Origin of the sequence: Tsukamurella paurometabola DSM 20162 (genome assembly GCF_000092225.1) — a bacterium.
In the GTDB taxonomy this organism is placed as follows: Bacteria; Actinomycetota; Actinomycetes; order Mycobacteriales; family Mycobacteriaceae; genus Tsukamurella; species Tsukamurella paurometabola.
This window is the reverse complement of record NC_014158.1, coordinates 4,266,018-4,322,466: the sequence shown is the minus strand read 5'-3', so window position 1 is coordinate 4,322,466 and position 56,449 is coordinate 4,266,018. Positions and strand designations below refer to the sequence as shown.

The 56,449-nt window shown below is 67.7% G+C and carries 56 protein-coding genes and 1 pseudogene (2 of these 57 only partly in view); 31 read left to right on the top strand and 26 right to left on the bottom strand.

Annotated elements, in window-relative coordinates; all coding sequences use genetic code 11:
- A protein-coding gene (locus TPAU_RS20970; RefSeq protein ID WP_013128753.1) for an inositol-3-phosphate synthase crosses the window boundary here: on the bottom strand, positions 1–467 show its beginning. It extends 646 nt beyond the left edge of the window; the window shows 467 of its 1,113 coding nt (coding positions 1–467); it begins with the start codon at positions 465–467; its stop codon lies off the left edge, out of view.
- Complete coding sequence (locus tag TPAU_RS20965) at positions 445–1,044, bottom strand: PadR family transcriptional regulator (RefSeq protein ID WP_013128752.1); 600 nt, start codon at positions 1,042–1,044, stop codon at positions 445–447. Before TPAU_RS20965 ends, TPAU_RS20970 begins: the two co-directional genes overlap by 23 nt.
- 202 nt (positions 1,045–1,246) lie before the next feature.
- Between TPAU_RS20965 and TPAU_RS20960 the strand changes: the two genes are divergently transcribed.
- From TPAU_RS20960 to TPAU_RS23275, 4 genes are all read left to right on the top strand, one after another.
- Entirely contained in the window at positions 1,247–1,645 is a 399-nt protein-coding gene (locus TPAU_RS20960; protein WP_013128751.1) for a DUF5318 domain-containing protein, read from the top strand.
- Positions 1,646–1,700: 55 nt separating this feature from the next.
- Entirely contained in the window at positions 1,701–4,553 is a 2,853-nt protein-coding gene (locus TPAU_RS20955; protein ID WP_013128750.1) for a transglycosylase domain-containing protein, read from the top strand.
- A complete protein-coding gene (locus TPAU_RS20950; RefSeq protein WP_013128749.1) occupies positions 4,550–6,208 on the top strand; it encodes a glycosyltransferase family 87 protein in 1,659 nt (552 codons plus the stop codon). The genes TPAU_RS20955 and TPAU_RS20950 overlap by 4 nt, the downstream gene beginning before the upstream one ends.
- A 1,340-nt stretch (positions 6,209–7,548) precedes the next feature.
- Positions 7,549–8,097, top strand: a complete 549-nt coding sequence (locus TPAU_RS23275) for a hypothetical protein (RefSeq protein ID WP_160160281.1) — start codon at positions 7,549–7,551, stop codon at positions 8,095–8,097.
- Positions 8,098–8,120: 23 nt separating this feature from the next.
- On the opposite strand, the gene TPAU_RS20940 is transcribed toward TPAU_RS23275, so the two are convergent.
- Both TPAU_RS20940 and TPAU_RS20935 read right to left on the bottom strand, forming a co-directional pair.
- Entirely contained in the window at positions 8,121–8,972 is an 852-nt protein-coding gene (locus tag TPAU_RS20940; RefSeq protein ID WP_013128746.1) for an oxygenase MpaB family protein, read from the bottom strand.
- Entirely contained in the window at positions 8,969–10,459 is a 1,491-nt protein-coding gene (locus tag TPAU_RS20935; protein ID WP_013128745.1) for an aldehyde dehydrogenase family protein, read from the bottom strand. The genes TPAU_RS20940 and TPAU_RS20935 overlap by 4 nt, the downstream gene beginning before the upstream one ends.
- A gap of 126 nt (positions 10,460–10,585) precedes the next feature.
- On the opposite strand from TPAU_RS20935, the gene TPAU_RS20930 reads away from it, so the two are divergent.
- The 3 genes from TPAU_RS20930 (at position 10,586) to TPAU_RS20920 (ending at position 13,017) form a co-directional block, all read left to right on the top strand.
- Positions 10,586–11,575: an NAD(P)H-dependent flavin oxidoreductase gene (locus TPAU_RS20930; protein WP_013128744.1), complete on the top strand. Its 990-nt coding sequence runs from the start codon at positions 10,586–10,588 to the stop codon at positions 11,573–11,575.
- On the top strand, positions 11,572–12,333 hold the full coding sequence (locus tag TPAU_RS20925) for an enoyl-CoA hydratase-related protein (RefSeq protein WP_013128743.1): 762 nt from the start codon (positions 11,572–11,574) through the stop codon (positions 12,331–12,333). Before TPAU_RS20930 ends, TPAU_RS20925 begins: the two co-directional genes overlap by 4 nt.
- Before the next feature lie 162 nt (positions 12,334–12,495).
- Complete coding sequence (locus TPAU_RS20920; RefSeq protein WP_013128742.1) at positions 12,496–13,017, top strand: DUF805 domain-containing protein; 522 nt, start codon at positions 12,496–12,498, stop codon at positions 13,015–13,017.
- 88 nt (positions 13,018–13,105) lie between these two features.
- On the opposite strand, the gene TPAU_RS20915 is transcribed toward TPAU_RS20920, so the two are convergent.
- Together TPAU_RS20915 and TPAU_RS20910 are read right to left on the bottom strand one after the other, a co-directional pair.
- A complete protein-coding gene (locus TPAU_RS20915; RefSeq protein WP_013128741.1) occupies positions 13,106–15,295 on the bottom strand; it encodes a 3-hydroxyacyl-CoA dehydrogenase NAD-binding domain-containing protein in 2,190 nt (729 codons plus the stop codon).
- Positions 15,296–15,328: 33 nt separating this feature from the next.
- Positions 15,329–16,537 (bottom strand): acetyl-CoA C-acetyltransferase, encoded by a 1,209-nt coding sequence (locus tag TPAU_RS20910; RefSeq protein WP_013128740.1) that lies wholly within the window; start codon positions 16,535–16,537, stop codon positions 15,329–15,331.
- 111 nt (positions 16,538–16,648) lie between these two features.
- Here TPAU_RS20910 and TPAU_RS20905 point away from each other — a divergent pair, with 111 nt between their 5' ends.
- Entirely contained in the window at positions 16,649–18,232 is a 1,584-nt protein-coding gene (locus TPAU_RS20905) for a long-chain-fatty-acid--CoA ligase (protein ID WP_013128739.1), read from the top strand.
- Positions 18,233–18,298: 66 nt separating this feature from the next.
- On the opposite strand, the gene TPAU_RS20900 is transcribed toward TPAU_RS20905, so the two are convergent.
- A complete protein-coding gene (locus TPAU_RS20900) occupies positions 18,299–19,246 on the bottom strand; it encodes an oxygenase MpaB family protein (protein ID WP_013128738.1) in 948 nt (315 codons plus the stop codon).
- A 131-nt stretch (positions 19,247–19,377) separates the two neighbouring features.
- Here TPAU_RS20900 and TPAU_RS20895 point away from each other — a divergent pair, with 131 nt between their 5' ends.
- Positions 19,378–20,568: a TetR/AcrR family transcriptional regulator gene (locus TPAU_RS20895; RefSeq protein WP_013128737.1), complete on the top strand. Its 1,191-nt coding sequence runs from the start codon at positions 19,378–19,380 to the stop codon at positions 20,566–20,568.
- On the opposite strand, the gene TPAU_RS22100 is transcribed toward TPAU_RS20895, so the two are convergent.
- The 9 genes from TPAU_RS22100 to TPAU_RS20850 are packed head-to-tail and all read right to left on the bottom strand — an operon-like array spanning position 20,565 to position 29,376.
- Positions 20,565–21,311, bottom strand: a complete 747-nt coding sequence (locus tag TPAU_RS22100) for a hypothetical protein (RefSeq protein WP_013128736.1) — start codon at positions 21,309–21,311, stop codon at positions 20,565–20,567. The two genes, TPAU_RS20895 and TPAU_RS22100, sit on opposite strands and share 4 nt — an antisense overlap.
- A gap of 2 nt (positions 21,312–21,313) precedes the next feature.
- A complete protein-coding gene (locus TPAU_RS20885; protein WP_013128735.1) occupies positions 21,314–22,384 on the bottom strand; it encodes an MlaD family protein in 1,071 nt (356 codons plus the stop codon).
- Positions 22,381–23,418 (bottom strand): MlaD family protein, encoded by a 1,038-nt coding sequence (locus TPAU_RS20880; RefSeq protein WP_013128734.1) that lies wholly within the window; start codon positions 23,416–23,418, stop codon positions 22,381–22,383. The genes TPAU_RS20885 and TPAU_RS20880 overlap by 4 nt, the downstream gene beginning before the upstream one ends.
- Positions 23,415–24,527: an MlaD family protein gene (locus TPAU_RS20875; protein WP_013128733.1), complete on the bottom strand. Its 1,113-nt coding sequence runs from the start codon at positions 24,525–24,527 to the stop codon at positions 23,415–23,417. Before TPAU_RS20875 ends, TPAU_RS20880 begins: the two co-directional genes overlap by 4 nt.
- The gene (locus TPAU_RS20870; protein ID WP_013128732.1) at positions 24,527–25,630 is read right to left on the bottom strand and encodes an MlaD family protein; all 1,104 of its coding nucleotides are present in this window, start codon (positions 25,628–25,630) and stop codon (positions 24,527–24,529) included. The genes TPAU_RS20875 and TPAU_RS20870 overlap by 1 nt, the downstream gene beginning before the upstream one ends.
- Positions 25,618–26,640, bottom strand: a complete 1,023-nt coding sequence (locus TPAU_RS20865; RefSeq protein WP_013128731.1) for an MlaD family protein — start codon at positions 26,638–26,640, stop codon at positions 25,618–25,620. Before TPAU_RS20865 ends, TPAU_RS20870 begins: the two co-directional genes overlap by 13 nt.
- Positions 26,637–27,626: an MlaD family protein gene (locus TPAU_RS20860; protein ID WP_160160280.1), complete on the bottom strand. Its 990-nt coding sequence runs from the start codon at positions 27,624–27,626 to the stop codon at positions 26,637–26,639. The genes TPAU_RS20865 and TPAU_RS20860 overlap by 4 nt, the downstream gene beginning before the upstream one ends.
- Before the next feature lie 29 nt (positions 27,627–27,655).
- On the bottom strand, positions 27,656–28,513 hold the full coding sequence (locus tag TPAU_RS20855) for an ABC transporter permease (protein WP_013128729.1): 858 nt from the start codon (positions 28,511–28,513) through the stop codon (positions 27,656–27,658).
- A 5-nt stretch (positions 28,514–28,518) separates the two neighbouring features.
- A complete protein-coding gene (locus tag TPAU_RS20850; RefSeq protein WP_013128728.1) occupies positions 28,519–29,376 on the bottom strand; it encodes an MlaE family ABC transporter permease in 858 nt (285 codons plus the stop codon).
- Positions 29,377–29,591: 215 nt separating this feature from the next.
- Here TPAU_RS20850 and rpsF point away from each other — a divergent pair, with 215 nt between their 5' ends.
- From rpsF to rplI, 4 genes are all read left to right on the top strand, one after another.
- Positions 29,592–29,876: a 30S ribosomal protein S6 gene (rpsF, locus tag TPAU_RS20845; protein WP_013128727.1), complete on the top strand. Its 285-nt coding sequence runs from the start codon at positions 29,592–29,594 to the stop codon at positions 29,874–29,876.
- 37 nt (positions 29,877–29,913) lie between these two features.
- Positions 29,914–30,447 carry a single-stranded DNA-binding protein gene (locus tag TPAU_RS20840; protein WP_013128726.1) on the top strand — a complete coding sequence of 178 codons (534 nt, stop codon included), beginning with the start codon at positions 29,914–29,916 and terminating at the stop codon, positions 30,445–30,447.
- A gap of 69 nt (positions 30,448–30,516) precedes the next feature.
- A complete protein-coding gene (gene rpsR / locus TPAU_RS20835) occupies positions 30,517–30,774 on the top strand; it encodes a 30S ribosomal protein S18 (protein ID WP_013128725.1) in 258 nt (85 codons plus the stop codon).
- Between the two features lie 13 nt (positions 30,775–30,787).
- Complete coding sequence (rplI, locus tag TPAU_RS20830) at positions 30,788–31,240, top strand: 50S ribosomal protein L9 (protein ID WP_013128724.1); 453 nt, start codon at positions 30,788–30,790, stop codon at positions 31,238–31,240.
- Positions 31,241–31,303: 63 nt separating this feature from the next.
- Here the strand turns inward: rplI and TPAU_RS20825 are convergent, their stop codons facing one another.
- On the bottom strand, positions 31,304–31,801 hold the full coding sequence (locus TPAU_RS20825; protein ID WP_013128723.1) for a hypothetical protein: 498 nt from the start codon (positions 31,799–31,801) through the stop codon (positions 31,304–31,306).
- Positions 31,802–32,350: 549 nt separating this feature from the next.
- On the opposite strand from TPAU_RS20825, the gene dnaB reads away from it, so the two are divergent.
- Positions 32,351–33,760, top strand: a complete 1,410-nt coding sequence (gene dnaB, locus TPAU_RS20820; protein ID WP_013128722.1) for a replicative DNA helicase — start codon at positions 32,351–32,353, stop codon at positions 33,758–33,760.
- A gap of 14 nt (positions 33,761–33,774) precedes the next feature.
- Here dnaB and TPAU_RS20815 read toward each other — a convergent pair whose 3' ends face one another.
- A complete protein-coding gene (locus TPAU_RS20815) occupies positions 33,775–34,602 on the bottom strand; it encodes a MerR family transcriptional regulator (RefSeq protein WP_013128721.1) in 828 nt (275 codons plus the stop codon).
- 140 nt (positions 34,603–34,742) lie between these two features.
- Between TPAU_RS20815 and TPAU_RS20810 the strand changes: the two genes are divergently transcribed.
- The 3 genes from TPAU_RS20810 (at position 34,743) to TPAU_RS20800 (ending at position 36,777) form a co-directional block, all read left to right on the top strand.
- Entirely contained in the window at positions 34,743–35,087 is a 345-nt protein-coding gene (locus TPAU_RS20810; protein ID WP_013128720.1) for a nuclear transport factor 2 family protein, read from the top strand.
- Entirely contained in the window at positions 35,084–35,923 is an 840-nt protein-coding gene (locus TPAU_RS20805; RefSeq protein ID WP_013128719.1) for an SDR family NAD(P)-dependent oxidoreductase, read from the top strand. The genes TPAU_RS20810 and TPAU_RS20805 overlap by 4 nt, the downstream gene beginning before the upstream one ends.
- Before the next feature lie 95 nt (positions 35,924–36,018).
- Positions 36,019–36,777: a DinB family protein gene (locus tag TPAU_RS20800; RefSeq protein ID WP_041945359.1), complete on the top strand. Its 759-nt coding sequence runs from the start codon at positions 36,019–36,021 to the stop codon at positions 36,775–36,777.
- A gap of 410 nt (positions 36,778–37,187) precedes the next feature.
- Here TPAU_RS20800 and TPAU_RS23270 read toward each other — a convergent pair whose 3' ends face one another.
- Both TPAU_RS23270 and TPAU_RS20790 read right to left on the bottom strand, forming a co-directional pair.
- Entirely contained in the window at positions 37,188–37,364 is a 177-nt protein-coding gene (locus tag TPAU_RS23270; protein ID WP_013128716.1) for a hypothetical protein, read from the bottom strand.
- 23 nt (positions 37,365–37,387) lie between these two features.
- Complete coding sequence (locus TPAU_RS20790; protein WP_013128715.1) at positions 37,388–37,840, bottom strand: Hsp20/alpha crystallin family protein; 453 nt, start codon at positions 37,838–37,840, stop codon at positions 37,388–37,390.
- A 328-nt stretch (positions 37,841–38,168) separates the two neighbouring features.
- On the opposite strand from TPAU_RS20790, the gene TPAU_RS23265 reads away from it, so the two are divergent.
- Positions 38,169–38,321 (top strand): hypothetical protein, encoded by a 153-nt coding sequence (locus tag TPAU_RS23265; RefSeq protein WP_013128714.1) that lies wholly within the window; start codon positions 38,169–38,171, stop codon positions 38,319–38,321.
- 87 nt (positions 38,322–38,408) lie between these two features.
- Complete coding sequence (locus TPAU_RS20785; RefSeq protein WP_013128713.1) at positions 38,409–38,918, top strand: TspO/MBR family protein; 510 nt, start codon at positions 38,409–38,411, stop codon at positions 38,916–38,918.
- A gap of 7 nt (positions 38,919–38,925) precedes the next feature.
- Here TPAU_RS20785 and TPAU_RS20780 read toward each other — a convergent pair whose 3' ends face one another.
- The gene (locus TPAU_RS20780) at positions 38,926–39,237 is read right to left on the bottom strand and encodes a hypothetical protein (RefSeq protein ID WP_147291122.1); all 312 of its coding nucleotides are present in this window, start codon (positions 39,235–39,237) and stop codon (positions 38,926–38,928) included.
- Between the two features lie 80 nt (positions 39,238–39,317).
- Between TPAU_RS20780 and TPAU_RS20775 the strand changes: the two genes are divergently transcribed.
- The 7 genes and pseudogenes from TPAU_RS20775 (at position 39,318) to TPAU_RS23650 (ending at position 44,555) form a co-directional block, all read left to right on the top strand.
- Entirely contained in the window at positions 39,318–39,929 is a 612-nt protein-coding gene (locus TPAU_RS20775; protein WP_013128711.1) for a DUF1345 domain-containing protein, read from the top strand.
- Positions 39,930–40,002: 73 nt separating this feature from the next.
- Entirely contained in the window at positions 40,003–40,647 is a 645-nt protein-coding gene (locus tag TPAU_RS20770) for an ABC transporter permease (RefSeq protein WP_013128710.1), read from the top strand.
- Between the two features lie 43 nt (positions 40,648–40,690).
- Complete coding sequence (locus TPAU_RS20765) at positions 40,691–41,860, top strand: ATP-binding cassette domain-containing protein (protein ID WP_013128709.1); 1,170 nt, start codon at positions 40,691–40,693, stop codon at positions 41,858–41,860.
- Positions 41,857–42,636: an ABC transporter permease gene (locus tag TPAU_RS20760; protein ID WP_013128708.1), complete on the top strand. Its 780-nt coding sequence runs from the start codon at positions 41,857–41,859 to the stop codon at positions 42,634–42,636. The genes TPAU_RS20765 and TPAU_RS20760 overlap by 4 nt, the downstream gene beginning before the upstream one ends.
- A complete protein-coding gene (locus TPAU_RS20755) occupies positions 42,633–43,595 on the top strand; it encodes a glycine betaine ABC transporter substrate-binding protein (RefSeq protein WP_013128707.1) in 963 nt (320 codons plus the stop codon). Before TPAU_RS20760 ends, TPAU_RS20755 begins: the two co-directional genes overlap by 4 nt.
- 75 nt (positions 43,596–43,670) lie before the next feature.
- Positions 43,671–44,177, top strand: a pseudogene (locus tag TPAU_RS23655) (cupin domain-containing protein); the annotation flags it as partial.
- A 27-nt stretch (positions 44,178–44,204) separates the two neighbouring features.
- Positions 44,205–44,555 (top strand): rhodanese-like domain-containing protein, encoded by a 351-nt coding sequence (locus tag TPAU_RS23650; protein ID WP_281054807.1) that lies wholly within the window; start codon positions 44,205–44,207, stop codon positions 44,553–44,555.
- Here the strand turns inward: TPAU_RS23650 and TPAU_RS20745 are convergent.
- The gene (locus TPAU_RS20745; RefSeq protein ID WP_013128705.1) at positions 44,552–45,697 is read right to left on the bottom strand and encodes a GAF domain-containing sensor histidine kinase; all 1,146 of its coding nucleotides are present in this window, start codon (positions 45,695–45,697) and stop codon (positions 44,552–44,554) included. The two genes, TPAU_RS23650 and TPAU_RS20745, sit on opposite strands and share 4 nt — an antisense overlap.
- A gap of 86 nt (positions 45,698–45,783) precedes the next feature.
- On the opposite strand from TPAU_RS20745, the gene TPAU_RS20740 reads away from it, so the two are divergent.
- Positions 45,784–46,032: a hypothetical protein gene (locus TPAU_RS20740; protein ID WP_041944525.1), complete on the top strand. Its 249-nt coding sequence runs from the start codon at positions 45,784–45,786 to the stop codon at positions 46,030–46,032.
- Between the two features lie 5 nt (positions 46,033–46,037).
- Here the strand turns inward: TPAU_RS20740 and TPAU_RS20735 are convergent, their stop codons facing one another.
- Entirely contained in the window at positions 46,038–46,688 is a 651-nt protein-coding gene (locus TPAU_RS20735) for a response regulator (RefSeq protein WP_013128703.1), read from the bottom strand.
- Positions 46,689–46,862: 174 nt separating this feature from the next.
- On the opposite strand from TPAU_RS20735, the gene TPAU_RS20730 reads away from it, so the two are divergent.
- The 4 genes from TPAU_RS20730 (at position 46,863) to TPAU_RS20715 (ending at position 51,944) form a co-directional block, all read left to right on the top strand.
- Positions 46,863–47,822: an acyl-ACP desaturase gene (locus TPAU_RS20730; protein WP_041945354.1), complete on the top strand. Its 960-nt coding sequence runs from the start codon at positions 46,863–46,865 to the stop codon at positions 47,820–47,822.
- A 9-nt stretch (positions 47,823–47,831) separates the two neighbouring features.
- The gene (locus TPAU_RS20725) at positions 47,832–48,512 is read left to right on the top strand and encodes a TIGR00266 family protein (protein ID WP_013128701.1); all 681 of its coding nucleotides are present in this window, start codon (positions 47,832–47,834) and stop codon (positions 48,510–48,512) included.
- A gap of 112 nt (positions 48,513–48,624) precedes the next feature.
- Positions 48,625–50,433 (top strand): BCCT family transporter, encoded by a 1,809-nt coding sequence (locus tag TPAU_RS20720; RefSeq protein WP_013128700.1) that lies wholly within the window; start codon positions 48,625–48,627, stop codon positions 50,431–50,433.
- Between the two features lie 20 nt (positions 50,434–50,453).
- Positions 50,454–51,944 carry a carboxylesterase/lipase family protein gene (locus TPAU_RS20715; protein ID WP_013128699.1) on the top strand — a complete coding sequence of 497 codons (1,491 nt, stop codon included), beginning with the start codon at positions 50,454–50,456 and terminating at the stop codon, positions 51,942–51,944.
- Here TPAU_RS20715 and TPAU_RS20710 read toward each other — a convergent pair.
- The 3 genes in view from TPAU_RS20710 to TPAU_RS20700 are tightly spaced (at most 58 nt apart) and all read right to left on the bottom strand, a layout consistent with a single transcriptional unit that may run on beyond the window.
- Positions 51,941–52,528 (bottom strand): GNAT family N-acetyltransferase, encoded by a 588-nt coding sequence (locus TPAU_RS20710; protein ID WP_013128698.1) that lies wholly within the window; start codon positions 52,526–52,528, stop codon positions 51,941–51,943. The two genes, TPAU_RS20715 and TPAU_RS20710, sit on opposite strands and share 4 nt — an antisense overlap.
- A gap of 58 nt (positions 52,529–52,586) precedes the next feature.
- Entirely contained in the window at positions 52,587–55,871 is a 3,285-nt protein-coding gene (locus tag TPAU_RS20705) for an arabinosyltransferase domain-containing protein (protein WP_013128697.1), read from the bottom strand.
- Positions 55,871–56,449, bottom strand: partial view of an arabinosyltransferase domain-containing protein gene (locus tag TPAU_RS20700; protein ID WP_013128696.1) — the 3' end only. 2,829 nt of this gene lie beyond the right edge of the window; only the last 579 of its 3,408 coding nucleotides appear in the window; its start codon lies beyond the right edge, outside the window; it ends in the stop codon at positions 55,871–55,873. The genes TPAU_RS20705 and TPAU_RS20700 overlap by 1 nt, the downstream gene beginning before the upstream one ends.

Sequence of the window (56,449 nt, the reverse complement as noted above, 5' to 3'; positions counted from 1 at the left end):
TGCGCGTAGAACTTATCGGCCTCCTCGGAGCCCACGGGCAGGTAGGACACGAGAACGTCGACCTCGTTGTCCTTGAGCGCCTGCACGATGTCGACGCCCTCACCCGGCGCCTCCTCGATGGTCAGGCGGTAGTACTTGCCCAGGCCGTCGAGCGTGTGGCCGCGCTCGACGGTGACGCCGGTGGGCGGTACGTCGGCGATCTTGATGGTGTTGTTCTCGGACGCGTTGATGGCGTCGGCGAGGTCGAAGCCGACCTTCTTACCGTCCACGTCGAACGCGGCGACGAACTCGACGTCGCGCACGTGGTACGGGCCGAACTTCACGTGCATGAGGCCCGGGACCTCGGCATCGTCGGCCACGTCCTTGTAGTAGTGCACGCCCTGCACGAGCGACGAGGCACAGTTGCCCACGCCGACGATCGCAACGCGCACCTTGGTGGAATTGTCAGTCACCGTTCTTCCCTTCATTCGGTGTCAGTGATGTCGGCGCCGGGAGCGGAGCGGGCCGATCATGTTGGTCGGAGCGAGATTCGGCGGCGATCAACTCGTTGAGCCACCGCACCTCGCGCTCCGTCGTCTCCAGTCCCAACTCGTGCAACTGCCGCGTGTACGTCTCGCTGGTGCCCCCGGCCGCGAGGGCCCGACGGAGCTCCTCCCGCCGCTCCTCGACCTGCCGGCGGCGACCCTCGAGGATGCGCAGCCGGGCCTGGGCGGGAGTGGCGGTGAAGAAGGCGAGATGCACGCCGAACCCGTCGTCCGTGTAGTTCTGCGGACCGGTGTCGGCGACCAGGGCGGAGAACCGCTCGTGTCCCTTCGGAGTCAGCTGGTACACACGGCGCGCGCGGCGCTTGCGGGTGGTTGCAGCGGGGCCCGGCGCGGCTTCCTCGGCGATGTACCCGGCATCCTGCGCGCGGCGCAGAGCCGGGTACAGCGAACCGTAGGAGAACGCGCGAAACGGACCCAGCAGTTCCGTCAGTCGCTTGCGGATCTCGTAGCCGTGCATGGGTGAGTCGTGCAGCAGGCCGAGAACTGCGAGTTCGAGCACGTGCCGCCTCCCATCGATGCGCGACGCCGAGCCGCGAGCGGCTGACGCGAGTGGATCTATCTCTTCAATGCGATCGGCAGTTGTATCGCGCCGATATATAGGACGATACCCGAGGGCCCTTCGGGCGTTGCGATCACAGGGGCGCGACGGGCGGTATGCCCTTGTCGAGGCGTATCCCAGCCGGGCCACGTACATTGGATCCGTGCGAACGCAGAGGCAAACGGTGGACTACGCGCTGCAGCGGCGATCGCTGCTGGCGTCGGTCAACGCCGGTCGCACGGCGGTGAAGTCGGTGTGCGACGCCGACCCGTACCTCTTGCGTGCGGCCAAGTTCCACGGTCGCCCCTCCGAGGTGCTGTGCCCCATCTGCCGCAAGGAACAGTTGACGCTGGTCTCCTGGGTGTTCGGCGAATCGCTGGGCCCGGCCTCGGGGTCGGCGCGAAGCGACGCCGAACTCGGTGAGCTCGAATCCACCCGGCCGGAGTTCTCGGTCCACGTGGTGGAGGTGTGCCGGTCGTGCAACTGGAATCATCTGGTGGAGTCGTACGTGGCCGGGTTGCCCCCGCGCCCCAAGCGCAAACGGCGCGCGGCGCCCGGATGACGGCACGCGGCAGGAATCGGACTAGTACGACGAAAGACGGAGCGGAGAGCAAGCGGTGACGAACCCGGGCGGAAACGACGAGCGGAACGGGGCGGTCGGGCGACCGCCGCGCCCCGAGGGCGACGCCCCCGGGCCCGCCGGGCAGAACCGCCCGCCGCAGGGCCCCGCGTCGCCGAACGGCCCGCAGGGACCGCAGCGTCCCCAGAACCAGAGCCCGCAGAACCAGGGACCACGGAACCCGGCGCCGGGCCAGCAGACGCCCAGCCCGCAGGCGGCGCCCACGGCGCAGTTCCCGGTCGTACCGCCGCAGCCGCCGGCAGGCGGCGCTCCCGCGCAGCCACCGGCAGCTGAGCAGCCCACTGTGTCGAACCCTGTTTCGGAGGCGGCGAAGCAGCCGCCGCCCAAGCCGGTTCCGATGAGTGGTGGCTCCGGCGCCGCCAAGTCCGCGTATCAGCCGCTGTCCGGTCGCCCCGTGGACGAGCACGAGCTCGCCGCCGAGGCCGATCGCGGCGGATCGTCGCGCCCCGAGCCCGAGGACGCGCCTGCCGAGGAGGCCCCCGTCGTCTCCCGCACCACTGCCGAACCGGCCGTCCCGGCCGCCGGCGGCGGCTCGGGCGGTGATGGTGACGGCCCGGACGGACCCGATGGACCCGATGGTCCGGATGGGCCCGACGGTGGCGGTGAGGAGGAACCCGAGCGGAAGGGACTGCGCGGACTCGTGGGTGGATCGACATTGCGCAAGGTGGTCACTGTCGGTGTGACCGCGATCGCCGCGATTCTCGTGGTGGCCGTCGTGGCCTTCGGTATCGGCTATTGGCGCGCCGATGTGCCCCAGCCCGGTGAGATCCAGACCAACCAGGTCGCCACCATCGTGATGAAGGACGGCAACACGCCGATCGCGCGGGTGATCCCGCCGGAGGGCAACCGCACCATCATCCCGGCCGAAGACATTCCGCCGGTCATGAAGAACGCGATCATGGCCATCGAGGACCGGGACTTCATGACCAACCCCGGGTTCTCGCTCAAGGGCTTCGCGCGCGCGGTCTGGCTGCGCGTCCCCGGCGTCGCCGACGACGGCCAGGATGCCGGCGGCGGTTCCACGATCACGCAGCAGTACGTGAAGAACGCGGTGGTCGGCGATGAGTCGTCGCTGATGCGTAAGTGGAAAGAACTGATCATCTCGACCAAGATGTCGCGCAGCTGGTCCAAGGACGACATCATGGCCGCCTACCTCAACACGATCTACTTCGGTCGCGGTGCGTACGGCTTGCAGGCCGCCTCGCGCACCTTCTTCAACGTCGATGCCAAGGATCTCAAGGTCGACCAGGCCGCACTGCTCGCGGCGATGGTCCGGGCACCGTCGATGTACGACCCCGCGACCAACATGGAGAACGCCCAGGGTCGGTGGAACCAGGTGCTCGACGGCATGGTGGAGATGAAGAACCTGGCGCCGGCCGAGCGGCAGGCGGTGAAGTTCCCGCGTGTGCAGCAGATCTCCAAGAATCAAGGCGGTGACGAACTGTCGGCGGGCCCCAACGGCCTGATCCGCACCCAGGTGCTCCAGGAGCTCAAGGACGCCGGCATCGATGAGGCCACGCTCAACACCCAGGGCCTGAAGATCACCACCACGATCGATCCCGAGGCGCAGGCCGCGGCGCTCAAGGCGGCCCGGAACATGATCGAGAACCAGCCGAAGGATCTGCGGACGGCGATCGTCTCCGTCGACCCGAAGACCGGCGGTGTCCTGGCCTACTACGGCGGCGAGGACGGCAACGGATACGACCGTGTCCAGGCCGGTCTGCAGACCGGTTCGTCGTTCAAGGTGTTCGCGCTGGTCGCCGCGCTGGAGCAGGGCATCCCGCTGTCGCGGGTGTACTCCTCGGCGCCGCTGAAGACCACCGGCGTCACGGTGACCAACTCCGAGGGCGAGTCCTGCGGCTCGTGCAACCTGGCCACGGCCATGAAGATGTCGCTGAACACGGTGTACTACCGGCTGATGATGGATCTGCGGAACCAGGCCCAGGACGTGGCCGACGCCGCGCACAAGGCCGGGATCGCGGAGAGCTTCGGCTCGATCAGCAAGACCCTGCAGCAGGCCGATGGCAGCGGGGTCGAGGGCGGCGTCGTCCTCGGCCAGTACCAGAGCCGCCCGATCGATATGGCCTCCGCCTACGCCACGCTGGCCGCGGAGGGCATCTACCGCAAGCCGCACCTGATCTCGAAGGTGACCACCGCCGACGGCCGCACGCTGTTGGACCGGCAGAGCGATCCGGGCGAGCGTCGGATGAGCAAGGACGTCGCGAACAACACCACCTCGGCGCTGCAGCCGATCGCGGCCTATTCCAACGGGAACGCGCTGGCAGGAGGCCGCGCCTCGGCAGCCAAGACCGGTACCGCGCAGTACCAGGACACCGGCCTGAACAAGGACGGTTGGATGGTGGGCTACACCCCGTCGATCTCGACCGCGGTGTGGGTCGGCAACGATGCTGGCGGTCCGATCAAGAACTCGTGGGGCGGCAGCATCTACGGGTCCGGCGTCCCGGCCACGGTGTGGAAGCAGACCATGGACGGCGCCCTTTCCGGCACCGATTACGAGACCTTCCCGACGCCGGGTGCCATCGGCGGCCAGGCGGGTGTACCGGTGGAGACCCGCCGCACCAGTACGGGATCCGCCTCGGCATCGGCGTCCGCGTCGGCCGACCCGAGCGGTGCGGAGACCTCGCGCACGGTCCCGGGCCTGCCCGGCGTGCCGATGCCCACCTTCCCGTGGGACCCGACCACGACCCCGCAGACCGGCTACCCTCCGTACCCCGGCCAGACCACCCCGCGCCGGCCCGTTCCCGGCCAGGGTGGCGGTAACAACCCCGGCCAGACGGTGCCGCCGAGGGTTCCGAACCCGGTGCCGTGACGGCGGGTTCCGCACCCGAGGAGGATGACCGCCTTCATGTGAGCCCGGGTCGATTCGACCCGGCCACGGTGGCGGAGCCCGATCGCGACATTCCGAGCCACACCGATCCGGTCGCGCGGGACTTCGCGGCGGCGCTCGGCGGCCCGGTCGGCGCACACGCGCTGATCGGGTTCCAGCGGTTCTTCACGCCGCTGCGGCTGATCCTGCTGGTCGCGGTGCTCTTTCTCGCGCTGGGCTGGACCACCAAGGCGGGCTGTCTGCAACAGAAGAACGACGGCGGCTCCCTGGTGCTGGACTGGTCGGCGAACCGCCCGTACACGGCGATGTGCTACTCGGACACCGTGCCGCTGTACTCGGCCGAGCGTCTCGACGAGGGCCTCATGCCCTACAAGACTCAGTTCTTCGACACCGATCCCCTGGGCCAGCCGCAGGAGCGGTATATGGAGTACCCGGTGCTCACCGGGATGTACCAGTACGTGTCGATGCGGATCGCGAAGTTGTGGACGTACCTGCACGAGGAGTGGGGTGTTCCGGCTGCGATCGAGGTGGTGCTGTTCTTCACCGTTGCGGCCGTGGGTCTCGCACTGTTCTGGCTGATCGCGGTGTGGGCCACCACGCTGTTATCCGGGGCCGGTCGCCGGCCCTGGGACGCCATGCTGGTGGCCGCCTCGCCACTGGTGATCGTGCATGCCTTCACCAACTTCGACGCGATCGCCGTCGCCGCCACTGCGGTCGCCCTGCTTCTCTGGGCGCGTAACCGGCCGGCCTGGGCGGGCGTGGTCATCGGTCTGGGCGCCGCAGCCAAGTTGTATCCGGCGTTCCTGCTGGTGGTGCTGCTGTTGCTGTGCCTGCGCGCAGGCCTGCTTCGCTCCTGGGCGACCGCCGCAGCCTCGGCCGCGGCCGCCTGGCTCGCGGTGAATCTTCCGGTGCTCGCGTTGTGGCCCCAGGGCTGGTGGGAGTTCTTCCACCGCAACTCGATCCGCGCGGTCGATATGGATTCGATCTACGCCGTGATCAGTTCCTTCACCGGTGGCTGGGTATTCGGCGGTCAGGGCCCCCGAGGCGGTGCCTCGACGCTGGCCAACATGATCACGCTGGGGTTGTTCGTGCTGGTGATCGCGGGCGTGGCCTACTTGGCGCTGAAGGCTCCGCGTCGGCCCCGCGTGGCCCAGCTTGCGTTTCTCCTGGTGGCCGGATTCCTTCTGGTGAACAAGGTGTGGAGTCCGCAGTACTCGCTGTGGCTGGTGCCATTGGCGGTGCTGGCGCTGCCGCACACCCGGATCCTGTTGGCGTGGATGACGATCGATGCGCTGGTGTGGGTGCCGAGGATGATGTACTTCCTCGGTGTCTCGAACAAGGGTCTGCCCGAGCAGGCCTTCACCTTCACCGTGCTGCTGCGCGATATCGCCGTGATCGGTCTGTGTGCGTTGGTGATTCGGCAGATCTACAAACCCGACGAAGATCTGGTGCGGTCCACGTTCCCCGGCCCGTTCTCACCGCCGCTCGACGATCCCGCAGGCGGACCGCTCGACGGTGCGCCCGATGTTCCGCTGTCGGAATCGCTGCGCAGTCGCAGCGGACGGCCGGGCAGGTACCAGAGGAAGAACAGCAGCATCGCCGCGCGGCCCCAGACGCCGATCCAGACGCCCCACTGAACCCACCAGGTGATCGGTTGGTTCGCTGCGTGCTCGGAGAAGTACGTCCATACGGTGAGTTCGAGGCTCAGATCGAACACCAGGTAGGCGGCGATCGCGCGCCAGTCCACCGTGAGCAGCACGAAGAAGGGCAGCAGCCACAGCACGTACTGCGGTGAGTGCACCTTGTGGAACAGCATGAACGCGGCCAGGATCGCGCCGCTGATCCCGAGCCACGGGTACACGCCGGTGCGCCGGTAGTGCGACCAGCCCACGAGCAGGAGCGCCACGATCGCGCCCAGGATCAGCAGCGGCGAGGCGCCGGAGACGAAGGCGTCGTAGTCGCCGGGGTCGCCGAAGATCTCGCGCACCCCCCAGTACCAGACCGAGTTCGTGGACAGGTCCGCCGTGCGCAGCTCCTGGAACTTCAGCGACGCCCGCCAGCCCTCGTCCCCGAACACGATGAACGGCACGTTGATCGCAACGGCGACGACGACCGCGGTGGCGGCTGTGGCGGCGGCGCCCGCCCAGTCGAGCAGGCGCCAGTTCACGCGGGTCCCGCGCCCGGGACCGTCGGGCAGTGCGACGGTCCCGCCGCGACCGTGGGTGAGTACGTACAGAACCAGGGGCGCGACGAACAGCCCCGGGTAGATCTTCAGGTCGAAGCCCACAGCGAAGATCGCCGCTGCCGTCATGGCGGGCAGGCGCACGGAGCCGCCGGCGCGGTCCGCCCATGCCATCACGCCGAAGGCGGCCGTCGCGGCGGCGACCACCGGCAGTTCCATGTTGTGGAAGGCGTACAGGGCCAGTGGCGGGGTGATCGCCCAGATCGCCGCGGTGCGCCCCGAGACCTTCGCCAGAATCCATCCGGTGAGCAGTCCGAACGGGGCGAGCAGGACCGCCATGTGCAGCAGGAACTCGGCGTCGTTGGTGGCGCCGATCGCGCCGAGCCAGAACAGCAGGCCGCTGAGGACGGGGTATTCGATCGCTCCGCCCTGGAGCTTGCCGTCGCCGTCGATCCAGCCGTTCAGGTACGGGAAGACGTGGTTGTTCACATCGCGCCCCGACCACAGGTACTGCAGATCCGAGTAGCAGATCCTGGTGGGAGTGTCGGCGAAGCCCATCGATCGCCCGAGGTCGTCGAACGGGGCACCGGTGCACTGGGCCTTGATCTGGTATCCGATGACCAGGGCGAGCGCGGTGAGGCCGAGGACGGTCCACGCGACCCGGTCGAAGCGGATCGGGGGACGAGGCATGGCCTCCACCTTATCGCCCGCGATCGGGTGTTAACGATCGACGGTGCGCGGACGATCTCAGGTCGATGCACGTCGTGCGGAACGTGCCGGCTGAAGGGGCCACCGATGGACCGAACGACAGGACCCGTGAGCGCGATGGTGCTCGCCGGAGTGACGCTCGCGCTGGCGGCGTGCGGGGACGGCGACGGTGCCGCGCCGTCCGCGACGGCCACTGCGACGACGGTCACCGTGACCGCGGCACCGTCGGCATCCGCCGGTGCGGCCACGAACGCTCCCGAATCGGGGCCGACCCGCGCGGCGGAGTCGCCGCCCACGGCACTGCCGGGCGGACCGGGAGCGGCTAGCCGCGTGCTCACCCAATCAGGGAAGACCACGTGCAATGTGCGCGCCGAGCTCGTGGAATGCCAGTCGACGGAGTTCGGTAAGACCTATCGGGCGGAGACCGGGGAACCGGCCACCGGCTTCGTCTACCGCGGCAGCGAGATCCGCTGGTACTACGGCAACATGGCGGTCACGGCACCGGCCACGACGATGCGGTACGGAAGCACGTACACGGCCTACGGGTGGACGATCCGAGCCGATGCCGAGAAGACCGTGTTCACCCGCGACGGGCACGGCGTCAGTGTGGACGTCGCGAACACCACGTCCTTCTAACGCCTGAGCGCACCCGGGTGCGCTCAGGCGAAGGTGCCGAGCGTGGCCGGGTCGATCGCGGAACGGCGTCCGGTGTACTCGGGATAGGAACGAGCGTCGGTGGTCTGGAACGCCGAGACGGTGCGTTGCGGCAGGGTTCCGGCGAACCGTCCGCGTAGTCGCAGTGCTGCGCGCAGCAGCGGTCCCAGGCCGCGCCGCGGAGCGGGGAAGCCGAAGGCCTCCGTCATCCGGCCGTCGATCAGCGCCTCCACCGCGGTGGCCACCAGAGCCCTCGGTGCCGGATACCAGGACGCGAGCAGATCCACCGTGTACCTACCGATCTCGGCGTTGGTATCGGTGTAGACGAAGGTGCGCCGCTCGTAGTCCTGTTTGAATCGCAGCAGCTCGTGGAAGTCCTCCGGGATATCGCGGATGCCCATTCGCTTGCCCACTTCGCGGTAGAACTCGAAGGCCGCGATCTTCTCGTGCGGGTGCAGCGGCCGGTAGCCGTAGGCGTCGATCCAGTCCAGCGGGTCGTAGATGAACGTGGTGAGCACGTACATCAGGTCGTCGTTGCTGATGTCGTAGCGATGGTGCATCTGGTTCACCCGGCGCAGTGCGGCCTTCCCGCGCGGCGAGTCGTAGCCGTATTCGATGAGCTCCGCCATCAGCATCGCTGTGTCGTCGTAGCGCTTCTGCGGCCGGTCGCGGAACTCACCGGTCTTCGATAGCAGCGCACTGATCGTCGGGACGCAGTAGGTGCGGAACAGTGCGAACTCCAACGCGCGCACGTAATCCCAGGGGAACTCGTACATCGCGGTGATCCGGTGGATCTCCTGGTGATCGCGAACCGGGTCGAGGGCGCCGATCCGGTCGAGGTGGCTGCGCCGGGTCACCGCGAGTAGACCTTGCTGAGCATCATCCGCACGGTCTTCATATCGCGCGCCTTGCGATTGAAGGTGAGCAGGTTCATCGGCAGCGCGAACTTCTGCGCCGCAACGGACTGCGGGCGACTGAACTCGCGCAGGCCGTCGGCGCCGTGGATGCGGCCGAAGCCGGAGTCGCCGATGCCGCCGAAAGGCAGTGCGGGTACCGAGGCGAAGGAGAGGAAGGAATTGACGGCCACCGCACCGGTGCGCAGCTTGCGCGCCAGCTCTCGGCCCCTGTTCAGGTCCTTGGTCATGATCGCGGCGGACAGTCCGTAGGTGCTGTTGTTGGCGCGGTCGATCGCCTCGTCGATGTCCTTGACGCGGTTCACCACCACGGTGGGCCCGAAGGTCTCCTCGGTGACGGCCGTGGAGTCCTCCGGCACGTCGACCAGGACGACCGGCTGGACGGTGTTCTCGCCCACGGATTCCCGGCCGCCGACGATGGCGCGGCCGCCGCGGTTGAGGGCGTCATCGATGTGGCTGGCGATCACCGTGAGTTGCTTGTGCATGGTGGCCGGGCCGTAGTCGGCGGAATCCTCGGACCCTCCGTGGATCTCACGAGATTTCGCGGCGAGTTTGTCGACGAATTCGTCGTACTTGTCGCCGACCACGTAGACGCGCTCGACGCCGGCGCAGGTCTGGCCGGCGTTGCCGAAGGCGCCGAAGACCGCGGCATCGACCGCGCTATCGATGTTCGCATCGGAGTCCACGATGAAGGCGTCCTTGCCGCCGCCCTCGATGGCGACGGGGGTGAGGTTCTCCGCGCAGGTGGCCATGACCCGGCGGGCGGTCGCGGCAGAACCGGTGAACGCCAGCTTGTCCACGGCGGAGCGGCACAGCGCGGCGCCGGTCTCGCCGGCGCCGTGGATGGCCTGCAGCACGGGCTGGCCGGGGCAGGCGGCGGCCCAGGTATCGGCCAGGAACTGGCCCACGGCGGGGGTCAGTTCGCTGGGCTTGAAGACGATGGCGTTACCGGCGGCGAGGGCATACGAGATCGACCCCATCGGGGTGTAGACGGGATAATTCCACGGGCCGATCACCCCGACCACACCGAACGGGCGGTACTCGACGGTGGCGGCGAGGTTCGCGCCCAGCATGCCGGTGCCGACGCTGCGCCGGCCCAGCACCTTCTCGGCGTTCTTGGCGGCCCAATCGAGGTGCACCACCGCGAGCATCACCTCGAGGAGCGCGTCGTCGACGGGCTTGCCGGTCTCGGCGGCGACCACCGCGGCGAGGTCCTCAGCGCGACGCGAGAGCTCGGCGCGGAAGCGGAGCAGCCAACTGCGGCGGGCTTTCGGCTCCAGGCCGCCCCACCACTGCGCAGCGGTGTGCGCGGTGGCGACGGCGGCGTCCACCGCTGCGGCATCGGCGATGGCGAAGCGGGCCACCTCGGCGCCGGTACGGGGGTTGGTGGAGATGAGCTCTCCGGTCGAGGTCTCGGGAGCTGCGGTCATGATCGTCCTCCACGGAAGTTAGTTCCTGTTCTCCCGCATGGTAGCGCGGCCCACGCAGGGGGGAGCAGAATTGAGGAAGTCAGAAAAGTTAGAGAGTGTTCTCTCAATTGTGTTACATTCCGGAACATGTTCTCGACACGATTCACCGAGGCCTTCGGGGTGCAGTATCCGATCGTCCAAGGCGGCATGATGTGGGTCGGCCGTGCCGAACTCGCGGCCTCCGTCTCCGAGGCCGGGGGCCTGGGGATCATCACCGCGCTCACCCAGCCGAGCCCCGACGCGCTGCGCCAGGAGATCGCCCGGGCCCGCACCCTCACGAGCAAGCCCTTCGGCGTGAACCTCACCGTGCTGCCCACCATCGATCCGCCGCCCTATGAGGAGTACCTTCGGGCCGCCGTCGAGTCGGGCATCACCATCATCGAGACCGCCGGATCGAACCCCGCCACGTTCCTGCCCTACCTCAAAGACAACGGCGTCAAGGTGATTCACAAGTGCACCAGCGTGCGGCACGCGCTCAAGGCGCAGGCGATCGGTGTGGACGCGGTGTCGATCGACGGGTTCGAGTGCGCGGGCCATCCGGGTGAGGACGACATCCCCGGCCTCGTGCTGATCCCTGCGGCGGCAGACGCGCTGGAGATCCCGATCCTGGCCTCGGGCGGCATCGCGGACGCCCGTGGCATGGTGGCCGCATTGGCATTGGGTGCCGACGGCATCAACATGGGCAGCCGCTTCCTGTGCACCGAGGAGTCGCCGATCGCGGCCGAGGTGAAGAAGCAGATCGTGGCGAATTCGGAACTCGATACCACGCTCATCTTCCGAACTCTGGGCAACACGGCGCGCGTCGCGAAGAACTCCGTGTCGGTCGAGGTGGTCGAGACCGAGGCGCAGGGCTGCGAGTTCGAGGACATCCGGCACCTGGTGGCGGGGGCCCGCGGCCGCAAGGTCTTCGAGGACGGCGATGTCGAGGCAGGTATCTGGAGCGTGGGCCTGTGCCAGGGCATCATCCGCGACGTGCCCTCCGTGGCCGAGCTCATCGACCGCATGGTGTCCGAGGCCCAGCAGATCATCACCGGTCGGCTCGCGGGCATGGTCGGGGCGCGGGAGACGGTGGCATGAGCGAGGATCTGCTGCGGAGCGTGGACGGAGGTGTCCTCACGGTCACCATCAACCGGCCCCAGCGGATGAACGCGTTCGGGGTGGGGGCCTCGCGTGAGCTGGCGGGGGTCATCAACGACGCCGACGCCGACCCAGACGTCCGCGTCGTGGTCATCACCGGGGAGGGCAAGGCCTTCTGCACCGGTGCCGATCTGGCGGGCGAGCCCGCGTCACCGCAGGAGGCGATGGACGCGGTGAACTCGTACATCCGCGCTATCGCCGCGGCGTCGATCCCGGTGATCGCCAAGGTGAACGGCCCGTGTGCGGGCATGGCCGTGGGGCTCGCCCTGGCCTCGGACCTGATCTTCATGGCCGATACCGCGTACTTCCTGCTGCCCTTCGTGGGGATCGGCCTGATTCCCGATGCCGGCACCTCGGCGCTCGTGCCCGGGGTGGTCGGACGCACCCGCGCCATGGGTATGGCCCTGCTCGGCAACCGTGTCTACGGGCCTGAAGCGTTGGCGAGCGGCATGGTCACGGCGGTCCTCCCGGCGCAGGCCCTCGACGATGCCGTGGCCGCCGCGGCGACGCAGCTGGCACACGGCCCGAAAGACGCGATCGCCCAGACCAAGCGCGCGATCAACGCCACCACGCTGGCGCAGCTCGAGGATGCGCTGGATCGCGAGACGGCAGTGCAAGTGGATCTGCTGCAATCCGATGACTACCGCGAGGGGGTGGCCGCCATGCTCGGTAAGCGCCGCCCCGAATTCGCCCGCTGACCCGTACCCACCCCTCGGGTACGAATCGAACCCCGCGACGACACCTGCACGTCGCGGGGTTCGTGCGTCGACGGGTGGTCGTGATTCAACCCACGTTGTTGTTTGTCCGAGGTATCGGTAGCTTTCCCTTCGCACATCATTCATTGCGAGGGGGAGATTTCGATGACATATCAACAGTACGACTACGCGCCGCCGGCGCCTGCGCGGGACCCGAACAATCTGGACCTGCCGCTGTACGGCGCCTCGTTCGGCGAGGCGATCAAGCGCTTCTTCCGCAGCTACTTCCGGTACCGCGGCCGGGCATCGCAGAGTGAGTACTGGTGGCCGTTCCTCGCAAACGCCATCGTCGTGGTCGTCTCGTACGTGCTGATGTTCCTCAGCTTCGCCACCGCCTCCGACCCGGACAACATGGGTGCCGTCTCGACGGCGATCATGATTGTGTCGTTCACCGGCTTCTTCTTCGCGGTGGTGGTGATGGGGATCGGTTACATCGCGTTGAGTGTGCGGCGCCTGCACGATGCGAACGCCTCCGGATGGTGGTATCTCCTGGTGGTCGTCGGCGGCTTGATCCCGTTGCTGGGTGTGGCGGGCCCGATCATCGTCGGCGTCCTGAGCAGCAGTCGGGCGGGTTGCCGGTTCGACCGCGGCGCGCAAGCGGCGCCGACCGACCACGTGTTCCCGTAGAACGAGAAGTCTCGGCCGAGCACGAAGAGGCCCGGCACCGTCGAGGAGACGGTGCCGGGCCCTTTCTGTGAATTGATGCGGCGCAGGCCTACTCGTAGGTCTCGCCGGATTCCGCCTTGGCGACCAGCGAGGCCGGCGGGGTGAACTGCTCGCCGTACTTCGTGGCCAGCTCGTTCGCGCGAGCGACGAAGGCCTTCGGGCCCTGCAGACCCGCGGCTGCCGTCCCCTCGGTTCCCTCGTAGCCGTTGATGAACTGCATCACGCCACCGGTCCACGCGGGGTAACCGATGCCGAAGATGGAGCCGATGTTGGCGTCCGCGACGGACTCCAGTACGCCCTCGTCGAAGCAGCGCACGGTCTCGATCGACTCGATGAACAGCATCCGGTCGATCATGTCCTGCAGCGGAATGTCCTTGCCCGCCGGGAACAGATCCTTCAGGCCCGGCCACAAGCCGGTGCGCTTACCGTCCACGTAGTCGTAGAAGCCGGCGCCGTCCTTGCGGCCGGTGCGGCCGTTGTCGATCATCGCGTCCACCACCGCGTCGCTGCCGTGCGGGGGCAGTGGCTTACCGGCGGCCTCGGCGGCAGCGCGGGTCTCCTTGCGGATCTTCTGGGGCAGGGTGAGCGTGAGCTCGTCCATCAGCTGCAGCGGCGCGGCCGGGTAGCCGGCCTGCTGGCCCGCCTGCTCGATCAGCACGGGGTTCACTCCCTCGCCCACCGCGGCGATCGCCTCGTTGACGAAGGTGCCGATCACACGGGAGGTGAAGAAGCCGCGCGAGTCGTTGACCACGATCGGGGTCTTCTTGATCTGCAGGGTGTAGTCGATCACCTTGGCCAGGACGGCGTCGGAGGTCTTCTCGCCCTTGATGATCTCGACCAGGGGCATCTTGTCCACGGGGGAGAAGAAGTGGATGCCGATGAAGTCCTCGGAGCGCTTGACGCCCTCGGCGAGGATGGTGATCGGCAGGGTCGAGGTGTTCGAGCCCAGGATGGCGTCGGGTTCGACGATGTCCTCGATCTCCTGGAAGACCTTGTTCTTGACCTCGACGGACTCGAACGCGGCCTCGATGACGAGATCGACACCCGCGAAATCGGCGGCGTCCACCGTGGGCGTGATCCGGGCCAGGAGCTCGGCCGACTTCTCGGCGGTGGTGCGGCCCTTGGCCAGCGCCTTCTCCTCCAGCTTCTCGGAGTATGCCTTGCCCTTCTTCGCGGCCTCGATGTCGATGTCCTTGAGCACCACCTCGATACCGGCCTTCGCCGAGACGTACGCGATGGCCGCGCCCATCATGCCGGCGCCGATCACGCCGACCTTCTTGGCCTGGTACTTCTCGTACCCATCGGGACGGCTACCGCCACCGTTGATGTGCTGCAGATCGAAGAAGAACGCCTTGATCATGTTCTTCGACACCTGACCGGTGGCCAACGAGGTGAAGTAGCGCCCCTCGATCACGCTGGCGGTATCGAAGTCCACCAGCGCACCCTCGACCGCGGCAGCCATGATCGCGCGCGGCGCGGGCATCGGTGCGCCTTTGAGCTGCTTACGAAGGTTGGCCGGGAAGGCGGGCAGGTTCGCGGCGATCGCCGGCGAGTTCGGGGAACCGCCGGGGATACGAAAGCCCTTGACGTCCCACGGTTGCACGCCGCCCTCGGGATTGGCCTTGATCCACGCCTTGGCGGCGGGGATGAGTTCCTCGACGGTGCCGACGACCTCGTGGACCAGCCCCACCTCCTTTGCCTTGGCCGGCTTGAGACGCGGGCCCTGGAGCAGGACACCCATGAGTGCGCCCTGCAGGCCGAGGAGCCGCACGGTGCGGGTCACGCCGCCACCACCGGGGAGCAGGCCCAGGGTGACCTCGGGCAGGCCGATCTGCGAACCGCGCGCGTCGGCCGCGATGCGGTGGTGCGTGGCGAGCGCGATCTCCAGGCCACCGCCCAGAGCGGCGCCGTTGATGGCAGCCACGACGGGCTTGCCCAGGGTCTCGAGGCGGCGCAGGTCCTTCTTCAGGTTCTCGACGTTGTCGAAGACCTGCTGCGCCTGCTCCTTGGTGGACTGGCGGATCAGATTGAGATTGCCACCGGCGAAGAAGGTCTTCTTCGCCGACGTCAGGACGACGCCGGTGATGGCGTCCTTCTCGGCCTCCAGGCGATCGATGGTGGCACCCATCGACTCCCGGTACAGGTCGTTCATGGTGTTCGCGGAGCTGGTGGGATCGTCCATCGTCAGGGTGACGATGCCGTCGGCGTCCTGGTCCCAGCGGATCATGTTCTCAGCCATGTCTGTTGTTGTCTCCGTAGTCTTTCCGGCCGGTCAGAGGCGCTCGATGATGGTGGCGATGCCCATACCGCCGCCGATGCACAGGGTGATCAGGCCGTAGCGGCCGCCGGAGCGCTCGAGCTCGTCGAGCACGGTGCCCACCAGCATCGCGCCGGTGGCGCCCAGCGGGTGCCCCAGCGCGATCGCGCCGCCGTTGACGTTGACCTGCTCGCGGTCGAGCTTGAAGTCCTTCATCCACTTCAGGACCACCGAGGCGAAGGCCTCGTTGAGCTCCCAGACGTCGATGTCGTCCTTGGTCAGCCCGGCCTGCTTGAGAGCCTTCTCGGTGGCCGGCGTGGGACCGGTCAGCATGATCGTCGGATCGGAACCGGTGATCGCGGTCGACACGATGCGCCCGCGCGGGGTCAGGCCCGCCTTCGCGCCCGCTGCCTCGCTGCCGACCAGCACCAGGGCTGCACCGTCGACGATGCCCGAGCTGTTACCGCCCGTGTGCACGTGGTTGATCCGCTCCACGGTGTAGTACTTCTGCAGCGCCACGGCGTCGAAGCCGCCCATCGCGCCGATGCCCTCGAAGGCCGGCTTGAGCTTGCCGAGGTCTGCCGGGGTGGTGCCCGGACGGCGGTGCTCATCGGTGTCCAGCACGGTCAGGCCGTTGATGTCCTTGACCGGTACGACGGACTTGGCGAACCGGCCCTCGTCCCACGCCTTGGCGGCGTTGGCCTGGCTCTGGGCGGCGAACTCGTCGACATCGTCTCGGGTGAAGCCCTCGATGGTGGCGATCAGATCGGCACCGATGCCCTGCGGCACGAAGTAGGTGTCGTAGTTGGTGGTGACGTCCTGGAACATCGCGCCGCCGTCGGAGCCCATCGGGACACGCGACATCGACTCGACGCCACCCGCGAGTACGAGCTGGTCCCAGCCGGCTCGCACCTTCTGCGCGGCGGTGTTGGTGGCTTCCAGGCCGGATCCGCAGAACCGGTTGATCTGTACGCCGGCCACGGTGTCCGGCAGACCGCCGGCCATCGCGGCGGCGCGCGGGATGACGCCGCCCTGCTCGCCCACGGGCGCCACGACGCCCAGCACGATGTCGTCGATATCGGCCGGATCGAGGGCGGGGAAACGGGTCTTGACCTCGTCGATCAGGCCGACGACCAGGTCGATCGGCTTGGTCGCGTGGAGCGAGCCGCCGCGCTGCTTACCGCGCGGTGTGCGGATGGCCTCGTAGATGAAAGCGTCGGACACGGTGTTCCTTCCTGGTGTGCTGTCCGTCTGGACCGTCACAAGTGAATCACTATTCTCTAACTTTCGGTGATTCGGCCCCGATCGAACATGTTCTAGAACACAATCGCATACATGACCGCCGAAGAGAACATCGCCTGGTATCCCCGTACCGAGGAGCCCCGCAGCTCCCAGCGCAATACCTGGAACAATCAAATCCGCAATCACGCCGTCATGCGAGGCGATCAGACCGCGCTGCGGTACCTCGACAAGGAGGTCTCCTGGGGACGGTTCGCCGAGCGGGTCGGCGCCTTCGCCGGAGCGCTAGCCAAGCGCGGGATCACGGCGGGCGACCGGGTGCTGATTCTCGGCCTAAACCGGATCGAGTACGTCGAGGCGGCGCTCGGTGTGACGGCGCTCGGCGGCATCGCGGTCCCGGTCAACTTCCGCATGGCGCCGCCCGAGGTCGCGTATCTCGTCCAGGACACGAAGTGCAGCGCGGTCATCTACGAGGCGCCGTTCGACCCCCTGGTGGCGGGAGTGGCGGGAGCCGGGGCCGACTTCGGCCTCCGCATCCGGTTCGACGGTGCGGACGAGGCCGCGGGGGCGGTCGGTTTCGAGGACCTGATCGCCGAAGGCAACCCCGATCCCCACGTCGACGTGCCCGAGGATTCACCGGCGCTCATCATGTACACCTCGGGGACCACCGGCCGGCCGAAGGGCGCGGTGCTCACCCACATCAACATGACGGCCCAGGGCTGGACCAATCTGGTCGCGCCCGGCTCCGTCGATCCCGAAGCGGTGGGCGCGATCGCGGTCCCGATGTTCCACATCGCCGGCTTCGGCGTGCTCGCCACCGCCTTCCTGCAGGGCCTGACCTCGGTGATCTTCCCGCTCGGAGCGTTCGACCCGGCGCAGACGCTCGATGCGCTGGAGCGCGAGGGCATCACCAGCATGTTCATGGTGCCCATGCAGTGGCAGCTCGCTGTCGCCGAGCAGAAGGCCCGGCCGCGCAACCTCAAGCTGCGCTATGTCTGGTGGGGCGCCGCTCCCGCGAGCGAGACTCTGCTGCGGGAGCTGACCGCCACCTTCCCCGACGCCGAGATCTGCGCCGTCTTCGGCCAGACCGAGATGTCGCCGGTCACCTGTGCACTCTCGGGCGCTGACACGCTGCGCAAGTTCGGGTCCGTGGGCAAGGTGGTCCGGACGGTGGCCGCGCGCGTGATCGACCCGGACGGCAACGACGTGCCGCGGGGCCAGATCGGCGAGATCGTCTACCGCGGACCCAATATGATGTCGGGCTACTGGAACAACCTCGAAGCCACGCGCGAGGCCTTCGCGGGCGGCTGGTTCCACTCGGGCGATCTCGTGCGGATGGACGAGGAGGGGTTCGTCTACGTGGTCGACCGCGCCAAGGACATGATCATCTCCGGCGGCGAGAACATCTACTCCCAGGAGGTGGAGAACGCCGTCGCCGCGCACCCCGATGTCACCGAGGTCGCCGTCATCGGCAAGCCCGACGAGAAATGGGGTGAGGCCGTGGTCGCGGTGGTGCAGCTGCGCGAGGGTGCTGAGCTGACGGTGGACACCCTGTCCGCCTTCCTCACCGATCACATCGCCCGGTACAAGCATCCGCGGCATGTGGTGGTGATCGACGCCCTGCCCCGCAACCCCACGGGCAAGGTCACCAAACCCACTCTGCGCCAGCAGTTCGGCTGAGCCGGCGGCTGGTCGAGCGACACGAAAGCCGGGACCCGAGTAGGGCCCCGGCTTTCGTGTGCGCGGTCAGACCAGGGGACGGCCGAGCTTGGCCCGGGTGCGCATGTCCACGAGCAGGAGCTCGTACGGCAACCGGGTGAGGGCCACCGGGAGGAACCGATTGACCGTTCCCACCAGACGCCAGAAGGCGTCGAACGCGCGCTGATGCCGCGGCGTCCAGGTGATCTCCATCGCCTCACGGAACTTCGGCGCGAGGAAGCCCGCGGTCTGGAAGCGGGAGAAGGCCTTGAACGGTCCGGGTACCGTGCCGACGAAGGTGAGATCGACGAGCTGGCGGAGATAGTCCCGGGTCTCCGGCGTCGGCGCGATCTTGGTATCGCACAGTTCGACCCACGCGGCGTCGAACTCCTCGGGTGTCGCGGGCCATTGATCGGGATGCACCTGCAGCGTGGTGCCCAGCGGCGCCGCGTCGCGGTAGAACAGGGCCCGTTGCTCCGGGGACATCGGGCCGCGCAGCAGCTTGTGGGTGTCCTCGAATCCCACGTACAGGCACATCGCCACCCACAGCTGCAGGTTGCGGTCCATCGCGTTGTACTTCACCGGGCTCTTCTCGGTGCTGCGCACCTGCCGGTGCGCAGTGTTGACCGCCTCGCGATAGCGCTCCTTGTCGTCCTGGGTGCCGAGCACGGCCACGGCGAGGTAGGTGAAGGTGGTGCGGGTGCGCTTGATCGGATGCTTATAGAGCGCACCGGATTCCACCGGCGACTCCATCACGCCGTAGGCGACCGGCGGGTCGATCAACTGCATCACCACGTTGGCGGGCCCGGCGGCGGACGAGGGGGCGACCATGGCGTCCCGGAGTGTGGTGAGCACGTGCCCCGGACGAGCCGGCGTGGCGATCGGTATGCGGTATCCCGCGGCCACCGGATCGACCCGTGGGGCGTTCGCCACCGCCGCCGATGCCGTCGCCGGCTCGACAGGTGCGGGTGCGATGCGCCCTGCGCTCGCGGTCATGAGCGCCTCCTTCATGTGATCACACCGAATCGGTGTGTGAATGTTCACTTACTTATAGCCTTGACGGTACACCGCGAACAGGCTCACGTCAGTGAGTAGTCTTCTATGCGGACGGCGAATGAGGAGTTGACGTGACCCAGGCGCGGAGGAAGCGGCCCAAGGACCGGCGCGAGCAGATCGCGCGGGTGGCTGCAGAGGACTTCTCCCGGCGCGGCTACCACGGTGTGGGCATCGAGCAGATCGCGGCATCCCTCGACATCTCGGGTCCGGCTGTGTACCGGCACTTCCCGAACAAGTACGCACTGCTCGAACACGCGATCACCTCGGCGTCGGACGCCCTGAGCGCGGCTGTCGCACAGGCGGCGCAGGAGACGGAGGGACAGGACGCGGAAGCACGCATCGATGCCATCGAGGACGCGGCGCTGCGAGTGGCCTTCGAGCGTCGCAACACCGGTGGCCTGTTCCGCTGGGAGCAGCGACTCCTGGAGCGGCAGGATCGGAATCGGATCCGGGACCAGTTGACGCAGATGATCGGCACCTTCGCGGATGCCGCTGAACCCGCCCTTCCGGGGGTGGGCCGTGCGGAGCGCGAGCTCCGTTGCGTCGGTGTCATCAGTGTCACCGGAAGCGTGACCGCACACCGCACGGTGCTCGCGCAGAGGCGCGCCGAAGCAGTGCTCAGGACCGCGGGCCGGAGGTTGCTGGCGCTGCCCGCCCCGCCCACCGAGTACGTCCTCGCTCCGCCGCCGTCCTCCGTGGCGGGGACGGACGCGGGCCGTCAGGAGCAGGTCCTCGACGAGGCCGTGGAGCTGATCTTCAGCCACGGATTCCACAACGTGAGCATGGGGCAGATCGGTCAGGCGGCCGGCATCGTTCCGTCCGGGATGTACCGGTACTTCCCGAACAAGGCCGGGATCCTCGTGCGCGCGCTCGAACGATCCGGCGCGGCGATGGTCGATGCGATCGCCGCGGTGGTCGAGGCGAACCCCGAACCCCGGGCCCGGCTCGCCGCCCTCGCGCAGGCCTACGTCCAACTGTCCTTCGGGCAGTCGAAGTTGATGACGGTCTACTTCCGCGAGATCGGCAACGTGCCGGACTCCGACCGCAGCCGTCTCGCGAGCGTGCAGCGCGCCAACATCGCCGCGTTCGCCGATGCCGTGATGGCCGTGCGTCCGGATCTGGGTGCGGCCGAGGCCACGTTCCTCGTCCACGCGGCCTTCGCCGTGGTCTTCGACGTCGGACGCACCCGCCGCTTCGACGCCGACCCGCACTTCCAGGCCGAGGTCTTCGCGATGGTGTGCGCGGTGCTCTTCGATTCCTAGGGGTTCGGCGCCGGCGCCTCGGCCGGGGGAGTCGGAGCGCCCGTCGGAGCCGATGTGCCACTGCCCTGTCCGGAGCCGCCCGACAGGGCATTGCCGATATCGCTCATCAACCAGTTCTGGTTGCTATCGACGGTGATCGTGTAGGCCGTGGTCGTGGTCGTCCCCTGGGGTGCCTGCAGGCTGGTGGCGTCGGTATCGATGACGACCATCACCTTGTACACGCCGTTCGCCTCGTCGGAGACCTTGGTGCCCACGAGCTTGCCCTTCGATTGCAGGCGCACCGGGACCACCACCATTCGCATCACCTCGGCGGCGCCGTCGACTCGCTTGGCCACCTGATCCGTCACGCCGGACTTGAGGTTCTGCAGCCAGGGCGCGATGTCGTTGAAGTCCACCGTCGCCGCGTTCACCCCGTACTTGCCGGCGATGTCCTCCGCGCGAGCACGGTCGGCCGCCGCCTGCTCCATATCGTTGACCTGGCCGCGATAGTGCAGCGCGAAGAAGGTCGCCACCCCGGCCGCCACGGCGAGCAGCGTGATCACCAGGGTGAGGGCGACGGCGCGGGTGGTGCCGGGAGCGGCGACCGCCGGTTCCGCGGGCAGCGACGCGGACGTGCGGGATGTCCGGTTCCGCGGGGGAGCGGTCGACGGACGGGGAGCCTCGTCCGGCGGGGTGCTCTGCACCGGAGCCGATTCCGGCTCCTCGGCGGTCGTCGCGTCGTCGGGGGCGTCGTCGTTGGGCATTCTCACCTCGGGGTCGGGGACGTGCTCGGTGCGGGCGCCGCACTGCGCGGCGGCGTGGTCGCGGACGGTGCCGCCGGGCCGGGCCGGGCCGACGGTACCGCGGCGTCCGGACCACCCGGGATCGGGACGGTGATCGAGAGCCGCGGCGTTCCGTCGTCGCCGACCATGGCCAGGGCCGATGTGAGGAAGGCGCTCAGATCGATCGGAGGCACGGTTCCGTTCACGGCCTTGAGAATAGGCAGGCTCGGCCCCAGGATCTCGGCGACCTTCGGAATCAATTCGGTCAGGTAGGGCTGCAGACGGGTCGCGAACGGGTGCAGGACATCGTTGAAGGGCCCCGGCAGGCCGAGCTCGGTGACCAGTGTCAGCACCTTGTCGACCGCGGGCCGGATCACTCCGATCGTGCTGCGGAAGGCCGGGCCGAAGTCGGTGATCGCCGGTCCCATCCACTCGAGATCGGCCGAGTACACCTGGGTCTGCTCGAACATGCTGCGGATCTGAGGCATCCGGGACACGAGCGTCGAGGTCAGCAACTCGCCGGCCTGCGTCAGCCGGGGCATCGCCGCATCGGTTCCCGTGGTCGCCTGCCACATCGTCTTCACGATGTCGGCGAGCGGGCCGACATCGGCGATCTTGCTCACCTCGGACAGCGAACGGAAGATATCGGGAATCGAGGTCGGGATCGAGACCCGCTTCGGGTCGATCATCGCCCCGTCGGTGAAGTACGGTCCGTCCGTGCCGCTGGGGGCGAACTCCACGTAGGGCTCGCCCAGTGCGGTCAGCTGCTCGATCGAGACCTCCGAGTCCACGGGGACCCGGTTCGTATCCGGATACTTCAGCCGCACCGATACTCCACGCGTGCTGCCGTCGACGCGCTCCACTTCGCCGATCCGGGTGCCGCGCAACAGTACCGAGGAACCCGTCACCAGCTGCGCGGATCGGGGCAGTTGCAGGGTGATCGTGGTGTACTGCGTGCCGGGCCGCACCCCCATGTAGCCGAAGACCAGCGCGCTCACCCCCACCGCGAGGACCACCACGAAGGTGACGATGTTGGCGATCAGCTCGCGTTTCATCGGACCACCCCCAGCATGCGCAGTGTCTTGATCGCTTGATCGGCCTGCTCGCCACTGGGCATCTGATCGCCGAGACCGAGCCGGACCACGTTCACCTTCGCGCCCTCACTGAGGTACGGGATGACGGTGTCGCGTAGCAGATTCCGCAGGTTGACGATGTTGTCCGGCCGGGTCGATCCCGCCGGGCGGTCGAAGTACAGCAGGGGTCGCAGAACGGCCCGAACCAGGGTGTTCGTCTCCCGCAGCGTCGGGACCAGGAAGGCGGCGTTGTTGAACGTCGGGGCTAGGGCGGCGAAGACGGCGACGATATCGCCGGTCTCGATCACCGTCTTCCATCGGGGCGCCGCCTCCGGCGCGAGATAGGCGCCCACGAGATCACGCTGCGCTGCGAGCTTGGTCGTGAGCTCGACCAGGGAGACCACCGCGGTGTCGAGGCTCTTGGTGTCGTTGGACCAGGCGTCAACCGTCGTCGTCAGGTTGCCGATGATCTTCTTGGTCAGCGCGGGGTCTTCGGGGAAGCTGCTGTTGAGCCGGTCGAAGGTGTTGCCCAACTGGCTCAGGCTGCCGCTGCCGAGGAAATCGGCGAGGCTGGTGAGCATCTGCTCCATCTGGACCGGTGCCCGGGTCTGTGACTGCGGCACCAGATCTCCGTCGGCGAAGAAGGCGGTGCTCTGGGTGGTGTTCGGCGGAGTGAGCGCGACGTAGATGTCTCCGAGCGGCGTGTCCTGGCGCAGCTCCGCGACGGCGGCGCGCGGCACCCGGGTATCCGACTGGATCCGCAAGGTCGCCTCCGCGTTCTTGTCCGTCAGTCGAACCCCTTCCAGCGAACCGACATCGCGGCCGAGAAGACGAACCTTCGCCTGATCGGGAAGATTCAGGACGTCGGGGAACTGGATTTTCAGGCGCCAGCCGGAGGCTGCGGAGCCCGGCGTCGGCAGGGTGGCGGGTCCGATGTCCCGGAGGCTCCACAGCCCGGTGATCACGAGGACCGCAGCGAGTAGTGCGGGCCAGATCGTGCGTATCCGCGTGGTCATCGCGCCGCCCCCGTCGCCCGCAGGACGACCGACATCACGTCGACCCGGATCTTGCCGTCACCGACGACTTGGCACTGTCCCGGTGCGATCCGATTGACGTTGGTGCACGTCAGTTCGGGGTTCGCCGCCGCGAAAGCGGTATCGGGTAGCGGTGTGTAGTTGATCTTGATCCGGGCGTTGGCCTGGTCGTAGTTGACGTTGAAGGCGGAGATCAGCGGTGGGAGGATCCCCATCAGGTCGCCGTAGTTGCGGATGCCCGCGGCGGCCAGGCGGGTGACCGGCACCGCGAGATCGAGTACCGGGAAGATCATGTGGCCGTACTGTCCGACGAGGTTGAACAGCATCTTGCCCAGCGGCAGCAGGGTGGTGGCGAGTGCATCGACCGTCGATCCGAGCGGCAGCATCACGTTGACCAGGTACGCGGGCAGATTGCTGAACAGCGACTTGATATCGCCCCAGTTCGAGGTCATGCCGTAGGTCAGCGGAGCCAGGGCATCGAAGGCGCGCGCCAGATCGTCCATACCGGGGCCGGGATTGTCGAGTACCGAGGACAGTTGGTTGAGGATGCCGTTGATCTGCGGTCCGGTGCCGTTGGTCTCGCGCGCCAGCGCACCGAGCGCCTGCTGTGCCTGCTTGGTCTGTTCCGGCCCGCCCCCGGTGGTGACCTGCGAGGTGAGGCGGTAGACGCCCTCCATCGACTTGGTCAGGGAGAGGGGAGTCTTGGTATCCACGATGCACTTGCCGGGTTGCAGAGTGGGGCCGCCGTTGTCGTCGCCGATGAGGGCGAGTTGGCGGGATGCGATCAGGGATTTGGCCACGGTGACGGCGCTCGCCGAGGCGGGGATCCGCTCGTTCGCGGAGACCGACATCTCGACCCGAGCCTTCGCGCCCTCCGCGCTCACCGCGGTCACCTTGCCCACGGTGACTCCGCGTCGCGTCACGGGATTGCCCTCGTAGAGACCGATCGCATCGGGCATCTGCGCGCAGTAGGTCACGCTGCGTTCGGTGCCGCCGCGCAGGTACCAGGCGCCGCCCAGTCCGAGGACGATCACGATCGCGACCGCGATGCCGCTGATCAACCACTTCGATCCCAGAGCCGAACGGACCATCAGCAATTCACCCCCTGAATCGGAATGCAGAACGCGGACGAGAGCACCGTCTTCCCACCGATCTTGACGCTGCCGTCGGGCTGAATGGCCTCGTTGACCCGGGCCAGGGCCTTCTTACCCTCGTCGATCATCGGCTCGAATTTCTGGAGCAGTTCCTGCATCTGCCCGGAGATCACCCGGAGCTGCCTCTCGAAGCCGTCGATATCGCGCAGGTAGAGATCGGCGAGGGGTTTGATGCGCAGCAGCGTCAGCTCGAGCGCCCGCATGAACGCCTTGTATCCGGCCACGTTGAGCGATGCGGTCGAGAGGAACAGGCTCATATCCTGCATGATCGCCGTGAGCCGGTCACCGTTCTCGTTCACCGCCGTGGTGTATTCGGAGACCACCGTGATGAACCTGCCGATCTGGTCCTTCTGCCGGCCCAGGGCATCGACCATTCCGGACAGCGTGGTGATCGCGTGCCGCAGTTGCCCCGGCTGCCCGGAGGTCGCCTGCTGGATCTGAACCAGGGATTCGCGCAGCGGCTGACCGTCGACCGCACCGAGTTTGGGACCGGCGGTCTGGAAGGTCTCGGTCAGGGTGTAGGGCAGGCGCACCCGGTTCGCCGGAATCGACCCGTCGCCGAGGGATGTGGCTCCCAGGGAGTCGATATCGAGGTAGTAGCCTCCGACCGCCGTCAGCATCTTCACCGCCGCGGTGGACTGATTGCCGATGAAGGCGCTCTTATCCACCCGGATGGTGACCCGGACATCGTTGCGGCGCAGCGCTACACCGCTGACCGATCCCACGGGGACACCCGCCACGCGGACATCGTCGCCCTTGCGCAACTGGCCGGTCTCGGCCATATCGACCGAGTACGAGGTGCTGCCCGGAGGGGCCAGCGAGAGGTACCCGGCCGCGATGATGATCACCGCCGCGAGCATCGCCGAGGCGATGCCCCAGCCCAATTGGCGGTCGGAATCGGAGCTGAACCGGAACCAGGTGCGGCGCCACACGCGGCGCGGCGGCCGGCGCCGCAGTGCCCCGGCGACGGCGCGCCGGGCGAGGTCCTGGTTGCCCGGGTCGTTGGGATCGTTGGGATCGCCGGTCGTCACGGATTGCACAGCACGACCCTCGTCCCCCGGATGAACATCTGGACGTCGGCGGGCAGCGAGGCGACGCCCTTGCTGCAGCGACTGTCGCCCTTGGCCTTCGGCAATCCCTGGCCGGTGAGAAGGGCGAAGAGTCCGGGAAGCATCGCGGCGAGGTCGACCAGCGGGCCGAGCTTCTTCGCCTCGGGCGAGAGCAGGTCGTCGAGCCACGGATTGGTGTTCGGTGTCATCCCGAGGCCGGCGAGGAGGGAGCCCGCCGCCGTCATCACCTGTGCCCCCTGATCGGACAGGACTCGGTAGGCCGGAGCGGATTTGGCCATGATGCCGGCGAGCCGCTGGAGCAGGCCGACGAGTGTGGTGACCGAACCGGACTTGCCGCCGATCGACTCCGATAAGTCGGAGAAGTTCCGGATCAGCGTCTCGAACAGCGCCGCGCGGTTATCGGTGAAGGTGGCGAGTTTGTCGATGGAGTCGAGCATCGGCCCCAGGCCGGACCCGTCACCGTTCATCACCACCGCGACCGACTGCGCGAAATGATCGATGTCCTCCGGGCGCATGGTGGCGAGGACGGGCTGGAGGCCGTTGAAGACCGTGGTGATGTCGAAGGACGGCACCGTCTGCTCGGTGGTGATGCTCGCGTTCTCGGCCACCTCGTCGCCGGGTGCGGCGGCGCGCTGCAGATCGATGTACCGCTGGCCCGTGAGATTCTGGAAACGGATGGCCAGCTTCGAATTCCGGAAGATCCGCTGGTCCCGGTCCAGCGAGAAGGCCACGTCGGCGAACGAACCGCGGCCGCCCTCGCCGCGCTGGAGCGACACCGAGGTGACCTTGCCCACCTGCACGCCGAGGACGCGCACGTCGTCGCCGGTGCGCAGTCCGGAGGCGTTGGTGAATTGTGCGGTGTACCCGACCTGCGTGCCCGGCGCGGGCCGCTGCAACGCCCGCACCGTGAAGGTGGTCCCCACCGCCACCACCACGGCGAACACCAGGAAGCTGATCAGGGAGGTCCGGAAGCGGCTCATCGTCCACCACCGCCCTGCGGCGGGATCGGGACGGGCCGCGCCTGCACATCGAGATTGAGAACCTTGCCGTTCGGGGTGTCCTTGATGGCGCGGCGGATCGCCTCGATGAGATCGGAGATCTGCTGTCCGTTCCGGGCGGCACCGGGCATCGAGGCGACGCCCCGCCGCTCCGCATCGGCCAGCACCGAGAGCGTCGGAGCCAGCGGCTGCAGGGATTTGACGAGATTGGCGATATCGGGTGATGTCACGTTGACCAGCGTGTCGACCGTCGCGGTCTGGGCCTTCGGGTAGCCGGGTGTATCGGGTCCGGGCCAGTCCCAGAGGAGTTTGATCGCCGCGAGGAGGTCGTCGGTCGAGGCGCCGATGCCCTGCAGGGCGCTGGACAGGATCGGGAGCGTGTACGAGGTGGGCACGGTCTGCGTCTCGGCATTGGCCTGGGCGACCGCACCGAGCGCGCGCACCATGGGCAGGAAGCCCTTCGTCGCGGTGTCGGACTGACGCAGCAGATCGGACATGTAGGGCCGCAGGGCCGTCGATTCCACATCGGCGAGGGTGCGCAGTAGGCCGGACATCGTCGAATCACTGGGTGCGGTGGCCGGGCGCACCCGCGCGCCGTCCTGCAGCGGCGAGCCCGCGGGCGACGGAATGATCTGCACGGAGGTGATGCCGAACAGGTTGTTGGGGGCGAAGTCCGCGAGCAGCGCGTCGGTGAGTCCCGCCGCCTTGTCCTTGTCGAGATCCATGTCGATGCCGAGGCGTCCCGATCCCTCCTGCGTGATGCCCGAAACGGTCCCGATCCGGATCCCGTTCATCTCGATCACCGTGCCGTTGTTCACTCCCGGGGCCACCTCCGAGGTGAGCAGGGTGATCCGCATCGGGGCGGGTCGCGCGAGGGCGGTGATGCCCCACGCGAGTAGTGCGACCACGACGACGATCGCGACGGTGAGGGCTCCCCGTCGAACCAGTTGCTTGGGTTCGACGGTCATGCCGGGTACGGAGGAGATCGATGCCATGGCTACCCCCGGAACACCAGGACCGGATTGAAGCCCCAGATGGCGGTGGTCAGGAGCATGTCCAACACCACGATCGAGACCAGGGACGCGCGCACCGCCCGACCCGATGCCACGCCCACACCCTCGGGCCCGCCGGCGGCGAAGAAGCCCTGGTAGCAATGGATCAGGATGACCACGATGAGGAAGACGATCACCTTCACCGTGGACGCGAGCAGGTCGGGGCCGGAGAGGAACTGACGGAAGTAGTGGGTGTAGGCGCCCGCCGACTCGCCCTGCACCACGGTGACGATCACGCTGCAGGCGAAGAAGCTGACGACGATCGCGATCAGGAAGGTGGGGATGACCGCGATGAGCCCGGCGAGCACCCGGGTGCTCACGACGAACGAGATGGACCGCAGGCCCAGCGATTCCAGCGCGTCGATCTCCTCGTTGATGCGCATGGCGCCGATCTCGGCGGTCATGCGGCAACCCGCCTGGACGGCGAACCCCGCGGCCGCCAAGATCGGTGCGAACTCACGGATGTTGGCCAGTGCGCTGATCGATCCGGTGAGCGGGCCCATGCCGAGCAGGTCCAGCGTGGAGAACGCCTGGACCGCTACGGTTCCGCCCACCGCCAGGCCCAGCACCACCATCATCAGCGAGGTGCCGCCGCCCACGATCACCGCGCCCCGGCCCCAGGTGAGATCGGTGACGGTGCTGATCGTCTGCCGGCTGTAGTGCCGGGCGGCATGCGGAATCATGATCACGGCCTGGACGCAGAAGCCCATCATGTGGCCGAGCCGTGCCAGCACGCCGCGCAGCCACGTGTAAACGCGGCCGAGCGTGCGTGTGCCCCTGGGGCGATACGTTGCGACGGTCACGTGCGCTAACCCACCCTCATCGGGAAGAACACCGTATACGCCTGCGTGAGAGCGAAATTGAGCACGATGATCGCCACCGTGGACACCACGACGGTGGCGTTCACCGCGTCGGCCACGCCGCGCGCGCCGCCCTTGGCCTCGAGTCCGTGCTGGCAGCCGACGATCGCGATGATGGCGCCGAACAGAGCGGCCTTGACCATCGAGAACCCCAGGTCGCGCACCGTCGCGTACGCACCGAAACTGAGCCAGTAACTGCCGGGCGTGACGTCCTGGCCGAGCACGGCGACGTAGAACGCCGCGAGGATGCCGACCACCACGATGAACAGATTCAGCAGCGGGGCGACCACGACCGCGGCGATCAGTCGTGGCGCCACCAGCCGGTGCACCGGATCGATACCCATGGTGCGCAACGCGTCCACCTCGTCGCGGATGGTGCGGGCACCCAGATCGGCGGCGATCGCGGACGCGCCGGCACCACCGAGGAGGAGTCCGGCGGCCAGCGGCGCGGCCTGCTGGATGACCGCGAGTCCGCTGGCCGCGCCCAGTAGCGACTCGGCGCCGATCTGCTGGACGACGCCGCCGACCTGGATGGTGACGATCACGCCGAACGGGATCGCCATGAGGAAGGCGGGCACCGCGGTGACGGAGACCAGGAACCACGCCTGGATCACGGTCTCCTTCACCGCCAGCCGACCCCGGATGGTGTCGCTGATCGCGGCCATCACGGTGGTGGTGGCGAGCTGGGCCGTACGGCCGAGGGTGCGGAGCGGGCCGAGCGCATTCCGGTCGATGTTGTCGAGGAAGATCCGCAGGTCGCTGGGTCGCCGCGCCGGCGCCTCGGTCGGTGCGGTATCCACCCCCATCGACGTCTCCCCTCTGGTCGCTGATCGCCACCGATGTTAGGCATCGTTCTCGGTCGTGATGTGACTTTACGCACAAATCACTGCCGCGTCATCGCGGATTCAAGATTTCGCAGGTCGGCAGGCTGTGCGGTAGCCTATGGCGGTTGCCGACACGGCAGCACTCCTGCCGCGGAGAGTCCGCGGCCGCATAGTCCATAGGAGGAGGCGAAAAGCCCATGCGTAAGTACGAACTGATGGTGATCCTGGATCCGAGCCTGGATGAGCGCACCGTCGCACCCTCGCTGGAGACCTTCCTGAACGTGGTCCGTAAGGACGGCGGAACGGTCTCGAACATCGATATCTGGGGCAAGCGTCGGCTGGCCTACGAGATCACCAAGAACTCCGAGGGCATCTACGCGGTGATCGATCTGACCGCTGAGCCGGCCACCGTGAACGAGCTCGATCGTCAGCTCAAGCTGAACGAGTCGGTGCTCCGCACTAAGGTGCTGCGGCAGAGCTAGCTCACCGAACCCGTACCGAATTACAGGGAGAGACACCATGGCAGGCGACACGGTCATCACGGTCATCGGCAACCTGACGGCGGACCCGGAGCTGCGCTTCACCCCGTCGGGTGCAGCCGTGGCCAACTTCACCGTCGCCTCCACGCCCCGCACCTTCGACCGGAACACCAACGAGTGGAAGGACGGCGAGGCGCTGTTCCTGCGCTGCAACATCTGGCGTGAGGCGGCCGAGAACGTCGCCGAGTCGCTCACGAAGGGCACGCGCGTCATCGTCTCCGGCCGGCTCAAGCAGCGGTCGTACGACGATCGCGAGGGCCAGCGGCGCACGGTGGTCGAACTCGAGGTCGATGAGATCGGCCCCTCCCTTCGGTACGCCACGGCGAAGCCGGTGCGCACTCAGCGCGGCGGCGGTGGCGGCGGATTCTCCGGTGGCGGTCAGGGCGGCGGTGGCGGTTACAGCCAGCCCGCAGCCCAGTCGGCGCCGCGGCAGAACCAGCCGCAGGAAGATCCGTGGGGCAGCGCCCCCGCGGCCGGGAGCTTCGGCGGCGGTTCGGACGACCCGCCGTTCTGATCCCCGGGATCGAGAACTGTGCCGGACCGTCAGCGGTCCGGAGATACCTATTCAAGGAGTACCAACACCATGGCCGGTAAGGGCAATGGCCGGAAGGTGCGCGTCGAGAAGGCCGTCAAGGCCAAGGCGTGCACGTTCTGCAAGGAAAAGAACATCAAGATCGACTACAAGGACACCACGCTGCTGCGTCGTTTCCTGTCGGAGCGGGGCAAGATCCGCAGCCGTCGCGTGACGGGCAACTGCGTCCAGCACCAGCGCGACGTCGCGATCGCCGTCAAGAACTCGCGTGAGGTGGCCCTGCTGCCGTTCACGTCGACCACTCGATAAGGGGAGAGAAGTCATGAAGCTGATTCTCACCGCCGACGTCGACAACCTGGGTGCGCCCGGCGACACCGTCGAGGTCAAGGACGGCTACGGCCGTAACTTCCTGCTGCCCCGCGGTCTGGCGATCGTCGCCAGCCGTGGCGCCGAGAAGCAGGTCGAGGGCATTCGTCGCAGCCAGGAGGCCAAGCGTGTGCGCGGCCTCGACCACGCGAACGAGCTCAAGCAGGCCATCGAGGGCCTCGAGGCCGTGAACCTCGCCGTGAAGACGGCCGAGTCCGGCAAGCTGTTCGGCTCGGTCACCGCGGCCGACGTGGCCGGCGCCCTCAAGGCCGCCGGCGGTCCCGTCGTCGACAAGCGCAGCATCGAGCTGCCGCAGGGTCACATCAAGTCCACGGGTGTCTTCCCCGTGGTCGTGGTGCTGCACCCCGAGGTGCGCGCGAAGTTCTCGCTCACCGTCGCGGCGAACTAAGACGCTCCACGCAGAAGGCCCCCACCGCGAGGTGGGGGCCTTCTCGTCGTTCGAGCGAGTGGGTCAGGCGACGATGGTGCCCACGCAGGGGGTGCTGACCTGAGTGCCGATCCACTCGGTACCGGCGCCGGTGCGGATCACCACGTTGTAGGTGACCGCGCCCTTGCCGGTGTTGACCACGATGCGATTCAGGGTGGGCAGGCCACCCACCCCGTTGAGCCGGACGCTGCCGTACTTGCCGGTGGTGGTGTTGTTCCACGACAGGGTGGCGTTCGAGGCGAACTGGCTGAGGACGAGATCGCGGGCGCCGGCGTTGCCGGTACCGGCGAATTCGATCTGGCCCGGCCGCAGAACCTTGGCGTTGACCTTCCAATTGACCATGTCGCCGCCCACCACGAACATCGGGTTCGCGCTGGAGCAGGTGGCCGTGGCGGTGACCGGCTTGGCGGGCGCCGGTGCGGGGGCGGGTTCGGCGCCCGCGGGCCCGATGGCGCACGTGGCGATGGCCGCGACCGCGACCGCGACGCCTGCCGTGCGCGTCGTGATCTGCTGGGGGTTCATCGGGTGGTCCTTCCATCTCATATGACTCGGTTCAGGGTACGCGGGAACGGTGACGGGCAGAAGTCCGATTGCCGAGCAGTTCCGAGTACCCGCAGGTAGGAGGCACCGCAAGATGACCGGCGGGTAACAACCGGGGGTGGTTTTGACCGCGCAAGCGCCAACGATGCACTCACGACACGCCCGAATGTCGGATCGGTACGACACGCTGAGTGTTCTCGTTCCACAGCCGGTGGATGATTTTCGATGGTGGTGACCTGCGACAACAAGATACAACGCATGTAGTCTCCACAGGTTTTCCCCATCGGTCCACACTGGCGCTCACACGCGGAGCGCGCGTCCTCCACACCCCATCCCCAGGTTCATCCACAGCCGGGCTTTGCGTCCCCCGGGGCAGCGCCTAGCGTTCACGGGCGTCGGTCTCGAGCGCGCGCCCGCGTGGCGCCTCCCCGTTTCTGTGGGTGGTGTGCGGTAGACCGAAGGCGAGCAGGTGCAGGTGCAGTCCGGCGGCCCCACAAGGGACGGGCGGACGTGAGCGAGAGCGGGTATCCGATGTCGGTGACGGACGAGCAGGAGTTCACCCCTGGGCCGGCCAATCGCACGGACGTCCCGGCCTCCGATGCTCCGCCCGCCGAGGACTTCGGCCGCCAGCCGCCCCAGGACATCGCCGCGGAACAGTCGGTGCTCGGCGCGATGATGCTGTCGAAGGACGCGATCGCCGACGTTCTCGAGGTGGTGCGCCCGGGTGACTTCTATCGGCCCGCCCACCAGTCCGTCTACGATGCGATCCTCGATCTTTACGGTGCGGGCGAGCCGGCCGACGCCGTCACCGTGTCGGCGACGCTCGATCGCAAGGGCGAACTCAAGCGCGTGGGTGGGGCGCCCTACCTGCACACCCTGATCTCCACGGTGCCCACGGCGGCGAACGCGGGCTACTACGCCGAGATCGTGGCCGAGAAGGCGATCCTGCGCAGGCTCGTCGAGGCGGGGACCCGAATCGTCCAGTACGGCTACTCCGGATCCGAGGGCGCCGACGTGGCCGAGGTGGTCGACCGGGCGCAGGCGGCCGTCTACGACGTGACCGAGCGCAAGGCGTCCGAGGATTACGTGGTCCTCGAAGAGCTGCTGCAGCCGACCATGGACGAGATCGACGCGATCGCCTCGCGCGGCGGCGTCAGCATGGGGGTGCCCACCGGATTCACCGATTTCGACGCGCTCACCAACGGCCTGCACGCCGGCCAGATGATCATCATCGCCGGCCGCCCCGGCGCGGGTAAGTCCACGGTGGCACTCGATATCCTGCGGTCCTGCTCGATCGCCAACGGTATGGCCGGTGCGCTGTTCAGCCTTGAGATGAGCAAGACCGAGGTGGTGATGCGCCTGCTCTCCGCCGAGGCCCGGATCAAGCTGGCCGATATGCGCTCGGGCAAGATGACCGACGACGACTGGACTCGACTCGCACGCCGCATGTCGGAGATCTCCGAGGCACCGTTGTTCGTCGACGATTCGCCGAACCTGACGATGATGGAGATTCGGGCCAAGGCCCGCCGCCTCAAGCAGCGGCACGATCTCAAGCTCATCGTGATCGACTACCTGCAGCTGATGACATCCGGTAAGAAGGTCGAATCCCGTCAGCAGGAGGTCTCGGAATTCTCCCGCCAGCTCAAGCTGCTGGCCAAGGAGCTGGAAGTGCCGCTGATCGCCGTCGCACAGCTCAACCGTGGTCCCGAACAGCGCACCGATAAGAAGCCCCAGGTCGCCGACCTCCGTGAGTCCGGCTCACTGGAGCAGGACGCCGACATGGTGGTCCTGGTGCACCGCCCCGACGCCTACGAACGCGACGATCCCCGTGCCGGCGAGGCCGATTTCATCCTGGGTAAGCACCGTGCCGGCCCCACCGCGACCGTCACCGTCGCGCACCAGCTGCACTACTCCCGCTTCGTGGACATGGCCAAGGGCTGACCGCCAGCGCCGGTTCATACCGCTGGTGGCGTGGTGCTGAAGATCGGCCAGCAGATCTCGGTCGCGGTGAACCGCGCCGGATCCGCTGGAGTGCCGCCGAGGTAGTGCTCGCGGATGGGCCCCTGGCCGCTGATCAGATGCTCGTTGACGTACGTGCCCAAGGCCGCGTAGCTGCGGTCGATACCGTCATGACCACCCGGGTGGGTGAGCACCGCGAATGCGGCTCCGGGCAGGACCTCGGCGTGGATGCCGTCCGGGGGATCGGCGGTGGACGGCGCCGCGACGAACATGGTGGCTCTTCCGCGTTGTTCGAGAAACAACGCGCGATCGTAGAGGCCGCCCGGCACCACGGCGGCCGGCTCGCCTGTAGCCGCGGCGACGGCGCGGTGCAGTGTCCGCACAGATTCCGTGAACCAGTCGTCGATCCCAGTGATATCGATCGTGGCGCTCACGGACCACACATCGAGCGCGGGTTCGTGGCGCGAGCTGACGTCGGTCGGAATGCGTACGGGGGACAGCAGTTCGCGCAGCGCGGCCACGGTCTCCTGGGTCCGCTGCAACTGCGTCTGCATCTGTTCGAGATGGCTGGTGATGATGTCGGTGCGAGCCGCCGCGTCCTCCGTACTCAGTAGCGCCTTGATATCGGGGATGGACATTCCCAGCGACCGGAATCGGCGGATGATGTGGGCGTGATCGACCTGGCGGGTGTCGTAGATGCGATAGCCGCTGGAGGGATCGATATGGGCGGGCTCGAGAATGCCGATGTCGTGGTAGTGGCGTAGTGCCTTCCTACTCAGCCCCGTCATCACTGCGAAGTCTCCGATCGAGACCTGTGCGCCCACGGTGTTCTCCTCTGCGTCGCGGCACCCACCTGATGGGCGTTGCCTCCATCCTCGAGCCTCCCCCTAGGGCAAGGTCAACATCGCGGCGCGGTCGGATCGGGGATTGACCTTCCCCCTACGGCAACCTCCATCGTGGCGCCATGACCAACAACACAGACTGGGATGCACTCCCGGAGACCGTACGAACGTTCATGACAGCGCTCGATGCCCGCGAGGTGGACCGAGCGCTTGCCACCCTCACTCCCGGCGCCGTGGTGACCGACGACGGACACGACTACACAGGGCACGACGAGATCGGTGCATGGGTGGCCACCGCGGCCGCCGAGTACACCTACGCCGCCGAGTTCACCGGTGCGACCGTGACCGACGTGGGCGTCGATGTCGGTCAGCACCTGGAAGGCGACTTCCCGGGCGGTGTCGCCGATCTGCACTATCGTTTCGCCCTCTCCGGTGCGTCGATCAGCCGGTTGGTGATCGAACCATGAGCAGAAGGTGGTTCATCACCGGGGGAACCCCCGGCAACTTCGGAATGGCGTTCGCCGAGGCGGCGCTGGAGACCGGCGACCGCGTGGTTCTCACCTCCCGGCGTCCGCAGGAACTGACGATATGGGCCGCGCAGTACGGCGACCGCGTTCTCGTTGTGCCGGTAGAACTTACCGATGCGGATCAGGTACAGGATGCGGTGCGTGCCGCCGAGGAGCATTTCGGCGGCATCGACGTGCTGGTCAATTGCGCTGGCCGCGGCTGGTACGGATCGATCGAAGGCATGGATGAGTCCGCCATGCGGGCGATGTTCGAACTGAACTTCTTCGCTGTACTGTCGGTGACCCGCGCCGTGCTGCCGGGGATGCGCGCCCGCGGCAGCGGATGGATCGTCAACGTGTCCTCCGTGGCAGGCTTGGTCTCAGCGCCCGGATTCGGCTACTACAGTGCGACGAAGTTCGCCATCGAAGCCATCACCGACGCGCTGTACGACGAAGTGGCCCCACATGGCATTTCCGTATTGACCGTCGAACCGGGCGCGTTCCGAACCAACGCCTACACGGGATTCTCCAGCGAGCCCATCAACGAGCCGATCCTGGACTACCACGACATGCTCGAGCAAGTCCGTGCCGTCTTCGTCGGGATGGACGGGGTGCAACCCGGAGATCCGTGCCGCGGTGCCCGGGCCGTGATCGCCGCGATGGCTCAGGACCCACCGCCGCGCAAACTGGTCCTGGGAAACAGTGGTTACGATGCCGTGATCACCTCGCTGGAGAAGGCTCTGGCGGATCTCCGGAAGAATGAAACACTCTCGCGCAGTGCAGATTTTCCCATCTGACGGGTGGTCAGGACCGCATTCGCGGGGCGGGTCAGCGCCAGGACAATGGACGAGTGAACCTCGGCGAGGCCGAGGTCGGTTCTACGATGCGAAGCATGGTCCGGTATGTCGATGAGGATCTGCGCGGGGCGGAGTTCCGCGAGTGCGATCTGTCTCAGGCGCGATTCATCGGGGCGGTGATGCGTGATGCCGTGATCGACGGACTGGTCTCCGGTCTCCTCGTGAACGGTGTCGAGGTGACCGGGTACGTCGAGGCGGAGCTCGACCGGCGGTACCCGGTGCGGCCGCTGATCCGCTCCGAGGACCCCGTCGAACTGCGCCGGGCCACGGCGATGCTCCACGCCGACTGGGCGGCTACGATCGAGCGGATCCGTCGCGCCCCGGGCATCGAGAGCCGCACCGTGAACGGGGAATGGTCCGCCACACAAACCCTGCGGCACCTCGTCTTCGTGCACGACTCGTGGTTTCGCCGGTGCTGCCTGGGCGCGCGGGAGTCGTTCACGCCGTGGGGGCTCGGTCCGGACGCTGGGCCCTACCGTGGGGCCAACGGGCTGGACCTCACGCTCGACCCTGCCTTCGAGGACGTGGTGGCCGTGCGTGCGGCCCAGGCCGCGGAATTGGAGGACTGGCTCGGCACCGTCACCCCGGGACGACTCGCGGCGGCCGCTCCCGTGCCCGACGACGATGTCTGGCCTCCGTACGCACGGGGTCGTTCGGTGCGGCAGTGCCTCGTAACCGTGCTCACCGAGCTCTTCGAGCACCACCGCTACTGCGTCCGGGATCTCGATCGGATCGGGTCGTTCGTCGATCAGGCGGCGCGCGGTGGCGGCGAGTCGAGATCGTCGCAGAAGTAGAAGGCGACCGATTCGGGCGTGGCCCCGGTGCGCGGCGTCCGCCGAGCGAGCAAGCGGGACAGGGTCGCGCAGTGGTGGAAGGGAAGGTCCGAGGGATCCGACAGCACAACGCTTCCGCCCGCGACCCGGTGCCAGGTGTCATCGCCGATTACTCTGCACCGCATGCTCGCCCGGCCCGCGCTATCGCACTCGGTGATCACTTCCACTGTCCCCGATACGGGGGCACCGTCCTCCGTAGGCAGGGGGTGGACGGTCTCGATCGTCACGGTGAGCTGGTGTGGCGTTCTCAATGTGGTGTTCCTCATGAACTCGATGCGGCCGGCCGAACGAAGTGGGGATCGGCTCGGGGGCCCCGACCAGCCGTCAGGGGCCCCCGAGCCTCGCAATCGGGGTCGGATGTCGCGTGTCACCTAGATGACGAAGCGGTGCCCGTCGATGAGTAGCACCTCGTCGCGACGGACCCACGGGTACTCGTCGAGCCCGGACTCGACCTCGACGGCGCGGGACTGCTCGGCGACATCCGCCGGGTCAGCCTGCGACAGCGTGATATCGGTTGCCGGTAGATCGGATTGCTGGACGTTCCGCACGCTCGTACCTCCGTGGAGTCGGCTCAGGATTCGACCGCGAGCTGCTCGCACTGCGGCTCATCGGCACCCTGCTCGACGACGATGTGCCGCGGTTTGGCGCGTTCAGCGATCGGGATCGTCACGGTGAGTACCCCGTTGTCGTAACGCGCCGTGATGCCGGCGGTATCGATGTTGTCGCTGAGGGTGAGCTGTCGGCGATAGATGCCGGAGAATCGCTCACTGGCGAGCCAGGTGACCCCGGAATCGGACATCGTCGACCGGCGCCCCGTGAGGGTGAGAACACCGTTCTCGACGTTCACATCGATCGAGCCGGGGTCTGCGCCGGGCAGGTCGGCAGTCAGGACGTAGTGGTCGTCGACCTGGTAGAGATCGATCGGCATGAACCGCGGAGATCGCGCTGATCCCGTCTGTCGCCCAGCAGCGGCAAGTCCCTGAGAAAGCTGGTCGAACTCAGAAAATGGGTCAAACCGAAGCACAGCAAACACCTCCCGTGAACTCCAGGCTGCCCGTCACCCTGACGGGCAACTCTTCAACTGTGCGCTATCTGTTTTAGCACTCCTTCGACGCGAGTGCTAGAGAAATCGAGTGTGACGGGAATGGTGAGCGATTCGTTGGATCGCCTCCGCGCGAAACGTTTCCGCCACCGTGGCGCCCTCATGCCGATCACGCGCCCCCATGGCCGATGCCGTTCGATCTCCACAGCCGTGTTCACCATCACCTTGGAAGCCTCCCTCCTCGGCGATAGATTTAAGGCATTGATCTATCGCCTGCCTCGGGTGCAGGCCTCACGGGAAGGAAGTGGACATGATCACCGTCCTCGCCCTCATCGCGTTCGTCGTCGGTCTGGCATGGCTCACCCACGACCGCAACGACCTCGACTTCCGCGCGCGCGATCAGCGCGGCGCCGCGGCCGATCGGGACCGGCGTACCGGTTCCGGGGGTGTCATCGTCCCCTGACCTGTCCCATCCGAATCGAGCCCTGCGCCGAATACATCACGACGGCATGTGCAGCCGTCCCGACGTAGCGATGGAGGCAGGATTCGTATGGTCACCGATACCCCCACCCCCGAGGTTCCCGCTCGCCGCCGCGAGTTCCGGCCGGTCGCCCTCGCGGTCTCGCTGATCTCTGTCGCGATCGTCGCCGGCGTCGGTGGAGCCGCATCGGCTGATGCCGCATCGGCCTACGGACGGTTGCAACAGCCCTCGTGGGCGCCCCCGAGCTGGGTGTTCGGCCCGGTATGGGGTGTGCTGTACGTGCTGATGGCCATCGCGGCGTGGCGGGTCTGGCGCGCCGACCCGCGGCCCGGCAATCGCGCGATCACGGTGTACGGCGTGCAGTTGCTGCTGAATCTGGCGTGGTCGCCGCTGTTCTTCGCTATGGAGCAGCGAGGCTGGGCGCTGGTGGACATCGTGCTGCTCGATGTTCTCGTGATCGCCACCCTGTTGGCCTTCCGCTCGCGCGATCGGCTCGCGGCGGGTCTTCTCGTGCCGTATCTGGCGTGGATCCTGTTCGCGACGGCGCTGAACTATTCCGTCTGGTCGCTCAACGCCTAATCGGCGCTCAGTTGTCGATCCACCCGTCGTAGCGATGCGCGGCTTTGACGGGGTCATAGGTGCGCCGTCTCCAGGCAAGGGCGACGCAGGTGACGATGAGGGCCGGCACGGTGAGGGACAGGATGACCAGCGGCTGCGCACCCTGCTCGCGAAGCAGGGTGAGGTGGATCGCTGCGGTCGCGGCGATCGTGGCCACGGTGAGGGCGGCCGCGATCGGCAGGGCGCCCACGTGGAAGACGCGCCCGATCCGGCGGCACCCCGTGAGGAGGAGTCGCACGAGTAGGTACAGGACGACGGCGATGACGCGGTAGACCATCACGCTCTTCACAATACATGCGGAATCACGCATATGTTGGTCGGACGGATGCGTACCGATGATCACCTGGTACTTTCCGACGAATGATGCGCCGCAACGTGGTTCCGCTGTTGGAGTACGCGCTCACCGGGCTGGGGCTGATCTGGCTGGCGTACGTCCTGGTCTCCGGTCGGCCTGCGATCGGGCTGCTCATCGCCTGGGACCTCGCGGCACTCGGTTACATCATGCTCAACTGGATCGCGCTGCGGCGCAACATTCCCGACGAGGAGTCCGTCGAGGGCGATGTCCGTGCCCCGGCCTGGCAGGCCACCCTGTTCGCGGTGGTCGCCTCCGGATCCGGACTGGTCGGCGGCATGCTGATGATCGTCTGGCGCGACGACGACGCCGCGGATCCGTGGCTCCAGCCCGCCGCGGCCGCGACCGTCCTTCTGTCGTGGGTGCTCCTGCACATGGCCTTCGCGCAGATCTACGCCCGCTCCTTCTACACCGAGGGCGGCCTGGACTTCCCGCACTGCGAGAGCCCGCAGGCCACCGAGTTTCTTTACTTCTCGTTCACGGTCGGCACCTCGTTCGCCGTCTCCGACGTCACCGTCACGAGCACGCCGATGCGCCGCCGGCTCATCGTCCACAGCGTGCTGAGCTTCTTCTTCAACGCCGCGGTGGTGGCCATCGCGCTGGATTGGATCAAGGGCTGATCGTCCCCGCGGATTCGAACCAGTCTGATCGCCAACCACACGCGAACCGCCGATCGACTGTAGGTTCGTCCGGGTGGACCTCCGCAGATTTCTCGACGGTCGCGGGGAGCAGCTCGCTTTTCTCACCTACCAGCACGCCTCGCTGGTGATCCAGTGCGTCCTGGCCGCGGTGGTGATCGCGCTGGTTCTGGCCGCCGCGGTGTACCGGTCCCGCGCCGGGGCCGCGATCGCCACGGCGATCGCCTCGGTGGGAATGACGATCCCCTCGCTCGCCCTGCTCGCACTGCTGCTGCTCGTCTTCGGCCTCGGGGTGGCCCCGTCGGTGACGATGCTCGGCTTCTACGCCACCCTCCCGATCCTCACCAGCGCCATCGTCGGGTTGCGTGCGGTGCCGCCGAACATCGTGGAGGCGGCCCGGGGCATCGGCATGCCGCGCTGGCGGGTGCTCGCCACCGTCGAACTGCCGCACGCCTGGCCCGTGATCCTCACCGGTATCCGGGTGAGCACCCAGCTCGTGGTGGGCGTCGCCACCGTGGTGGCGTACGTGTTGGGGCCCGGCCTGGGCTCGCTCATCTTCTCCGGCCTCGCCCGCCTCGGCGGCGCCGGCGCCCTCGAATCCGCCCTCACCGGCACGGTTCTCGTGGTGATCGTCGCGCTCGTGCTCGACGGCCTGCTGGTGCTGTTGGGCCGGTTCACCGTCTCGAAGGGGCTGGTATGACGGTCCTTCCCAGTCCCGTGTCCCCTACCGAATGGATCCCCGCATGACCGAGACCACGGGCGTATCGATCACGCTGGACAAGGTGGTCAAGAGCTATCGCGGGCAGGACAAGCCCGCGGTCAAGGAGCTCACCCTGGAGATCGCGGCGGGCGAGACCGTGGCCATCGTCGGCCCGTCCGGCTGCGGTAAGACCACCACGCTGAAGATGATCAATCGGCTCATCGAGCCCACGTCCGGCAAGGTGATCATCGGTGGCACCGACGCGACCGGCGTCGACCCCGACGAGCTGCGGCAGGGTATCGGCTACGTGGTGCAGGCCGGCGGTTTGTTCCCGCACTGGACGGTGGAGAAGAACATCGCCGCGGTACCGAAGCTGCTGGGCTGGGACAAGTCCCGCACCGACGCCCGGGTCACCGAACTGCTCGACCTCGTCGGGCTCGATCCCGCCGAATTCCGCCGACGCTTCCCCAAGGAGATGTCGGGCGGGCAGCAGCAACGCGTGGGCGTGGCCCGCGCGCTCGCCGCCGATCCGCCGGTGCTGTTGATGGACGAGCCCTTCGGCGCCGTCGACCCGATCACCCGCGTGCGGCTGCAGGACCAGTTGCTCGCGATCCAGGAAGACCTGCACAAGACCATCGTCATCGTGACCCACGACGTCGACGAGGCGATCAAGCTCGGAGATCGAGTGCTGATTCTGTCCGAGGGTGGCCAGATCGAGCAGTTCGCCCCGCCCGAGGAGATCCTGGCGGCGCCCGCCAACGAGTTCGTGGAGGAATTCGTGGGCTCGGGTGCCACGCTGCGTCACCTCACCCTCACGACGGTGAGCGAAATTCCCAGTGCCCCGGTAGTTCTCACCCAGCCCGGCGAGGATTCCGAGGAGGTGGCCGCCCGTGCCAAGGAGGCGAAGCTGAGCTGGGTGGTGGTCACCGATGCGGACGGCCGTCCGCGCGCCTGGCCCTCGGTCTCCGAAGTATTGAGCAAGCCCATCATCTCCGACTACATCGACCAGCGGCTGCCCGTGGTCGAACGCACCGCGACCCTGGCCGATGCCCTCGATGTGATGCTGGCCGCCAGCCAGGGCGGCGTCCTGGTGACCCATCGCGACCGGGTGATCGGTTCGCTGACCATCGAGCAGGTGGCCGCCCGCATCCGCGAGCGTCAGGCCATCGCCAATCCGGAGCAGGCGGCCGACACCTATCGGGCGGCGCCATGACCGCGACCGTCGACACCGAGGCGCGTAACCGATTCGCCGGCGGCCCGCCCTTCGACCTGATCCTCGAACCCCTCCTGGTAGTCGTGGGTTTCGTGGGCTACCTGATCTGGCATGCCACGCAGACCTTCTCCGAGACCGAGGCTGTGCAGCTGCAATGGTCGCAGCTCGGTAGGTCGGTGGGGGAGCACATCTGGCTCACCGTGGTTTCGGCGGTGCTTGTGGTGATCATCGCGATCCCGCTCGGGATCCTGGTCACCCGCAAGAGGTTCGCCCGGATCTCGCCGATCATCGTGGGCCTGGCCAATATCGGGCAGGCCGCCCCCGTGCTGGGCATGGTGGTGTTGTTCGCCATGTGGCTCGGTACCGGGCGCTGGACGGCCGTCGCCGCCCTCGTGGTGTACGCGGTGCTGCCCATCCTGCAGAACACCATCGTGGGACTGCGCCAGGTGGACGATCGCGTGATCGAAGCCGCGCGCGGGCAGGGCTTCTCCGGATTCCAAACCCTGATCAAAGTGGAGCTTCCGCTGTCCGTACCGGTGATCCTGCACGGTGTGCGCACCGCGCTGGTGATCCTGGTGGGCACCGCGACACTCGGCACGTTCATCGGCGCCGGCGGCCTCGGCGTGCTCATCACCACCGGCGTCACCCTGTACCTGCCTCCGCTGCTGTTCTCCGGTGCCCTCCTCGTGGCGCTGCTCGCGCTGGCCATCGACTGGGTGGCCCGACTCGCCGAGTACCTGCTCTCGCCCCGCGGACTGCGGGGGGTGCCGGCATGACCCGCCGTCCTCTGATCGCGGCGCTGGGTGCGGCGCTGGTGATGGCCCTCGGCGCCTGCGGCTTGGAGAGCTCCTCCGGTCACTTCGTGAGCGCCGAATCGGCCGACGGACAGAAGCCGCTGGCCGGGGCCACGATCTCGGTGACCTCGAAGTCCTTCTCCGAGGGTGTCCTGCTCGGCAAGATCACCACGACGATGCTGCAGGCCTCCGGCGCCGACATCACCGACATCACCAATGCCCCCGGTTCGATGTCGTCCCGGCAGGCCATGGTCAGTGGCGCAGCCGATGTCTCGTGGGAGTACACCGGCACCATCTGGGTGAGCTACCTGAAGCAGACCGAGACCATCAGTGATTCCACCGAGCTGTTCACCCGCGTCCGTGACGCGGAGCGCCGCAACGGCATCGAGGTGCTCACTCCGGCACCGTTCAACAATACGTACGCCTTCGCCGTCACACCGCAGCAGAAGGCCCAGTTGAACCTGCGTACGCTGAGCGATCTGTTCCGGCTGCCGCCGCAGCAGCGCAGCCTGTGCGTGGACCCCGAATTTCAGTCCCGCCCTGACGGACTGCCCCGCCTGCTGCAGAAGTACGAGGTGCGGCTCGGCACCGCGACCCCGGCGAACACCGTGAACACCATGGACGCCGGAGTGGTCTACTCGGCGATCTCCGGCGGCACCTGCCTCGCCGGCGATGTCTACGCCACCGACGGGCGGATTCGGAAGATGGGCCTGGAACTTCTGGAGGACGACCGGAAGTTCTTCCTGCCCTACGACGGCGTGCCCGAGGTACGCACTGACGCCCTCGCCAAGTACCCCGCACTCACCGAGGTACTCGGGAAGGTGAGCAGGCTGCTCACCAACGAGACCATGCAGGAGCTCAACGGCCAGATCGACATCGAAGGACGCGACCCGGCCGATGTGGCGGCCACCTGGCTCAAGAAGGTCGGCCTGGTGCGCTGACCGGCGCGTTCGCAGTTGCGGTCGCGGTGAGTGGAAGGGTTCACCGGATCGCGGGCCCGGCCGACACTGAGGTGCATGACCGAGCATGTACCGGACCTGTTGGCGCTCACGGCCGCCGAGGCGGCCAAGGTGCACGCGGGTGACTACGACCATCTCCTCCCCTCCGCGTGGCCGGCCGGTGAACGCTGGGCCGCGCGACTGTGGGGTGACGACGACGTCGACGTCTGGCTGATCAGTTGGGTACCCGAACGCTCCACGGAGCTGCACGATCACGCGGGCTCGCTCGGCGCCCTCACGGTGGTCGACGGTGCGCTCGCCGAACGCAGTTGGGACGGTGAGGGACTGCGTGAGCGGCGCATCGATCCGGGCGGGCAGGCAGCGTTCGACCGCGGATGGGTGCACGATGTGACCCGGCACCCCGACGCGCACGACGCCGCTTCCGGCGAGGCCTCCTCACCCACCCTCTCGGTACACGCGTACTCGCCTCCGCTGACCGCCATGTCGTACTACGAAGTGAGCCCGAACGGACGGCTGCGTCGCGTGCGCAGCGAGCTCACCGACGAGCCGGAGGCACCGCCGAAGACCCCTGCCGCCAAGGGAATCAACGCATTGCTCGCCGCCGCCCGGGACCGGATCGAGCGGGTCAGCGCCGCCGAGGTCGCCGACGAGTTGGCCGCCGGCGCACACCTCGTGGACATCCGGCCCGCGGCGCAGCGGGCCAGCGAGGGTGAGGTGCCCGGCGCCCTGGTGATCGAGCGCAATGTGTTGGAGTGGCGCCTGGACCCCACCTCCACGGCCCGCATCGATCAGGCAGTCGACTGGGACGTGCGCTGGCTGGTGATCTGCTCCGAGGGCTACACCAGTTCGCTCGCCGCGGCCGCACTGCGCGATATCGGCCTGCACCGCGCCGCCGATGTGGCCGGCGGTTATCACGCGCTCACCGCCGCACTGGTCGGCTAACCCGACCGCGGTACCTCCCACCGCAGCACCGTCCCCGGGCGTTCGGCACCGGGATCGGCGGGTCGCACCTCGAACCATCCGCCCCGCAGCTCGGCCCGGGTCGCCAGATTCCGCAGACCGCTGCGCCGACCATCGACGGGCGTGCCGACACCGTCGTCGGCCACCTCGACGGCAACGGACTCCCCGCCCGCCACCACCGTGACCGCAACCCGGCTTCCGCCGCTGTGCCGCACGGCATTGGAGACGCTCTCACTGATCACGGCCTCCAGATCGCGCCCCAGATCGTCGGAGACGGCGCTCTCCACCGGGCCGGAGAATCCGATGTCCATCGCGAGCTCGCCACCGTGCGCCACCGACCGGGTGGCCCGCACCAGCCGTGCGCGCAGTTCGGTTCCGTGATCGGACAACTCGAAGATGGTGGAGCGGATATCGGCGATGGTGCGGTCCAGCTCGCCGATCGCGGCATCGAGCCGCTCGCGCACCGGTTCGTCGGCCGCCGCGGAGCGTGCTACCTGCAGCCCGAGACCGGCCGCGAAGATCCGCTGGATCACGTGATCGTGCAGGTCACGGCCGATCCGCTCACGCTCCTCGATCACCTGCAGTTCGCCCACCCGCTCCTGCTGCGCCAGCGCGGCGGTATGCATCTGCGCGTTGTCGATCGCCACCGCGGAGGCGGCTGCGAACACCTCGATCGCTTGCGCATCGTCCGCCGTGAACGCACGACCGTCGGCCTTCTCCGAGAGGTAGATGCAGCCGAACAGGTCGTCGTTGACGATGATCGGCGCGCCCAGGAAGGTGTGCATGGGCGGATGGTTCGGCGGGAAGCCCACCGACGCGGGATGAGCGGACAACTCATCGAGCCGCAACGGCTCGTTGACGCGCAGCAGATATCCCAGAACGCCTCGGCCGCACGGCGGATCGCCGATTCGGGCGGCCGTCTCGGCGTCGACTCCCACGTAGATGAACTCCTGCAGCGAACCGTCGTCGTTGCTCACGCCCACTGCGCCGTACCGGGCGTCCACCAGCGCCATCGCCGAGGTCACGATGCGGCGCAGCGTGCTCGGTAGATCGAGTCCCTGCGCCACCGCGAGAACGGCGCTGAGGATGTCCTGCAGGCCGGCGCGGTCGGACTGCCCGGTCACGGCATACCCTCGCGCGTCCGGATCGGGATCGGGATCGGGACGTACGCCCCTTTCGGGTGCCGTCCGGCAGCGGAAACCTGGTGGATATGAACGGATGCGATATCGATCCCCTCGACCGGCCGGAACTGCGGGCCCTCCTGGTGGATCTCGCCGAAGCTGCGTACACCGGCCGGGTGAGCCGATGGAACGAGGTGCGTACCACGGCCGCGGTGCACGGCATGGACCTCGAATACCTGGTATGCCGATTGCTCGGGCGCCTGCTCGCCGAACGTGCGGCGCACCGCGGAGCGCCCGCTGTCGACGCCTGGTCGCACGCCCGGGCTTCGCTGGTATGACGCCGTCACGGCCGAGTCCTGCGGGCCTCGCGCCACTGCACTGCGCGCAGCGCGGCCTGCACCCGGTTCTCCACGCCCAGCTTCGCCAGTACGCCGGTCACGTGGTTGCGGACGGTTTTCTCCGCCAGGAACATCCGCTCGGCGATCTGCTTATTGGTCAGCCCCTCGCCGAGCAGTTCCAGGACCGCTTCCTCCTGTCCGGTCAGCCCCGCCTGGGCCAGCGATGGCACCCGATCCGCATCGCGGATGCGTTGCAGCACACGGGCGGTGCTCGCGGAATCGAGAAGCGATCCGCCGGCGGCGACGGTGGCGATCGCCGAGACCAACTCGGTGCCGCGGATCTGTTTGAGCACGTAGCCCTGCGCGCCCGCCGTGATCGCGTCGAGCAATGCCTCGTCGTCCGAGTACGAGGTGAGTACCAGACAGGGCAGCCGCGGGTGCTGATCACGCAGGGTGCGGATCAGATCGATTCCGGACCCGTCGGGCAGCCGCACGTCCACCACCGCGACCTGAGGAGCGACCGCCGGGATCCGTGCCAGGGCCTCGCGCACCGTCGCCGCCTCCCCGACCACACGATGCCGCCCGTCCGAGGTCAGCAGATCAGCCAGGCCCCTGCGCACGATCTCATGATCGTCGACGAGGAAGACGGTGGCCATGACTCCCAGGATAGGCCCGCTCGGCACCGTCGGACCGTCCACCGGGACATATGTACCGGGAGCCGATGACCCACGTCCCCGGCCACGGTATCGCCGCGCCCCGAAGGACTTCGGGACGGGCTGCGGGACTCGGTGCCCTATCCGAAGGCCGCGCCGGACGGAACCATCGGAGCCATGACCGACCTGACCGACCTGGAACTGTTGCACGAGCTCGCGGGGACCGCGGAGACGGAGGTCGACCGGCACTTGCGGCATGCGGTCGACTGGCACCCCCACGACTACGTGCCGTGGAGCCGCGGCCAGGACTTCGCCGCGCTCGGCGGCCGCGACTTCGAGGAGTCCGACTCCGACCTATCGCCGGTTGCCCGGGCCGCGCTGGTGATGAACCTGCTCACCGAGGACAACCTGCCCAGCTACCACCGCGAGATCGCCGAGAACTTCTCCCTCGACGGAGCCTGGGGCTACTGGGTGCATCGGTGGACCGCCGAGGAGGCGCGGCACTCGATCGTGCTCCGGGACTATCTGACCGTGACCCGCGGCGTCGATCCGGTGGAGCTGGAGGACCTGCGGATGACGCAGATGCAGCACGGCTTCGCGCCCGGGATGAACTCGATGCTGCTCTCGGTGAGCTACGTGACCTTCCAGGAGCTCGCCACCCGGATCAGTCACCGCAACACCGCCGCGGTCTGCGACGATCCGATCGCCGAGCGGATGCTGGGCCGCGTCGCCGCCGACGAGAACCTGCACATGCTCTTCTACCGGAACATCCTGTCGGCGGCGATCGAGCTGGCGCCCGAGCAGGCCCTGGCGGCGGTGTACACCGTGCTGACCAACTTCGCGATGCCCGGATCGGCGCTGCCGCATTTCCGTCGTGACGCGGTGCTCATGGCCAAACACGGCATATACGACCTGCGGCAGCACCGCGACGCGGTGGTGCTGCCCGTACTGCGCACATGGAAGCTCTTCGACCGCACCGATCTCGGGGGTGAGGCCGCCCGAATGCGGGATCTCATCTGCAGTTTCGCCGACGAGCTCGATGCGAAGGCGATTCGTTTCGAGGAGTCCCGCGACCGCGCGCTGGCGCGCGATGCCGCCCGCCGCGAACGCGCGGTCGCGGGGACCGCCGTGCGTTAGATTCCTCCCATGCAGGTACAGCTCCGACACAATCCCTCGTTCACGATGGCCCGCTGCCACCTGGCACCGAACGAGCCGATGACGGTGGAGTCGGGTGCGATGGTGGCGCACTCCGCCGGGATGAACCTCCAGTCCCAGGCACAGGGCGGAATCATGCAGGGCCTCAAGCGCAGCCTGCTCTCGGGAGAGTCCTTCTTCGTCTCCACCTTCACGGCACCGGCGTCGGGCGGCTGGGTCGATGTCGCGGGCACCCTGCCGGGTGACATCGCGCTGGTGCAGATCCGGCCCGACCGCCCCTTCTACATCACCCGCGGAGGGTGGCTCGCCAGCGCGCACGGCGTGCAGACCAGTGCCCAGTTCGGTGGCGCGAAGACGTTCTTCGGCGGTGAGGGTGCCTTCGGCCTGCAGGCGTCGGGCCAGGGTGAGGTGCTGGTGGCCTGCTACGGCGCGATCGACGTGATCGACCTGCAGCCCGGCGAACAGGTGGTCATCGACACCGGCCATGTCGTCGCCTACGACCTGAGCATCAGGTTCAGCATGCGCCGGGCGGTTCAGGGGAAATGGATGCAGTCGGCGAAGTCGGGCGAGGGGATGGTCTTCGAATTCACCGGACCGGGCCGAGTGCTGCTGCAAACCCGCAACCCCCGTGGACTCGAAGGATGGGTCCGCTCGGTGGTCCCCTCCGCCTGACCCGAAAATCCTTCGAACTCGGAAGCCCCGCAGTCTAGTTCGGGCATCTTCGCAGGGTACGGCTTTGCGCGGGATTTGGTGATGCCCCTACGACCTGTGATCTAGTGGGCCCATGGCTACTGTTACTAACGAGACAGGAAACCATCAGCGGACCGACTGGGTCGTGTTCGGTGTAGCGGCCGTCAGCGTTCTGGCGTTCGTCATATGGGGTTTCCTTGATTCGGACGGGTTGAAGCAGACGACCTCCGATGTCCTTGACTGGATCATTACCGATTTGGGCTGGCTGTTCCTGATCTCAGCCACGCTCTTCGTTCTTTTCGCGATCTTCCTGGCCGTTTCCCGCTTCGGTCGCATCCCGCTCGGCCGGGACGGCGAGAAGCCCGAGTACAAGACGGTCTCCTGGATCGCCATGATGTTCAGCGCCGGAATGGGCATCGGCCTGATGTTCTTCGGCGCCGCGGAGCCGATCTACCACTTCGTCGGTGCGCCTCCGGGCACCTCCAGCCACGATGTGGCGGTGGCGATGGCCACCACGATGTTCCACTGGGGCTTCCACCCGTGGGCCATCTACGCCGTTGTCGGCCTGGCGATCGCCTACAGCACCTTCCGGTGCGGCCGCAGCCAGCTGATCAGCTCGGTTTTCGCGCCCATCTTCAACCGCACCGGTGGTCAGGGCGCGGGTGGGCGGATCATCGACATCCTGGCCATCTTCGCCACCCTGTTCGGTACCACCGCCTCGCTGGGCCTCGGCGCCGCGCAGGTGGGCGCCGGTCTGGAGCGGCTGGGCTGGGTGGGTGACGGTTCGAGCAAGCTCCTGCTGGTGGCGATCATCGCCCTCCTGACGCTCGCCTTCGTGGCCTCCGCGGTCTCCGGTATCGCCAAGGGCATCCAGTGGCTCTCCAACACCAACATGGTGCTGGCACTGGTACTCGCGGTCTTCGTCTTCGTGGTGGGGCCCACGGTGTTCATCCTCAACCTGCTGCCCACCACCATGGGCGCCTATGCGGCGGACTTCATGGACATGTCGGCCCGGTCGGCGGCCAACGAACCCGAGGCCGGTGCCTGGCTCGCGAAGTGGACCATCTTCTATTGGGCCTGGTGGGTCAGTTGGACCCCGTTCGTGGGCCTGTTCCTGGCGAAGATCTCGAAGGGCCGCACCATCCGCGAGTTCGTGATCGGCGTCATGGCAGTGCCCACCCTGGTGTCGTTGGTGTGGTTCGTCATCTTCGGCGGGACCGCGATCAACCAGGAGCAGAGCGGGCTCGGGGTGAGTTCGGCCGAGAACGAGGAGAAGATGCTCTTCGACGTGCTCGGGAACCTGCCGTGGCCCACGATCACGGCCTTCCTGGTGGTGTTGCTGGTGGGGATCTTCTTCGTCTCCGGTGCTGATTCGGCATCGATCGTGATGGGAACGCTGTCGCAGAAGGGCGAAGAGGAACCGAATCGCCTGATCACCATCTTCTGGGGTGTGCTCACCGGCGGCGTGGCGGCGCTGTTGCTCTGGGTGAGCGGTAACAACGCGCTGGAGGGCATCAAACAGATGGCCATCATCGCCGCGGCACCGTTCCTGGTGGTGATGCTCGGCATGTGCGTGGCGCTGATGATGGACCTCTGGCACGATCCGCTGATCGTCGCCGAGCGGCAGCGCCGTGACGATCTCGGTCTTCGTGTCCGGGTGCACGCGAACACCCTTGCCGTGACGGATGATTCCACCGACGTGCTCCCCTCCGAGGACGTCCCGGTGTACGTGGACGGCGAGGTCCCGGAGGACCTCTACCATCCCGCGCACACCGGCGAGATGGTCGCCGTCGAGGTCTTCGAGGCCGATGCCGAGAACAACGAGGCGTCGACCGCGCGCAAGACGGTCGAGGCGAGCGGCGATGTCCGTGTGGTTATCACCAAGAACGACCAGAAGCCGTAGTCTCCGGGCACGATAGGGGTATGGACGTCGTCGTCGATACCCGTTCCGGCCGCCTGCGCGGTGAAACCCACGAGGGCGTCACTCGCTTCCTCGGCATCCCGTACGCCGCACCGTTCGACGGTGCCGGGTGGTTCCTCCCCGCGGAACCCCCGGCACCGTGGTCGGGCGTACGGGATGCCGTCGTTCTGGGCCCGACGGTGCCCAAACCCGGCTATCAGGGCCCGGTGGCCGAGATCCTCACCGCCGAGCCCGACTTCCCGGGCCCGGAATGCCTCAACCTGAACGTGTGGACGCCCGATACCGCCGGCAGTGCCCCGGTGTTCGTGTGGATCCACGGCGGCGCCTTCCGCAACGGCACCGGCCGCAGCCCGTATTACGACGGAGCCGCGTTCGCCCGGGACGGTGTCGTCACCGTCACGATCAACTACCGACTCGGTGCTCTCGGATTCCTGGACACCGGCGATGAGCACACCAACCTCGGCCTGCGGGATCAGATCGCCGCGCTCCGCTGGGTACAGGAGAACATCGCGGCCTTCGGCGGTGATCCGTCACGCGTCACCGTCGCCGGCGAATCCGCAGGCGGTATGAGCGTCGGCTCCCTGCTCGCCTCGCCGCACGCCGAGGGCCTGTTCGCCCAGGCGGTGCTGCAGAGCGGCGCCGCCCACCACGCTCTCACCCGGGAGACCGCGCAGAAAGTCACCGCGGCGCTGGCACAGAAGCTGGGGATCGAGCCGACCCGGGAAGCCTTCGCCGGGGTCGCTGACAATGAATTGATCGCCGCATCCACGGCACTCGACGTCGAGATCCAATCGAGCACCGACCCGTCCACCTGGGGTGAGATCACCACCAACGTGATGATCTTCGAGCCCGTGATCGACGGTGACGTCGTTCCGCGTCTGCCGATCGAATCGATCCGCGCGGGTGCGGGATCCGCGGTGCGGGTACTGGTGGGGTGCAACGCCGACGAGGCCCTGTTCTTCCTGGTGCCCGGCGGGCTCATCGACCACCTCCCCGAGGTCGCCCTCGTGCCCACCGCCGCGAAGTACGGCCTACCCGATCCCGCCGGCGCCGTGGCCGCGTACCGCGCCGCCGAAGCCGATGCGGCACCCGGGTTCCTGTTCGCCCGGATCATGGCGGACTGGTTCTTCGGCATTCCCACGATCCGGATCGCCGAGGCCCGCGACGGCGGCCCGTCGGAGACCTTCGTCTACCGATTCGACGAGCCCTCGACCGCGTTGGACGGACGCCTCGGGGCATGCCATGCAGTGGAATTGGCCTTCGTCTTCGACAACCTGCGTGCGGAGGGTGTCACGAACCTCACCGGCCCCGATCCCTCGCAGGCCGTTGCCGATGCGGCACACGGTGCGTGGGTGCGGTTCGTCCACGGTGAGAATCCCGGTTGGGCGCCGTACGGTCCCGAGCGCACCGTCCGGGTCTTCGGCGGCCCCGCCGACGGGGTGGTCACCGACCCCGACGCCACCACCCGCGTGCTGTGGGACGGTGTGCGCTAGGCCTCGGCAGGGCGATACATAGGAATCAGCTCCGGGGCGCCGGGGATGCGGATCGGTTGCAGCGGTTCGAAACCGAAACGCTGATACAGCGGGACGTTCCGCGGGTTGCTGGACTCCAGATACGCGGGTCCGGTGACGCGGGCGATCCCGCGCCCGAGGAGCGCGGAGCCGATACCGCGGCCCGGCGTGACCGCACCGAGGCTCGACAGGTACCAGTGCGGTTCCTTCGGACGCCGCTCCAGGATCGCGCTCACCAGGCGGCCTCCGCGCCGCAGTCCCGTCGTGACACCCGCCGCCAGGACGGGAAGAGACGCGATCTGACGCACCGTCGAGGGTTCGTAGCCGGGCGGGTCCCAATAGGCCGCGCCCACCATCACCCCGTCGTCGTAGAGCACATCCCCGGAGCCCGGTGCGCCGTGCGAGGACAAGTACATGCCGGCGAAGGTGATCCGATCGCCGAACCGGCGCGGCTGCACCCAGCGCAGCACCGGATCGTCGGCGAAGGCACGCGCCATCACATCGAGGGAAGGCAGCACGGTGCGCGAGGTCAGCTCGTCGATGCGGCGGCCGGCGGTCTGCGTCATGACACGACGCTACGCCCGCGCCCTGCCGCCGGCAGCGGACGAGGGCGCGGGTTCCCGGTCAGTAGTTGGCCGAGCGCATCGGGCCGGGGGTGTACCAGCCGCTCCGGGTCGTCGACCCCAACTCCAGCTTCGCGGGCTCGGCCTGCGTCCACGGTGTGAACTTGGTGATCGTGCCCCAGTCCATCGCCCACTTGCCGGTGAGGTAGCTCGGGACGATCTGCTCGTGGTACATCGCGTCCGTCACGCCGAGCGGCCCACCGGTCTTCCAGCCCTGCCAGGTGTTCGAGGTCGACATCGTCGCACCCATATCGGGGGACACTCGGTACTCGGGCCGCTCGAAGACACCGTTCACCGCCCGCACCTGGTGCTGGCACGGGAACGCGAAGGCCACCATGAAGTCCAGCGCGACCACGGTGTCCCGTCCGAGGACCTCCTGCGCCGTGCGCATCGTGGTCATCCGCGGGGGAGTGAAGGCGATCGAATCCGCAGTCGGAACCGGATCATCGACTACCACGCGCACCGTGTTCGTGCCGGCCGGCAGGTCGGCGGTGGGGAACCGCAGGTTGCGCCAGTTGTTGTTGGACCACGCATCGATCGGCACCAACCGGCCGAGCGGCTGTACGGCACCGTCGGGGGCTCGGCGGCCGGCCTCCAGGAACAGCGTGCGGCCATCGCGTTTGACGCCGTTGAGGCCCGTCGCGGCGATCGGTCCGACCACGGAGAGGGTGACCAGCGGAGTCCTGTCAGTGATCTGGCCGAGGCCGTACCAATCGGTGGTCACGTTCGCCAGGCCCTGCGCCCCCGAGCTGCCGATCACCGGGGTGGTCGCGGGATTCAGGCCGAAGGGGAGCGGCACACCATCGGTCTTGAAGTCGGGATTGCGTTTGCCGCCGGGCACTTCCGGCACATCTTGGTTGGTGACATCGGTGTTGTGGCCCGGGTTCGACTTCACCGGCGAGGCCCACCCCGGGACGCCGTTGAGGGTGAACCCGGTGGAACGGCCCGAGATCGCTTGGGCCGCCGACGGAACGGAGCCATCGGGGCGCGGAGCGGGACGAAGCTGGCCGGAATTGGGGTCGGCCTCCATCAGCACGTAGTTCGCCATCGAGCAGGTATCCCCCTGCAGTGCACGGGTGTTCGAGGCGCCCCACGAGAAGCTCCCGCGCTGCGCGTAGACGCCCTTGGCCACCGTGGTCACGTCGAACAGAACCACCAGCATGGTGAGGATCGCCAGCGTAGGAATCGTCTTGGCATTCGCCCGCGTCGGCTCGGGCAGATAGTCCCGTCGGTAGTGCAACCACAGGCCGTACAGCGCGGTGGCCACCGAGATCACGAACAGCACCCAGGACAGCTGCACCCCGAACAACTCGGGCGGCATGTTGTTCCAGGGGATCCCGTAGGTACCGGCCCAATAGTAGCCGTTGCGGGAGGAGAAGGAGATGGCCGCTACGAAGAGGGCGGCAGCGGCGAAGAAGACGCGATTGCGCTTGGACCGCATCATCGGCGTCATCGTCACCGTCGCTGCCACCGCAGCGATGCCGGCGGCGTAGCCCGCGTACAGGCCCAGGTGATGCGTCCATTTCGTCGGGGTGAACGCCAGCATCACGATGGTCGCGAAGAAGACCGCCATCAGCCGCGACACCGGGCCCGACGAGATCCCCGCCGGACGCTTGCGACGCAGCATGAAGGTGAGCACCGTGAACAAGCAGAGGAAAGCGGTGAGCACGCCGATCCGCCGGATCAGCGAGCCGTCCTCGGTCTCGAGCATCAGGTAGTAGTAGCGGACGCCCTCCTCGTACCACTCCAGCGTGGGGCCGGTGACCTTCTTGACGTCGATCGCCTCGCGGATCGCGGCGTACGTGGGAGTGAAGAAGGCGTAGAACAGGTACGCCATGCCCGAGGCGAGGATCGGCGCGATCAGTGGCAGCAGACCGTCACGCTTGCGGCGCTTGACGATCCGCGTGACGATCTGCCGCGACGCCGCGAGCAGGGCGGCCACGGCGATGAGGCCGCCCGGTGCGGCACCTACGCACAGCGCGGCCGACGGAACCGCGATGGCCACCGGCAGCAAGCGGCCCGTGGCGATCGCTCGTTCCACCGACACCCAGGTGAGCAGCGAGAAGAAGACCACCGCGGGCTCGGGACGCAGGCCGTTGTTGAGCGGCAGCCAGATCAGCAGGAAGCCGCCTGCGCCGGCCCAGAGCGCAGCCGGATTGTTGCGCACCGCGCGGCCAAGCCGCGGGATCATCTCGCGGGAGATCACCAGCCAGGTCAGGAGACCGAATACCAACCCCGGCAGGCGCATCGCCGGTGCCGCGGTGGTGACGTATGAGATGGCGGTGAACAGGTAATCGTTCCACCCGACGGGGTTCTCCGGCACGCCGAAGCTGCGGAAGTAGTTGATCAGGTAGCCGCTGTACTTCGCCTGCGTGGCCATCGTGATCTGGTAGCCGTCGTCCGAGGTGTTCGGGCCGATCAACCACCAGATCCCGAGCACGCCGATCACGGTGAAGTCCACCGGGCGGGGGCGTAGCCAGCCCTGAGGCATGAACCGGATGTGGCCGCGACCGTCGCGCATGTCCACGAAGCCCAGGGCGACGAGCGCGAGGATGGTCGACGCGATGCCGACGATGATCGCGAGCAGCTTCAGGGTGGACGGCGAGGTGTTGAACCGGGTGTCCACCTGGGTGGAGACGTCGATCCCCGTGATGGGCGTCGACTCGGGCAGGTCGGTGTAGAACCCGGTGATCTGGGGACGCAGATTCGGATCGGCGACGGTGTTGGCCAACTGGTTCGAGGTCTGCGCTCCCGCCGGCATGCCGGTGAACTCGGCCGTCGTCTTCTCGGGAGTCGAGACGAACCGGATCGCGCATCCGGATCCGGCGCGCGCCACATCCGCGCGATTCGCGGTGGCCAGTGCCACATCACGATCGGCGATGATCACGTTCTGTGCGTCGGCGCGGATCACCAGGCCCTGCAGGCCGGGACGCGGACCGTCACTGGGGAGCGTGCGCAGCAGCGTCCCGCCCTCAGGGGGAAGCGCGCCCACCAGCGAACACGGCAGAGTCACATCGAGCCGGATCGGCACATAGGACACCAGCGGCGCATCGACGTTGGCGACCTTGCCGTTCTGCGGCCAATTCACCGAGGCGGTGGTCTCCTTGACCGGCAGGAAGGGCGTGAGGATCGCCAGCACGAAGCCGAGCAGGCCGGCCACCGCGGCCACGATCCGCCACTTTCCGTACCGCTGTTCCGGCGGCACCGCCGCCGTCGGCTTCGATGCCGCCGGAGCTGCGGCCGCGTCCTTGCCCGATGGCGAGGGAGTCGAGTTCTCGCTGGTCATCAGTTCCTCACCGTCTGGTTCGTCAGGGCGCGGATCGGGCCCTCGCGCCACCACCCGGATCGCGTCTGCGTTCCGACGGTGAGCGCGGCTTGCGGCGCGTCGCCGGCGATGGGTTCGTACCGCTGCAACTCGCCCCAGTCCCGGGTCAGGTCACCGGTCATGAAGGTCGGCAGTGTCGTGGTCTTGAGCAGCGTGTCCGGCACCGTCAGCAGGCCACCGGCCTCGCGGGCCTGCCAGGTCGACGAGGTCGACAAGGCGTCCTTGCGGGTCGGGAGGATGCGCCACTTCGGCACCTCATAGGTGCCGTTGCGGATCGCCATCGGCCGCTGGCACGGGAACTGCTGCCCCACCAGCAGATCCAGCAGTACCGGGTCCTGCGTGCCCACCACGTCCTGCAGCGTGCGCAGGCGCGGCGCACGCGGTGGCGTCACGCCGACCCACTGCTGCTCGCCGAGGTTCGGATCGCGGACGTGAATGCGAATCACGTTGGCTGACGGCGGGATCGCATCCATCGGCACCCGCAGGTTGCGCCAGGGCTTGTTCGGGCCCGGATCGATCGGATCGAGCACGCCTTGCGC

Coding starts and splice junctions, on each gene's coding strand:
- TPAU_RS20765 (WP_013128709.1), top strand. CDS start 40,691: ATGACCGAGACCACGGGCGTATCGATCACGCTGGACAAGGTGGTCAAG.
- TPAU_RS22100 (WP_013128736.1), bottom strand. CDS start 21,311: ATGCCCAACGACGACGCCCCCGACGACGCGACGACCGCCGAGGAGCCG.
- TPAU_RS20735 (WP_013128703.1), bottom strand. CDS start 46,688: ATGGCCACCGTCTTCCTCGTCGACGATCATGAGATCGTGCGCAGGGGC.
- TPAU_RS20915 (WP_013128741.1), bottom strand. CDS start 15,295: ATGGCTGAGAACATGATCCGCTGGGACCAGGACGCCGACGGCATCGTC.
- TPAU_RS23275 (WP_160160281.1), top strand. CDS start 7,549: ATGGACCGAACGACAGGACCCGTGAGCGCGATGGTGCTCGCCGGAGTG.
- TPAU_RS20840 (WP_013128726.1), top strand. CDS start 29,914: ATGGCAGGCGACACGGTCATCACGGTCATCGGCAACCTGACGGCGGAC.
- TPAU_RS20865 (WP_013128731.1), bottom strand. CDS start 26,640: ATGAGCCGCTTCCGGACCTCCCTGATCAGCTTCCTGGTGTTCGCCGTG.
- TPAU_RS20755 (WP_013128707.1), top strand. CDS start 42,633: ATGACCCGCCGTCCTCTGATCGCGGCGCTGGGTGCGGCGCTGGTGATG.
- TPAU_RS20705 (WP_013128697.1), bottom strand. CDS start 55,871: ATGACCAGCGAGAACTCGACTCCCTCGCCATCGGGCAAGGACGCGGCC.
- TPAU_RS20720 (WP_013128700.1), top strand. CDS start 48,625: ATGGCTACTGTTACTAACGAGACAGGAAACCATCAGCGGACCGACTGG.
- TPAU_RS20805 (WP_013128719.1), top strand. CDS start 35,084: ATGAGCAGAAGGTGGTTCATCACCGGGGGAACCCCCGGCAACTTCGGA.
- TPAU_RS20760 (WP_013128708.1), top strand. CDS start 41,857: ATGACCGCGACCGTCGACACCGAGGCGCGTAACCGATTCGCCGGCGGC.
- dnaB (WP_013128722.1), top strand. CDS start 32,351: ATGTCGGTGACGGACGAGCAGGAGTTCACCCCTGGGCCGGCCAATCGC.
- rpsR (WP_013128725.1), top strand. CDS start 30,517: ATGGCCGGTAAGGGCAATGGCCGGAAGGTGCGCGTCGAGAAGGCCGTC.
- TPAU_RS20800 (WP_041945359.1), top strand. CDS start 36,019: ATGGTCCGGTATGTCGATGAGGATCTGCGCGGGGCGGAGTTCCGCGAG.
- TPAU_RS20785 (WP_013128713.1), top strand. CDS start 38,409: ATGGTCACCGATACCCCCACCCCCGAGGTTCCCGCTCGCCGCCGCGAG.
- TPAU_RS20860 (WP_160160280.1), bottom strand. CDS start 27,626: ATGACCGTCGAACCCAAGCAACTGGTTCGACGGGGAGCCCTCACCGTC.
- TPAU_RS20935 (WP_013128745.1), bottom strand. CDS start 10,459: ATGACCGCAGCTCCCGAGACCTCGACCGGAGAGCTCATCTCCACCAAC.
- TPAU_RS20825 (WP_013128723.1), bottom strand. CDS start 31,801: ATGAACCCCCAGCAGATCACGACGCGCACGGCAGGCGTCGCGGTCGCG.
- TPAU_RS20880 (WP_013128734.1), bottom strand. CDS start 23,418: ATGACCACGCGGATACGCACGATCTGGCCCGCACTACTCGCTGCGGTC.
- TPAU_RS20930 (WP_013128744.1), top strand. CDS start 10,586: ATGTTCTCGACACGATTCACCGAGGCCTTCGGGGTGCAGTATCCGATC.
- rplI (WP_013128724.1), top strand. CDS start 30,788: ATGAAGCTGATTCTCACCGCCGACGTCGACAACCTGGGTGCGCCCGGC.
- TPAU_RS20875 (WP_013128733.1), bottom strand. CDS start 24,527: ATGGTCCGTTCGGCTCTGGGATCGAAGTGGTTGATCAGCGGCATCGCG.
- TPAU_RS20715 (WP_013128699.1), top strand. CDS start 50,454: ATGGACGTCGTCGTCGATACCCGTTCCGGCCGCCTGCGCGGTGAAACC.
- TPAU_RS23265 (WP_013128714.1), top strand. CDS start 38,169: ATGATCACCGTCCTCGCCCTCATCGCGTTCGTCGTCGGTCTGGCATGG.
- TPAU_RS20725 (WP_013128701.1), top strand. CDS start 47,832: ATGCAGGTACAGCTCCGACACAATCCCTCGTTCACGATGGCCCGCTGC.
- TPAU_RS20710 (WP_013128698.1), bottom strand. CDS start 52,528: ATGACGCAGACCGCCGGCCGCCGCATCGACGAGCTGACCTCGCGCACC.
- TPAU_RS20925 (WP_013128743.1), top strand. CDS start 11,572: ATGAGCGAGGATCTGCTGCGGAGCGTGGACGGAGGTGTCCTCACGGTC.
- TPAU_RS20885 (WP_013128735.1), bottom strand. CDS start 22,384: ATGAAACGCGAGCTGATCGCCAACATCGTCACCTTCGTGGTGGTCCTC.
- TPAU_RS20920 (WP_013128742.1), top strand. CDS start 12,496: ATGACATATCAACAGTACGACTACGCGCCGCCGGCGCCTGCGCGGGAC.
- TPAU_RS20810 (WP_013128720.1), top strand. CDS start 34,743: ATGACCAACAACACAGACTGGGATGCACTCCCGGAGACCGTACGAACG.
- TPAU_RS20775 (WP_013128711.1), top strand. CDS start 39,318: ATGATGCGCCGCAACGTGGTTCCGCTGTTGGAGTACGCGCTCACCGGG.
- rpsF (WP_013128727.1), top strand. CDS start 29,592: ATGCGTAAGTACGAACTGATGGTGATCCTGGATCCGAGCCTGGATGAG.
- TPAU_RS20730 (WP_041945354.1), top strand. CDS start 46,863: ATGACCGACCTGACCGACCTGGAACTGTTGCACGAGCTCGCGGGGACC.
- TPAU_RS20900 (WP_013128738.1), bottom strand. CDS start 19,246: ATGACCGCGAGCGCAGGGCGCATCGCACCCGCACCTGTCGAGCCGGCG.
- TPAU_RS20905 (WP_013128739.1), top strand. CDS start 16,649: ATGACCGCCGAAGAGAACATCGCCTGGTATCCCCGTACCGAGGAGCCC.
- TPAU_RS20850 (WP_013128728.1), bottom strand. CDS start 29,376: ATGGGGGTGGATACCGCACCGACCGAGGCGCCGGCGCGGCGACCCAGC.
- TPAU_RS20740 (WP_041944525.1), top strand. CDS start 45,784: ATGAACGGATGCGATATCGATCCCCTCGACCGGCCGGAACTGCGGGCC.